The 55,863-nt window shown below is 69.0% G+C and carries 53 protein-coding genes and 1 pseudogene (1 of these 54 cut by a window edge); 33 read left to right on the forward strand and 21 right to left on the reverse strand.

Translation table 11 applies throughout. The features are described 5' to 3' along the window. Together pstS and ACTWQA_RS14640 are read right to left on the reverse strand one after the other, a co-directional pair. Positions 1–708, reverse strand: partial view of a phosphate ABC transporter substrate-binding protein PstS gene (gene pstS / locus ACTWQA_RS14635; protein WP_443159761.1) — the 5' portion only. 366 nt of this gene lie to the left of the window's left edge; only the first 708 of its 1,074 coding nucleotides appear in the window; it begins with the start codon at positions 706–708; the stop codon falls past the left edge of the window. 134 nt (positions 709–842) lie between these two features. Further along, entirely contained in the window at positions 843–4,421 is a 3,579-nt protein-coding gene (locus ACTWQA_RS14640) for a hypothetical protein (RefSeq protein ID WP_443159762.1), read from the reverse strand. A 392-nt stretch (positions 4,422–4,813) separates the two neighbouring features. On the opposite strand from ACTWQA_RS14640, the gene ACTWQA_RS14645 reads away from it, so the two are divergent. From ACTWQA_RS14645 to ACTWQA_RS14665, 5 genes are all read left to right on the forward strand, one after another. Then, positions 4,814–5,020: a cold-shock protein gene (locus tag ACTWQA_RS14645; RefSeq protein WP_305923275.1), complete on the forward strand. Its 207-nt coding sequence runs from the start codon at positions 4,814–4,816 to the stop codon at positions 5,018–5,020. A 236-nt stretch (positions 5,021–5,256) separates the two neighbouring features. After that, positions 5,257–6,522, forward strand: coding sequence for a DUF5994 family protein (locus ACTWQA_RS14650; RefSeq protein ID WP_443159763.1), 1,266 nt, complete (start codon positions 5,257–5,259; stop codon positions 6,520–6,522). Positions 6,523–6,660: 138 nt separating this feature from the next. Further along, a complete protein-coding gene (locus ACTWQA_RS14655) occupies positions 6,661–7,050 on the forward strand; it encodes a hypothetical protein (RefSeq protein ID WP_443159764.1) in 390 nt (129 codons plus the stop codon). A gap of 176 nt (positions 7,051–7,226) precedes the next feature. Beyond that, positions 7,227–7,430 carry a hypothetical protein gene (locus ACTWQA_RS14660; RefSeq protein WP_443159765.1) on the forward strand — a complete coding sequence of 68 codons (204 nt, stop codon included), beginning with the start codon at positions 7,227–7,229 and terminating at the stop codon, positions 7,428–7,430. Between the two features lie 179 nt (positions 7,431–7,609). After that, positions 7,610–7,984 (forward strand): hypothetical protein, encoded by a 375-nt coding sequence (locus tag ACTWQA_RS14665; protein WP_443159766.1) that lies wholly within the window; start codon positions 7,610–7,612, stop codon positions 7,982–7,984. Between the two features lie 47 nt (positions 7,985–8,031). Here the strand turns inward: ACTWQA_RS14665 and ACTWQA_RS14670 are convergent, their stop codons facing one another. Next, complete coding sequence (locus ACTWQA_RS14670; protein WP_443159767.1) at positions 8,032–8,328, reverse strand: hypothetical protein; 297 nt, start codon at positions 8,326–8,328, stop codon at positions 8,032–8,034. 198 nt (positions 8,329–8,526) lie between these two features. Between ACTWQA_RS14670 and ACTWQA_RS14675 the strand changes: the two genes are divergently transcribed. The 4 genes from ACTWQA_RS14675 to ACTWQA_RS14690 all read left to right on the forward strand — a co-directional run bounded on the left by ACTWQA_RS14675 (position 8,527) and on the right by ACTWQA_RS14690 (position 12,376). After that, complete coding sequence (locus ACTWQA_RS14675; protein ID WP_443159768.1) at positions 8,527–8,985, forward strand: GtrA family protein; 459 nt, start codon at positions 8,527–8,529, stop codon at positions 8,983–8,985. A gap of 157 nt (positions 8,986–9,142) precedes the next feature. Next, the gene (locus ACTWQA_RS14680) at positions 9,143–10,177 is read left to right on the forward strand and encodes a helix-turn-helix domain-containing protein (RefSeq protein ID WP_443159769.1); all 1,035 of its coding nucleotides are present in this window, start codon (positions 9,143–9,145) and stop codon (positions 10,175–10,177) included. A 132-nt stretch (positions 10,178–10,309) separates the two neighbouring features. After that, on the forward strand, positions 10,310–11,458 hold the full coding sequence (locus ACTWQA_RS14685) for a helix-turn-helix domain-containing protein (protein ID WP_443159770.1): 1,149 nt from the start codon (positions 10,310–10,312) through the stop codon (positions 11,456–11,458). 102 nt (positions 11,459–11,560) lie between these two features. Continuing rightward, entirely contained in the window at positions 11,561–12,376 is an 816-nt protein-coding gene (locus tag ACTWQA_RS14690) for a YoaK family protein (RefSeq protein ID WP_443159771.1), read from the forward strand. Positions 12,377–12,434: 58 nt separating this feature from the next. On the opposite strand, the gene ACTWQA_RS14695 is transcribed toward ACTWQA_RS14690, so the two are convergent. Further along, positions 12,435–13,088 carry a hypothetical protein gene (locus ACTWQA_RS14695; protein ID WP_443159772.1) on the reverse strand — a complete coding sequence of 218 codons (654 nt, stop codon included), beginning with the start codon at positions 13,086–13,088 and terminating at the stop codon, positions 12,435–12,437. Positions 13,089–13,241: 153 nt separating this feature from the next. Here ACTWQA_RS14695 and ACTWQA_RS14700 point away from each other — a divergent pair, with 153 nt between their 5' ends. Further along, positions 13,242–15,257 carry a histidine kinase gene (locus ACTWQA_RS14700; protein WP_443159773.1) on the forward strand — a complete coding sequence of 672 codons (2,016 nt, stop codon included), beginning with the start codon at positions 13,242–13,244 and terminating at the stop codon, positions 15,255–15,257. Between the two features lie 12 nt (positions 15,258–15,269). Beyond that, positions 15,270–15,923 (forward strand): response regulator, encoded by a 654-nt coding sequence (locus ACTWQA_RS14705; RefSeq protein WP_443159774.1) that lies wholly within the window; start codon positions 15,270–15,272, stop codon positions 15,921–15,923. Positions 15,924–15,948: 25 nt separating this feature from the next. Here ACTWQA_RS14705 and ACTWQA_RS14710 read toward each other — a convergent pair whose 3' ends face one another. After that, a complete protein-coding gene (locus ACTWQA_RS14710) occupies positions 15,949–16,842 on the reverse strand; it encodes an aldo/keto reductase (protein ID WP_443159775.1) in 894 nt (297 codons plus the stop codon). A gap of 59 nt (positions 16,843–16,901) precedes the next feature. Here ACTWQA_RS14710 and ACTWQA_RS14715 point away from each other — a divergent pair, with 59 nt between their 5' ends. Beyond that, entirely contained in the window at positions 16,902–17,249 is a 348-nt protein-coding gene (locus tag ACTWQA_RS14715) for a MerR family transcriptional regulator (protein WP_305923260.1), read from the forward strand. Positions 17,250–17,347: 98 nt separating this feature from the next. On the opposite strand, the gene ACTWQA_RS14720 is transcribed toward ACTWQA_RS14715, so the two are convergent. From ACTWQA_RS14720 to ACTWQA_RS14735, 4 genes are all read right to left on the reverse strand, one after another. Continuing rightward, positions 17,348–18,799 carry an MFS transporter gene (locus tag ACTWQA_RS14720; RefSeq protein WP_443159776.1) on the reverse strand — a complete coding sequence of 484 codons (1,452 nt, stop codon included), beginning with the start codon at positions 18,797–18,799 and terminating at the stop codon, positions 17,348–17,350. A gap of 71 nt (positions 18,800–18,870) precedes the next feature. Then, on the reverse strand, positions 18,871–19,359 hold the full coding sequence (locus tag ACTWQA_RS14725) for a MarR family winged helix-turn-helix transcriptional regulator (protein WP_443159777.1): 489 nt from the start codon (positions 19,357–19,359) through the stop codon (positions 18,871–18,873). Positions 19,360–19,426: 67 nt separating this feature from the next. After that, positions 19,427–20,158, reverse strand: a complete 732-nt coding sequence (locus ACTWQA_RS14730; protein WP_443159778.1) for a dienelactone hydrolase family protein — start codon at positions 20,156–20,158, stop codon at positions 19,427–19,429. A gap of 312 nt (positions 20,159–20,470) precedes the next feature. Then, on the reverse strand, positions 20,471–22,354 hold the full coding sequence (locus ACTWQA_RS14735) for an adenylyl cyclase (protein ID WP_443159779.1): 1,884 nt from the start codon (positions 22,352–22,354) through the stop codon (positions 20,471–20,473). Positions 22,355–22,605: 251 nt separating this feature from the next. Here ACTWQA_RS14735 and ACTWQA_RS14740 point away from each other — a divergent pair, with 251 nt between their 5' ends. The 4 genes from ACTWQA_RS14740 to ACTWQA_RS14755 all read left to right on the forward strand — a co-directional run bounded on the left by ACTWQA_RS14740 (position 22,606) and on the right by ACTWQA_RS14755 (position 24,527). Beyond that, entirely contained in the window at positions 22,606–22,971 is a 366-nt protein-coding gene (locus ACTWQA_RS14740) for a chorismate mutase (RefSeq protein WP_443159780.1), read from the forward strand. 117 nt (positions 22,972–23,088) lie between these two features. Further along, positions 23,089–23,319 (forward strand): hypothetical protein, encoded by a 231-nt coding sequence (locus ACTWQA_RS14745; protein ID WP_443159781.1) that lies wholly within the window; start codon positions 23,089–23,091, stop codon positions 23,317–23,319. 13 nt (positions 23,320–23,332) lie between these two features. Continuing rightward, positions 23,333–23,845 carry an RNA polymerase sigma factor gene (locus tag ACTWQA_RS14750; protein ID WP_443159782.1) on the forward strand — a complete coding sequence of 171 codons (513 nt, stop codon included), beginning with the start codon at positions 23,333–23,335 and terminating at the stop codon, positions 23,843–23,845. Continuing rightward, positions 23,829–24,527, forward strand: a complete 699-nt coding sequence (locus ACTWQA_RS14755) for a zf-HC2 domain-containing protein (protein WP_443159783.1) — start codon at positions 23,829–23,831, stop codon at positions 24,525–24,527. Before ACTWQA_RS14750 ends, ACTWQA_RS14755 begins: the two co-directional genes overlap by 17 nt. Before the next feature lie 47 nt (positions 24,528–24,574). Here ACTWQA_RS14755 and ACTWQA_RS14760 read toward each other — a convergent pair whose 3' ends face one another. Continuing rightward, positions 24,575–25,441 (reverse strand): helix-turn-helix domain-containing protein, encoded by an 867-nt coding sequence (locus tag ACTWQA_RS14760; protein ID WP_443159784.1) that lies wholly within the window; start codon positions 25,439–25,441, stop codon positions 24,575–24,577. 87 nt (positions 25,442–25,528) lie between these two features. Here ACTWQA_RS14760 and ACTWQA_RS14765 point away from each other — a divergent pair, with 87 nt between their 5' ends. Beyond that, positions 25,529–26,005, forward strand: a complete 477-nt coding sequence (locus tag ACTWQA_RS14765) for an SRPBCC family protein (RefSeq protein ID WP_443159785.1) — start codon at positions 25,529–25,531, stop codon at positions 26,003–26,005. A 10-nt stretch (positions 26,006–26,015) separates the two neighbouring features. Here the strand turns inward: ACTWQA_RS14765 and ACTWQA_RS14770 are convergent, their stop codons facing one another. Beyond that, the gene (locus ACTWQA_RS14770) at positions 26,016–26,579 is read right to left on the reverse strand and encodes a carboxymuconolactone decarboxylase family protein (protein ID WP_443159786.1); all 564 of its coding nucleotides are present in this window, start codon (positions 26,577–26,579) and stop codon (positions 26,016–26,018) included. Between the two features lie 369 nt (positions 26,580–26,948). Here ACTWQA_RS14770 and ACTWQA_RS14775 point away from each other — a divergent pair, with 369 nt between their 5' ends. Together ACTWQA_RS14775 and ACTWQA_RS14780 are read left to right on the forward strand one after the other, a co-directional pair. Next, positions 26,949–27,338, forward strand: a complete 390-nt coding sequence (locus ACTWQA_RS14775; protein WP_443159787.1) for a copper chaperone PCu(A)C — start codon at positions 26,949–26,951, stop codon at positions 27,336–27,338. A gap of 195 nt (positions 27,339–27,533) precedes the next feature. Further along, positions 27,534–29,927, forward strand: coding sequence for an ATP-binding cassette domain-containing protein (locus tag ACTWQA_RS14780; RefSeq protein WP_443159788.1), 2,394 nt, complete (start codon positions 27,534–27,536; stop codon positions 29,925–29,927). Positions 29,928–29,983: 56 nt separating this feature from the next. Here ACTWQA_RS14780 and ACTWQA_RS14785 read toward each other — a convergent pair whose 3' ends face one another. Next, positions 29,984–30,916, reverse strand: a complete 933-nt coding sequence (locus ACTWQA_RS14785) for a LysR family transcriptional regulator (RefSeq protein ID WP_443159789.1) — start codon at positions 30,914–30,916, stop codon at positions 29,984–29,986. A gap of 68 nt (positions 30,917–30,984) precedes the next feature. On the opposite strand from ACTWQA_RS14785, the gene ACTWQA_RS14790 reads away from it, so the two are divergent. The 7 genes from ACTWQA_RS14790 (at position 30,985) to ACTWQA_RS14820 (ending at position 43,135) form a co-directional block, all read left to right on the forward strand. After that, entirely contained in the window at positions 30,985–32,406 is a 1,422-nt protein-coding gene (locus tag ACTWQA_RS14790; protein ID WP_443159790.1) for a sensor histidine kinase, read from the forward strand. Positions 32,407–32,504: 98 nt separating this feature from the next. After that, complete coding sequence (locus ACTWQA_RS14795; protein WP_443159791.1) at positions 32,505–35,336, forward strand: BTAD domain-containing putative transcriptional regulator; 2,832 nt, start codon at positions 32,505–32,507, stop codon at positions 35,334–35,336. Positions 35,337–35,495: 159 nt separating this feature from the next. After that, on the forward strand, positions 35,496–36,866 hold the full coding sequence (locus tag ACTWQA_RS14800; protein WP_443159792.1) for an NAD(P)/FAD-dependent oxidoreductase: 1,371 nt from the start codon (positions 35,496–35,498) through the stop codon (positions 36,864–36,866). An 80-nt stretch (positions 36,867–36,946) separates the two neighbouring features. Next, positions 36,947–38,443: a serine/threonine-protein kinase gene (locus ACTWQA_RS14805; RefSeq protein ID WP_443159793.1), complete on the forward strand. Its 1,497-nt coding sequence runs from the start codon at positions 36,947–36,949 to the stop codon at positions 38,441–38,443. A gap of 148 nt (positions 38,444–38,591) precedes the next feature. Beyond that, the gene (gene zwf / locus ACTWQA_RS14810) at positions 38,592–39,995 is read left to right on the forward strand and encodes a glucose-6-phosphate dehydrogenase (RefSeq protein ID WP_443159794.1); all 1,404 of its coding nucleotides are present in this window, start codon (positions 38,592–38,594) and stop codon (positions 39,993–39,995) included. Positions 39,996–40,001: 6 nt separating this feature from the next. After that, the gene (locus ACTWQA_RS14815) at positions 40,002–40,775 is read left to right on the forward strand and encodes a beta-phosphoglucomutase family hydrolase (RefSeq protein WP_443159795.1); all 774 of its coding nucleotides are present in this window, start codon (positions 40,002–40,004) and stop codon (positions 40,773–40,775) included. Next, the gene (locus ACTWQA_RS14820) at positions 40,772–43,135 is read left to right on the forward strand and encodes a glycoside hydrolase family 65 protein (protein ID WP_443159796.1); all 2,364 of its coding nucleotides are present in this window, start codon (positions 40,772–40,774) and stop codon (positions 43,133–43,135) included. Before ACTWQA_RS14815 ends, ACTWQA_RS14820 begins: the two co-directional genes overlap by 4 nt. Positions 43,136–43,151: 16 nt before the next feature. Here the strand turns inward: ACTWQA_RS14820 and ACTWQA_RS14825 are convergent, their stop codons facing one another. The 6 genes from ACTWQA_RS14825 to ACTWQA_RS14850 all read right to left on the reverse strand — a co-directional run bounded on the left by ACTWQA_RS14825 (position 43,152) and on the right by ACTWQA_RS14850 (position 48,226). Beyond that, on the reverse strand, positions 43,152–43,322 hold the full coding sequence (locus ACTWQA_RS14825) for a hypothetical protein (protein WP_443159797.1): 171 nt from the start codon (positions 43,320–43,322) through the stop codon (positions 43,152–43,154). Between the two features lie 307 nt (positions 43,323–43,629). Continuing rightward, complete coding sequence (locus ACTWQA_RS14830) at positions 43,630–44,793, reverse strand: hypothetical protein (protein WP_443159798.1); 1,164 nt, start codon at positions 44,791–44,793, stop codon at positions 43,630–43,632. Positions 44,794–45,068: 275 nt separating this feature from the next. After that, positions 45,069–45,446, reverse strand: a complete 378-nt coding sequence (locus ACTWQA_RS14835) for a helix-turn-helix domain-containing protein (RefSeq protein WP_443159799.1) — start codon at positions 45,444–45,446, stop codon at positions 45,069–45,071. Continuing rightward, positions 45,443–45,757: a hypothetical protein gene (locus tag ACTWQA_RS14840; RefSeq protein WP_443159800.1), complete on the reverse strand. Its 315-nt coding sequence runs from the start codon at positions 45,755–45,757 to the stop codon at positions 45,443–45,445. The genes ACTWQA_RS14835 and ACTWQA_RS14840 overlap by 4 nt, the downstream gene beginning before the upstream one ends. Positions 45,758–45,887: 130 nt before the next feature. After that, positions 45,888–47,084 carry a DEAD/DEAH box helicase family protein gene (locus ACTWQA_RS14845; RefSeq protein WP_443159801.1) on the reverse strand — a complete coding sequence of 399 codons (1,197 nt, stop codon included), beginning with the start codon at positions 47,082–47,084 and terminating at the stop codon, positions 45,888–45,890. A 26-nt stretch (positions 47,085–47,110) separates the two neighbouring features. Then, positions 47,111–48,226, reverse strand: a complete 1,116-nt coding sequence (locus ACTWQA_RS14850) for a helix-turn-helix domain-containing protein (protein ID WP_443159802.1) — start codon at positions 48,224–48,226, stop codon at positions 47,111–47,113. A 136-nt stretch (positions 48,227–48,362) separates the two neighbouring features. On the opposite strand from ACTWQA_RS14850, the gene ACTWQA_RS14855 reads away from it, so the two are divergent. Continuing rightward, positions 48,363–48,830, forward strand: a complete 468-nt coding sequence (locus ACTWQA_RS14855; RefSeq protein ID WP_443159803.1) for a nuclear transport factor 2 family protein — start codon at positions 48,363–48,365, stop codon at positions 48,828–48,830. A 549-nt stretch (positions 48,831–49,379) separates the two neighbouring features. On the opposite strand, the gene ACTWQA_RS14860 is transcribed toward ACTWQA_RS14855, so the two are convergent. Continuing rightward, a complete protein-coding gene (locus ACTWQA_RS14860) occupies positions 49,380–49,811 on the reverse strand; it encodes a hypothetical protein (RefSeq protein WP_443159804.1) in 432 nt (143 codons plus the stop codon). A 270-nt stretch (positions 49,812–50,081) separates the two neighbouring features. On the opposite strand from ACTWQA_RS14860, the gene ACTWQA_RS14865 reads away from it, so the two are divergent. From ACTWQA_RS14865 to ACTWQA_RS14885, 5 genes and pseudogenes are all read left to right on the forward strand, one after another. Further along, positions 50,082–50,495: a DUF4279 domain-containing protein gene (locus ACTWQA_RS14865; RefSeq protein ID WP_443159805.1), complete on the forward strand. Its 414-nt coding sequence runs from the start codon at positions 50,082–50,084 to the stop codon at positions 50,493–50,495. Between the two features lie 53 nt (positions 50,496–50,548). Beyond that, positions 50,549–50,785: pseudogene (locus tag ACTWQA_RS14870) on the forward strand (tyrosine-type recombinase/integrase); the annotation flags it as partial. A 379-nt stretch (positions 50,786–51,164) separates the two neighbouring features. Next, positions 51,165–51,761 carry an RNA polymerase sigma factor gene (locus tag ACTWQA_RS14875; RefSeq protein ID WP_443159806.1) on the forward strand — a complete coding sequence of 199 codons (597 nt, stop codon included), beginning with the start codon at positions 51,165–51,167 and terminating at the stop codon, positions 51,759–51,761. Then, positions 51,749–52,663 carry a CU044_5270 family protein gene (locus tag ACTWQA_RS14880; RefSeq protein ID WP_443159807.1) on the forward strand — a complete coding sequence of 305 codons (915 nt, stop codon included), beginning with the start codon at positions 51,749–51,751 and terminating at the stop codon, positions 52,661–52,663. Before ACTWQA_RS14875 ends, ACTWQA_RS14880 begins: the two co-directional genes overlap by 13 nt. A 525-nt stretch (positions 52,664–53,188) precedes the next feature. Then, positions 53,189–53,902 (forward strand): tyrosine-type recombinase/integrase, encoded by a 714-nt coding sequence (locus ACTWQA_RS14885; RefSeq protein WP_443159808.1) that lies wholly within the window; start codon positions 53,189–53,191, stop codon positions 53,900–53,902. Positions 53,903–54,472: 570 nt separating this feature from the next. On the opposite strand, the gene ACTWQA_RS14890 is transcribed toward ACTWQA_RS14885, so the two are convergent. Further along, on the reverse strand, positions 54,473–54,889 hold the full coding sequence (locus ACTWQA_RS14890) for a hypothetical protein (protein ID WP_443159809.1): 417 nt from the start codon (positions 54,887–54,889) through the stop codon (positions 54,473–54,475). 7 nt (positions 54,890–54,896) lie between these two features. Beyond that, a complete protein-coding gene (locus ACTWQA_RS14895) occupies positions 54,897–55,568 on the reverse strand; it encodes a hypothetical protein (RefSeq protein ID WP_443159810.1) in 672 nt (223 codons plus the stop codon). A 96-nt stretch (positions 55,569–55,664) separates the two neighbouring features. On the opposite strand from ACTWQA_RS14895, the gene ACTWQA_RS14900 reads away from it, so the two are divergent. Further along, the gene (locus tag ACTWQA_RS14900) at positions 55,665–55,862 is read left to right on the forward strand and encodes a hypothetical protein (RefSeq protein ID WP_443159811.1); all 198 of its coding nucleotides are present in this window, start codon (positions 55,665–55,667) and stop codon (positions 55,860–55,862) included. Position 55,863 lies beyond the last annotated feature (1 nt).

The raw sequence follows: 55,863 nt of genomic DNA on the forward strand, positions 1-55,863 counted from the left end.
CCCGATGGAACCCTCGGTGTGCTGGACGGAGTCGGAGACTCCCGAGGAGCCCGAGACGCCGTGCCCCCGGCCGGGCCACTTCCTGGACGGTTGGTGCGGCCAGTGGCCGGCCGCCTTGAGATAGGTCGTGAAGTTGTGGGTCGTCCCCGAGTCGTCGGAGCGGTGGAAGAACCGGATGCCGGTGTGCGGCAGGCGCGTGCCGCGGTTGTCGGCGGCGATCTCCGGGGCGTCCCATCTGGTGATCCGCCCGCTGAAGATGCCGGTCAGGGTGGTGGGCGAGAGCTTCAGATCCGGCACGGACGGCAGGTTGTAGGCCAGCGCGATGGGGCCGACCACCATCGGCAGGTGCACCGCGCGGCTGCCGCAGCGCCGGTCGGCCTGCGCCTGTTCGGAGGGGTGCATCGCGACGTCGGAGCCGGCGAACGCGGTGGTGCCCGCGATGAAGTCCCGGATGCCGTTCCCCGATCCGTTGGCCCGGTAGTCCACCCGCAGGTCGGGGTGGATGCGGTGGAACTCGGCACGCCAGGCGTCCATCGCGCCCTTCTGCGCGGTCGAGCCCGAGGCGGAGATCGACGCGCTGATCGGGGGATTCTGGGGTACGTCTTCGGGGGCGGCCAAGAGCGCCGCCCCGCTCACACCGGCGGCTGAGGCGGCCAGAGCGAGGACGATGAGGACCGCCGGCCCAGCGGTGCGTTTCAGCTTTGCCATTTGATCGAGCGTATGAAATGCAGATGACTGAGGCGTTAATCACCCGTCAAGCTGCCGGACATATACCGTCATTTCCCCGTCAACTTGTCCACGCATCCGCAGAGCTGAGCGCCGAGCCGGCTTGTCCCCTGGAGTCAGGCGACGGTGATGTCCCAGGCGTCCTGGCGCACCTCCAGGTGCGGGGACTCGCGTAGATCACGGAGGATCTCCCGCCATGGGGCGGCCCAGTCGGTGCGCTCCCCGCCGACGCGGGTGAGTTCGCAGGCGAACAGGGCCCCCGCCAGATCGCCGCGGTCCGTCAGGCGCCGGGCGGCGGGCAGCCCCGCGGCGGGCGGCATCGGCGGCCGCCTGCCGTAGTTCCCGAGCAGCTTCGAGATCGCCTGGTCGGCCGTACGGGCCGCGAGGACCGGCCGGTCCCGGAGCAGGTCCGCCAGCGCGCACAGGGCATCGGCGAACCCCGCAGGCTCGCCGGCGCCGTCCGTCTCGTCTGTGGGGAGCAGGGCCACGGCGAGCCGGGCCGCTTGGGGGTGCAGGAGCGGTTGCGCGGCGAGCAGGTCCATCGCGTCACGGGCGAGCCGCCGTTGCCACGGCTCCGCCGTGTCCTGCATCGCGGCCAGGGCCGAGGCGATGGTGGCCACGCGCTCCCGCGCCGGCGTTTCCAGGCCGTCGCCGGGTACGGCGGCGGCCAGCCGGGTGAGGACGTCGAGCGTCTCAGACCGGATCGTCCCGGTCCGCAGCAAGGCCAGGAACACCTTCATGACCTGCTCGTTCGCCCCTGGGTCTGCCGCCGCGTCGATGATCTCCCCGAGGTCGCCCCGGTACCAGGGCGCCCACACGCCGAACGCCTTCGACCCGCGGAAGCGTACGCCGGGGAGGTCGGCGGCCATGAGCAGCCGCCGTACCAGGTCCGCGTAGGCGGGGCGGACGTCAGGGGCGTACGTCATCGGGTGGGCCTGGAAGAGCGTGCGCAGCATCGGCTCGCCGGCGTGCCGGTCGGCGGCGTCCGCGAGCGCGTTCAGGGTGCGCGGGTCCTCGGGCATCCCGAGCAGCACCGAGGCCACGGCGACGCGTACGTCCGGGTGCAGCCCGGAGTCCGCCCACGTCCGCAGCAGCACGTCCACCGCGCCCGGAGGGCGGTTGCGGCCCACCTGGCGGGCGGCCAGCTTGCGCAGCGTCACCTTGCTGCCGGGCGCGGTCAGCGCCTGCTCCAGGAGCGGGCCGAGCCGGGACGGGGCGATGGCCCGGCAGCAGCGGGCCAGCGCGGCCACCGCGACGCGGGAGGCCTGGCCGCCGGCGTGGCGCAGAAGCACGGGCGCCGCCCGGTCCGGCACGCCCGCGCTCGCCAGGGCCGTGATGGCGGCTTCGGCGAGCACCGTCTCCTCCCGGTCCGCCCATGTGGCGAGCAGGGCGAGGCTTCCGCCGATCCGGCCGGTCGCCTGGATGGCGGCCACCCTGGCGGCGACGGGCAGCCGCTCGTCGTCCACGACGGCGGCGAGCCCGGTGCGTATCCGGTCGCGCTGCTCGGGTGTCCACCGGCCGGCGTCGCCGCCGCCGACCGCCGGCACCCACGTGGGATCGGCGAACCGGCCGCGACCGGTCGGCGGCACCGACGAGGAGTCGGCGAACCGGCCGCCGTGGTTCCCGTTCAGCAGCGGGAGGAGGAGGTCGGTGCGGTGCCGGGCCACCGTGCGCCAGACGGCGGGCAGCGTCACGGCCGACGGGTCCTCGCGTACGAGCTCGACCGCCCGCTCCAGCCGGAGGGTCGCAGGGTTCGGCGGCGGCTGCGCAGCGGCCGTGTCGGCTCCCGTCGGCCGGGACGCCCGGGCGGCGGGTCGCCTGCGGCGGCCGTGCGGGCGGGTCAGCCACAGGTCGGCGGCCTCGTGGGCCGCCGGCTCCGGAGCCGTGCGGATGGCGGCGCGCAAGTCGTCCTGGAGTTCGGCCAGCGCCCATGAGCGGCGGCCGAGCGCGTGGGCAAGGGCCACGGCCAGCGTGAAGTCCTCCCGCTCGCGCGCGGCGCGCAGGTGCGGGCGCAGCACTGCCAGCAGGTCGTGCTCCTGGCCCGCACGCAACACGCGGTCCAGACCGTGTGGCTCCGTAGGCGCGTCGGCGTAGTCGCGACGACGACGGCGGACGGGGGAGGCCTGGAGCGTCTGTGCGGGCAGGCCGCCCGCGCCGTGGCGGGCCACCAGCTTTCCGTACGCGCCCAGCGCCCATGTGGTCAGTGCGGGTGCGGTGGCCGGGTCGTGGTGCCGCAGGATCCGACCGGCCAGGCGGCGAAGCGCTTCCTGCGTGGCGGGCGAGGAGTCCGGGGCCTCGACCGCGTCGGTCGCGATGCGTTCGAGCGTCTCCGCACAGGAGTCGTCGAGCACCCCCGGCGGTACGTCCGCCAGGGCAGTCAGCAGGTCCCTGCGGAGCGGATCCTGTTCGTTGACGGTACGCAGGGCCAGGTCGGCCAGGAGCATGTGGAGCGCCGCCCGGTTCCGGGTCCGGGCCGTGCGCTGCACCAGCAGGGTCCTGGCCAGCCCGCGCCGCCGCGGGTCCCCGCCCACGGCCGCCTCGCGCAGCGGGCCGACCGCCTCCTCGTACGGCAGGTAGGAGGTGAGCTTCAGCGGGATGTCCGGATCGTCCAGGTGGGAACGGGCCGAGTGCCACACCGAGTCGTGCCAGGCGAGCATGCGTCCGGCCGCGCCCGCCGCCGTCTCGGCAGGCAGCCACCTGAGCAGCCGCATCCCCCACAGCCCGGTCGAGCCACCTCTACGCTCGGCGGCCGCCTCGAAGATCGCGCTCCGCCGGGCGGGTGGCAGCGACCGCAACACCGGGCCGAGCCGGTGCTCGGCCGAGGCGAGGCGCAGGATCTCCGCTTCCGAACCCGACCGCAGGTGGCGGAGCAGCGCCTTGGGCGGCTCCGCCCAGCCGATCGATGAGCCGTCGACCAGCACTTTGATGGCACGTGCGGGGTCCGCCCTGAACAGTGCGTTCAGCACCGCTCCCGGCAGCCGGAAGGCGAGGTGACGCAGGTCGTGTCGTTCCAGCAGGGCCAGCATGAGCGCCGGCTCGGCGAGCGCGGCGCGCGCCACACCCGCGCCGCGGCGACGCCACCAGGCCCACGCCGGAACTCCCGTGGACACATCCTGCTCGGCCACCGCCATGACCGCGCCCGCGTGCCGTTTGGCCAGCGCCGTCCAGGACGTCACCGCATGGGCGAGCCTGGGCAGCCATTGCGTGACGGTCCCGGTGCCGCAGGCAGGCAGCAGCGCGGCGGCCTCGCGGTCCCCCCAGCGAGCGTGGACGTCCGGCAGCAGGGACTCGGCCAGTGCGGTCCGGCGGGACTGCGCCAGCGTGCGGTACAACGCCAGCCGCAGCTCAGTGGGCGTGTCCTGAAGCACGGCGGCCACCGCGGGATCAGGCACGGGGAGGGTGCGCACCGCGCGCAGGGCCGCGCGTCGCAGCCCCATGTCCGGCCCGGCGAGGATCTCCTGGATGAAACCGAGGTCGCGGGCCGCCATGGCCACGTGCAGGGCCATGCGCCGCGCGTACTGGTCCTGGGAGAGCAGCTCCCGCAGGAGAACGCGCAGGTGGGAGGTGCCGGCCAGGCGGCGGGCGTGGAGTGCCAGCGCGCGCATGCGGCGTGGGTGTGGCAGGGGTTCGAGACGCGCCAGCAACGTGGCGGCGGGGAGATTGATGTCGTGGGCCGGCTCCTCGGCCGGCTCCATGGGCCTCAACGGCCTGGGCGGAGACCGCCCTTTCCACTAGTCATGCCGACGATGGTGGCCGATCACGCCCTCGCCGCGCAAGTACGCGTGGGCTCCCGCCCACGTAGCGGTGCCGCGGCGGTTGCGGGCGGTGCCTGCCCACATGCCGGATATGTTCAGCCGTGAGCAAATCGCGATTGCCGATAAATGCCGCGGGATGATGTGGTGGAATGCCTGTGCTAGACTACCTGTCGTTGCAGTTGTTGTACCCATAACATGCTTTGTGCGCGCCTGGCAGAGTGATTGCAAGGCGCGTTTTTGTTTCCCGGTCATCTCCGGATGGGCTCATCGCGGCGACACGGCAATTCGCACGGTGCGAATTGCGTCCCTGCACACATCTCGAGGAGATCGACATGGCTTCCGGAACCGTCAAGTGGTTCAACTCTGAAAAGGGCTTCGGCTTCATCGCGCAGGACGGCGGCGGCGCCGACGTCTTCGCCCACTACTCCAACATCGTCGCCAATGGCGGCTACCGTGAGCTGCACGAGGGCCAGAAGGTGTCCTTCGACATCGTCCAGGGCCAGAAGGGCCCGCAGGCGGAGAACATCGTCCCCGCCTGACCTCGCACGTTCGTAAGTCTGGGCCCGCACCCGCACTGGGTGCGGGCCCAGACCGCGTTCACCCCCAAGATCCCGCATTCCCGTGTGTGGTCCAGGGAGCCGAGCCGGGGCGGCGTATGGTGGATTACCTGGGATATTCCGCATGTCGGCAGCCGCGTCGGCGTCTTCCCAGACCAGCCGGTCGATCGCGCCGGAGACAGGCGGCACATCAGATGCCGAACCACCACTCACCCGTCATGCCCATCGCCCTCCAACCGGCCCGGGTGTTCCTCGAGCCCACGCTGACCAGGGACGGAACACTCGACGGCGCCTGGTGGCCCCACTCCACCGATCTCCACCGCGAGCTGCCCGCCCTCGTTCGCATCCTGGAGGACCGGCTCGGTCCCATCCTGCGGGTCAGGCTCGACACGGCGGCATGGGACGAGGTCCCCGCCCACCTGCTCATCGACGGTCATTTCCTGCGTGTCAGCGGCCTCTCGGCAACCTCCAACACGATCAGGGTGATCCGCGGCAGCCAGGATGGCTTCCTGCTCCTGGTGATCCCGCCGGACACCACGGGGCCCGTTGCGGCCGCCGCCATGAGAACCGCCGCACGCACCGGCAACACGATGTCCGCGACCGAGATCCTCACGTGCTGCCACTCGCGCGCCCCCGCATCAAGGCCGGGGACGAGGATTCGCCGCTACCGTGACGCGGACAGGGAGTCCGTGCTGGCGCTCATCGACGCCGACCGCCTGCCCGGACAGCCGCCGTGCACGCCGGACCTGCTCGATGAGGCCGTGGCCGGAACGTCCCGCCGTGATCCCGATCCCTGGGCCGACATCAGACACCCCAGCATCGACGTGCTGGTGGATCCGGACGGTCACGCTGCGGGCGTTGTGTCGTACGCGGTACATCGCGATCGCAGCGCCGGGCAGATCCTGTGGTTGCACGGACGTGAGATCCTGGACGTCGTCGAAGCGCTCGTCTCCCACGCCCTTCGCGGACTGGGCGGCGGCAAGCCTGTGCACGCCTTCACCGCCGCGCTGGGCCTTGGCCTGGCCGCCCTGCCGACGGGCCGCCGGCCCGTCACGCGTAAGGTGCTCGAACACGCGGGGTTCGTCGCCCGGAACTCCTGGCGCTACCTACGCCGCACGACACCCTGTGACCTTCGTGGCACGGCCTGCCCGTTGGTCGAGGTCGTCGCGAGCGCGGCCCCATCCGGCTGGTTGCTGAAGGCCCGAGACGACGATTCCTCCGCCGAACTCGTCGCGCAGGAGCCGATCGACGGCCTCGGCGTCCTGTGGTGGTTCAGCGCGGCCGATGACCACGGCGATCCGACCCTCGAACGGGCGCTGCTGCTCCAGGCCGATGCCCTCCTGCGCGAGCACGGAGCATCGGAGGCGATCCTGTACGCCGTCGGCGACCCGGAATCGTCCGCGGCGTTGTTCGACGCCGCCGGCTTCGCCGAGATCGACCACCTGGTCTCCTTCACCCGGCCGAACAACGCCTCCGCCGACTGACCACACCTGTACTCCGTGGGGCACCCGCCGCAGAGATCCGTCCCCACGGCAGCCGCGGCACGTACGCGAAAGGATTTGATCATCGTTTCCGACTCCTTTCCCCCGTCCGAGCACTGGGCACGACGCGTACGTCGCCGCGTGACGGAGACGGCGAAGCTGGGCGCCCGTGAGCAGTCCCACGCCGAGGTCGTCCGATGGACCTGCCCACACGGCCTGCATGCCGGCCAGGGTTGTGTCGCCTGCTACCGCGCCTCGACCGAGGCCGACCCGGCGTTGCCGCTGTGGGAGGTCGCGGTGTGGTTCACCTCGACGCGGCCGATGCCGATCAGGGCGCTGAAAGACGTGCGCCGCCACGGCTGTAGCTTCTCGCTCGACCAGCCGTCCACTCCCCTGGTCTATCTCCTCAGCGGGCAGGCACGGGCCGCCACCGGGACGGAGGCGGTTGCTGGGCTGGTCGGGTTCCTCATCGAGAACCGGCACATCGCCAACACGTTCACGGTGACGGAGGTCCGCGCCGTCCACTCCTGACGAGCGACCGCGCCTTGCGGGCTCAAGGGGAGCCGAAGGTGGCAAATAGACGGAGATACGAGTTTTACTGTCTTTGTTACGGCTTTAGGACGGTTTTAGTTGCAGCGCAGGCTGCACGTGTGGCCGTTTATTCCGGCAAACATAAAATGATCGTAACCTCCGAAAGAAGGCCGCCAATGAGTGTGACACAGTTCCCGCTCACCCTGCGGGTCACCGTGAGTGGAGCGACTCCAGACGAGATCAGAGAGAACGCCCGGGCTGAGGCTCACGCCTTCTTCGGCCCTGACGCTGAACTGAACGTCATCAGTGCCGAGGCCGAAGCGGAGGGGGAGCGTCACGACCGCTACCGCGCGACCGTCGCCTTCCGCCGGGTTGGCTGATCCCTGGACCGTTCCGGCGTCTAACGCGTCTCGTGTGATGAATGTCCCCTTGGTGGGCGGATGTCTACGTTTGGGTGTCTAGGTGGCGAACACTGCGTGTCAGGCCTTTTGTCGGTCTGGTCGGCTGGTCCAAGATCGGCTGCGAGCGGCGACGAGCCGCTCGAGCCGGAAGGGAAAAGATGAAGAAACTGATCCAGACGGCCGTTGTGGGCATCGGTGTGGCGGCGGCGAGCATGGTTCTCGCGCAGCCGGCCTCGGCGGCCTCGTTCTCGTGGAACGTCGGCGACGGCGTCGTCTCCTACGACGACGGTGCGGACAGGATCTGCGCCGACGCGTACACCGGCGAGGGCTCTCGCTGGGTGGAGGTGGCGCTGGTCCCGGTCAACGGGGGCGGCCCCTCGTACACCTGGAGGGACTACAGCACCTCCGGGGACCCCACGTGCCGGAGCCTGGCCACCGCGTACGAGGACACCTACTACCGCGCCACGGTCAAGACCTACTGGGGCGAGCGGGGCACCACTGTGAACCGCGGCTCCAAGTACTTCTACAGCTGATCGAGCCAGGCGACGGCGCGGCAACGCGCCGTCGCCCCCGGCTGCCTCTATCGCACGGGTACGGCGAGCTCACGGCCGCGGTAGAAGCCTTCTCGCTCCTCGACGACGTAAGGGGCCATGGCCTCGCGTCGACGCGCCTCGCCCTCGGAGGTTCGCCAGGAGTCGCAGGCCTCCTTCGAGTCCCAGAATGAGACCCCGGTGATCTCCTGCCCGTCCTCGGACCAGTAGGCGTAGGCGTGGCGCAGGCCCTCCGGATAGGGCTCCGGGCGCCAGGCCCGTTCGAACTCCTCCAGCGCGCCCGGCCTGATGCGGCGTGTCGTCACCCAGACGTAGTGTTCCCTCATCACAGCCTCCTCTGGAACACAGGTTCGGCTTGATGACCCTCCCTCACCTCCACCATAGACCGTGGACCAGGACCGCCGGCAGGGCGCCCATCAGCCCCGGCCATCCGATGTATGGCCCGCGCTGATCGGCGGCATTTCTCACCTGCGTTTCATGCTCGGTCAAGGGGGCTCCCATGCGGGCTCTCGATCATCGATGTCATGAGCGTCATGACCGTCACTCCCCACGCCCCGGCCGCCGCATCGGGCCCGGCCCCCGCCGCGCTCTCCCGCCGGCTGCCGTCCTACGCGGTCGTCGGGGCTTCGTGCACGGTGGCCTATCTGGTGCTGTTCTGGGCGCTCTCCGCGATCCTGCCGTCGATGGCCGCCAACACCCTTGCCATGCTCACCACGGCGATCGCCAACACCGCCGCCAACCGGAGGTTCACGTTCGGGGTGACCGGAAGGGCGGGAGCGGTGCGCGATCATCTGGGCGGGCTCATCGCCTTCCTCATCGGCTTGGCGATCTCCACGCTGGGCCTGGCCGTCCTGCCATCGGGCGCGTCGGCGACGGCGGAACTGATCGCGGTGATCCTGGCCAATGGGCTGGCGTCGGCGATCCGGTTCGCCCTGCTGCAGGGATGGGTGTTCAACCCGAGGCTGCGTTCGACGACGCACTGACGAGGTCTCGTTCCCCTTCGGACTGCCGGCCGCGGGTGGCCCCTGACCAGGGGTCACCCGCTTTTGCGTGCCCAGTCGACGCCTTTGTCAAATGAGCAGTCCATCGGCGGGGCGACCGACGAATAGGAGGCGACAGTTCATCTCGGCAGGGGGCACGATGTTGCAGAACGAGAGCACCACACGAGGACGACGGGAGCGCCCGGTGCCGCCCGGCCCGCTCCAGGAATTCGCTCAGGGGCTACGCGACCTCCGGGCGGCGGCGGGCAATCCGAGTTATCGGGCGATGGAGCGTAAGGCCGGCTACTCGGCCTCGGCACTGTCCGCGGCGGCGGCGGGGGACAGGCTGCCGAGCCTGGCGGTCACGCAGGCGTACGTGGGCGCATGCGGCGGCGATCAGGACGAGTGGACCCGGATCTGGCACACGCTGAGAGGGGACCTGGACAGGCCCTCCGACGGCGGCCTCGGGCTGACGCGTGCCGCGAACGCTCACCACCGGCGGGCGCGTCCAGGGGGCCGCGCGATCAGGCTGTCGGCGATCGTGGCCACGCTCGGGCTGATCGGGCTGGGCACGATTGGAGCGTTCCAAACTCCTCCACCAGTGCAGCGGAAACCGTCGCCGTCGCCGATGTCACAGAACAGAGCGGCGGAGCCTCCCGCGCCACCAGCCCAGCCGCACCAGCAGACCCGGCCGGCCTTCACGGCGGTCGCCGGGCCCGGCTGCCCGCGTGACACCAGCCGCAGTGTGCTCGTCAGCGGCGTGCCGGGCCGGGACGGCTGGAAGGACGCCAGCGTGCCCGGTTGGAGGGGCGCGGGTTGCGGGGACGGTTTCCTGTTCTCGGAGCTGACGTACGACCCGCGGGCCGCCGCGCATCCGCAGAACAGTTTCCAGTGGAGGTTCACCACGGGGTTGCGCGGCCGGCAGCAGTGCTTCGTGGCGGTATACGTCCCTAAGTCCTCCTTCGCCGACCAGTCGGTCCGCTACACCGTCAGCGACGGCTTCGACAGGGACGCGCGGACGGTTGCGGAGTTCACCCTCGACCAGCGCATGCGGCAGGGCACGTGGGTGCCGGCGCCGGTCCCGGTCGTCGTCGCCACCGGTCTGGTCATGGTGAAGATCACCGACGACGGCAAAGGGAACACGACTGGCGACCAGTCGATGGCGGCCGGCCCCGTCCGGCTCGCCTGTCCGTAACGGCGCCGGCGGCTCCTGAGCGTGCCTGCCGCATGCATGGACGCCGACACGACCCGGCGAAATCGCCGATGGGTCAGTCCGCAACCCGTATGGCCCCGAATCAGGGGCAACGCTCGATCGCTAGGGGACACGATGACAAGCAAGAACACAACGGTCGACAAAAGCGCGGCCGGTGGGCGGCACAAGCGACCGACGCCGCCCGATCCGCTCCAGGAATTCGCCCAGGGGTTGCGCGACCTCCGGGCGAGGGCGGGCAATCCGAGTTACCGCAGGATGAAGCGTAAGACGGGGTATTCGGCCTCGGAACTCTCCGAGGTGGCCGCGGGTGAGAAGTTGCCGAGCCTGGCCCTCACGCAGGCGTACGTGGCCGCGTGCGGTGGCGATCAGGCCGAGTGGACCAAGATCTGGCACACCCTCAGAGGAGAGCTGGACAAGTCCCACGACACCGTGGCGTACCGGCGAGTCTCGCCCGCCTACCCACCGCAGCAGGCCCGTCCGCGACGCAGCTCCGTCAAGACCTGGGTGATCGTCGGGGTGCTGGGGCAGGTGGCGGTGGTCTCGGCGTTCGCGGTCATCCATTTTCGCCAGAGCCAGACGCCCGCATCCCTGTCCGCCGTACAGACCCAGGGCCCCACGCCCAGGGCCGACGGTGCACTCCCGGCAAGACCTCAAGCGGAGCCGACCACGTCCCGAGCCGGGCAGCCGCGTCCCCAGCGCACCCGGCTCGGTCCGGAGCCGCAACCGCAGCGCACCCAGGGTGGTTCGACCCAGGTCCGACCGGCCTTCTCGGCGGTTGCGGGGCCGGGCTGCCCGCGTGACACCAGCCGGAGCGTCCGGATCAATGGGGTGCCGGGCCGGGACGGCTGGAAGGACGCCAGCGCACCTGGCTGGACGGGCGCGGGTTGCGGGGACAGTTTCCTGTTCTCGGAGCTGACGTACGACCCGCTGGCCGCCACGCATCCGCAGAACAGTTTCCAGTGGAGGTTCACCACGGGGTTGCGCGGTCAGCGCCAATGTTTGGTGGGGGTGTACGTCCCTAAGTCCGGGTTCGCCGGGCAGCGGGTCTGGTACACCGTCAGCGACGGCTTCGACGAGGACGCGCGGACGGTTGCGGAGTTCACTCTCGACCAGCGCATGCGGCAGGGCACGTGGGTGCCGGCGCCGGTCCCGGTGGTCGTCACCACCGGCCTGGTCATGGTGAAGATCACCGACAACGGCAAGGGGAACACGACCGGAGACCAGTCGATGGTGGCCGGCCCGGTGCGGCTCGCCTGCTTGTGACGGCGTGGCCGAGCGCGCGTGGGAAAGGATCAGTACCGCGCGTGACGTGACGGGGCCGCCGGGCGGCGACCACCGTTTTCGGCTGAACAAGGAGGACGCGGCATGTCACCCAAGGAGATCAGGCCGCCCGGGCACGCGTCGAGCGGGGCGGGTCCAGTGGTGTCCGAGCGGGTGGCGGTGCGCCTTCTCGTGGTTCTCGCCGCGGCGGCGGGTTGCCTGGACGCGGTGTGCGTGATGCGGCTCGGAGGCCCGTTCGCCAGCGTCATCACCGGCAATCTCGTGCAACTCGGGCGTGGCGTCGCGACGCTGGACGGTGCGCTGGCGGCGGGCGCCGCCACAGCCGTCGCCGCTTACGCTCTCGGCGTCGCGGCCGCCAGCACCGGGCTCGGCCGCGGCAGGCTCGGCCGCGGCAGGCTCGGCCGCGGTGGGCTCGGCCGCGGTGGGGCGGGCCGCGGCGGGGCCGGTTGGCGCCGGCGGGCCTGTTTGATCGCCGTGGCCGAGCTGGCGCTGCTGGTCTGCGTGTGCGCTGGATGGCTGGCCACCGGCGGGCAGCCGAGCGCGACCGTCGCCGTGCTGCTGCTCGCGCCGGCATCCGCGGCGATGGGTGTGCAGAGTGCGCTGACGATCGGATCCGGCGTCCCCGGAGCATCGACCACCTACCTGACCGGCACGCTGACCAGCCTCGTGCACGCCGGGGCCGGAACGCCGCATGGGCGTGCCGCCGGCGGGGCCGGGACGCCGCTCCGCCGTGCCGCCGGCGGCCTGGGCAGGCTGGCGGCGCTGCTCTGCGGCGCCACCGTCGGCGCGCTGCTGCTGCTCGTGGCGCCGTTGTGGGCGCCGGCCCTGTCGGCGGTTCTGGTCGCCGCCGTCGTTGCGATCATCGCGATCTCCACGCGTGGGCGGACGGAAGGCTCGTGAAACCGCCCGCCCGGCGTGAAGCAGCGTCAACCTCGCGGAAAGCGCAGGACCGGCCGGGTCAGTCACGCGGGATGACCAGGGCGGGCCGGAGGGCGAGGAGCACACCCAGCGTGGCGTAGCCGAGGAGCAGGTGTCCGCCGCCCACCCAGCGCGCGCTGTCCTCGCCGACCAGGATGAACAGCGGGACCGTCACCACGCCCCAGCTCTCCGCGATCAGCGGCCACCACCGCAGCGGTCCCCTCCACCGTCCGGCCACCGCCAGCTTCACACCGATGATCATCATGCCCAGCATCGACAGCGGCCAGAACAGGTCGAGGATGGCCAGCGCCACATGGTCCTGCGCGGGGTCCGGGAGAACGCCGTGCAGCAGCGACCACAGACTGGCCAGCCCGAGCAGGACGAGCTCGACCTTGAGCATGATCCTGGAGACCCGCGACACGCCCGTCGCCAGGGTGCAGATCTGCACGGTGAGCAGGGCGAACACGCCGAGCTGGAAGGCCAGCCCGGTCAGGTCGCCGACGCGCTCTTCGAACCCGTCGTTGACGGTTCCGAAGAGGAAGACGCTGGTGGCCCAGGCCACGGCGCCCGCGGTGAGCGTGAGCCCGAGCCGGCGCACGGCCTCGGGAGTGATGCGGCGGGTGGCGGGTGGCAGGCCGTGGGTGGGGACATCGGTCCTGGCCCTGGCCGGGGTGGTGCTGATGTGGGCGTCCATGATGGTTCCTTTCTCTGTCGTGCCACCCAGAGTCCGCGCCGGGAGACCCGGGCAGGCAGAGCCCGGCGTCCTTTCCTGATCGGGACCCCTGTCCCGGGACAAAAGGACTGAAGTCAGGATGTAATTCGTGGCATGACAGGTAAGGGGCGAGGCATGCTGCCGGTCGTGCTGGCCGCCGCCGGGCTGGCCATCGCGGTGGCGACGGTGGTGCTGGACGTCCAGGCGCGTGGCGTGCCGATCCCGGAGGCGGCGGAGCTTGACCTCGGGTGGCCGTCGGCGCTGTGGGGGCTGGCGATGCTGCTGCCCGGCGTGCTGTTGCTGCGTCTGCTGCCGCGCCACGCCGTGGCCTGGGTGCTGACCGGATTCGGGCTGCTGTGGATGCTGGACTCCCTGGCCTCGAGCTGGGCTGCCTACGCCATCTACGTGGCGCCGGGTACGCCGGGCGCGTCGGCGGCGTACTGGTTCTATGCGAGTTTCGGCTCGACGTTGCTGCTCGGGCTGCCGGTACTGATCTTGCTGTTCCCGGACGGGCGGTTGCCGGAGGGCCGGGTCTGGCGCGCGTTGTCGGTGACGAGCCTGGCGTTGACCGGGCTGCTGCCTGTCCTGCTGATCACCGTGCCGTTCACGATGATCGCGCGCTATCACGGCACGCAACTGCCGCCGGAGATCGCCCGGCTGGATCTCGATCCGCTGGCGATCCCGCTGCCGTACGCGTTCTGGGAGCCCGCGCTCAGCGTGGCGTACGTGTCGATCCTGGTGAGCCTGGTGGTGCCGTTCGCGGCGACGGTGCGCCGCTACCGGGTGGCCGATCCCGAGCGGCGGGCCCAGATCCGGTGGCTCATGTGGGCGGCCCTGGTGGACATGGTCGTCCTGCTGACGCCGCTCACGGTGCCGCCGCAGCTGCCCGCGGTGCTGCTGGGCCTGGCCATCGCGCTGACCTCGGCGGCGGTCGTCGTGGCGGTCACCAAATACCGGCTCTACGACGTCGACAGGCTGATGTCGGCCACCGTGGCCTACGGCGTGCTGGCGGCGCTGGTGGTGCTGGTGGACGTGGCGGTGTTCACGGCGGCGGGCAGTGTGCTCGGCGAACGCGACTCCGCCCTGGCCGCGATCGCGATCGTGGCCGTGCTCTACGCGCCGCTCCGCGGCTGGTTGTGGCGCGGGGCGCGGCGGCTGACCCGCGGTCCCCGGCACGATCCCTACGCCGCGGTCTCGACGCTGGCCGAGCGGCTGGAGCTGGCGACCGACCCGGATGAGCAGCTGCTCGCGGTCGCGACCACGCTGGCCGGGGCGTTCCGGCTGGCGTACGTGCGGGTGGAGATCGAACGCCCGAACGGGGACCGTTCCGTCGTGGAACGCGGGACGCCCCGCGGGCCCTCGGTGTCGCTGCCGGTGGCCTACCGGGACGAGGTCGTGGGGCGGCTGGTGCTGTGCCGTGCCGGCGAACTGAGCGAGCGGGACCAGCGGCTGCTGGGCGACCTCGTACGGCAGGCCGCCGCGGCGGCGCGAGCCACCGAGCTCAGCGCCGACCTGCAGCGCATCCGCGCCCACCTGGTCCTGACCCGCGAGGAGGAACGCCGCAGGCTCCGCCGTGACCTGCACGACGGGCTCGGCCCCAGCCTGGGCGCGATGGCACTGCGGATCGAGGCGGCCAGGAACCTCGCCGCCACCGCGCCCGCCCAGGCCGACCGCTTGCTGGAGCAGACGGCGGCCGACGTCGGCGGCGTGCTGGCCGACATGCGCCGGCTGGTGCACGACCTGCGCCCGCCGGCGCTCGACGAGCTCGGCGTCCTGCGCGCGATCGAGCAGCAGGCCGACCGGGTCCGCTCGGCCGCGCTGGACGTCCGTGTCACCGGCGACGGCGCGCTGGACGCGCTGCCCGCGGCGGTGGAGGTGGCGGCCTACCGTATCGTGTCCGAGGCATTGGCCAACGTGGTCAAGCACGCGGGTGCGGCGCGCTGCGACATCAGCCTGCGCGTGGGCGAGTGCGGGCTGGAGGTGACGGTGCGGGACGACGGCCGCGGCATCGGGCCCGACGTGGCCGCCGGCATCGGCATGTTGTCGCTCCGCGAGCGTGCGGCCGAGCTGGGCGGGCACTGCGAAGTGAGCTGCCCGCCCGGCGGGGGGACGCTGGTCGGCGCGCGGCTGCCGATGGATTGTCTGGCTTGATGGAGGTGGCGAGTGTCTGACGAGACCATCCGCGTGTTGCTGGCCGACGACCACCCGGTCTACCGGGACGGGCTCGCGGTGTTGCTCGGCTCGATACCGGGCATCGAGGTGGCGGGCACGGCCGCGGACGGCGCGGAGGCGGTCGAGCGCGCCGCCGATCTGCAGCCCGACGTGGTGGTGATGGACGTGCGCATGCCCGGGCTCGACGGCATCGAGGCGACCAGGCGGATCGCCGCCGACAGCCCGCACATCGGCGTCGTGGTGCTGACCATGTCGGAGGAGGACGCCACGCTGTTCGCCGCCATGCGCGCCGGCGCCCGTGGTTACCTGCTCAAGGGCGCCGGCCAGGCGGAGATCGTCCGCGCCATCACGGCCGTCGCGCACGGTGAGGCGATCTTCGGGCCGGCCGTCGCGTTGCGGGTGGCCGAATTCTTCCAGGGGGCCGCGGTCACCGAGGATCCGGTGTTCCCGCAGCTCACGCCGCGCGAGCGGGAGATACTCGCGCTGGTGGCGGCCGGCCGGTCCAACACGCAGATCGCCTCGGCGTTGTTCCTGTCGCAGAAGACCGTACGCAACAACGTCTCCAACATCTTCGCCAAGCTGCACGTCGCCGACCGCGCCGAGGCCATCGTCCGAGCCCGCGACGCAGGCCTCGGCCGCCGCTAGGCGGGTGAGCCTTCATCCAGGGGTGTCACCGGCCGACCCGGTCCAGCTGGGCGAACTGCTCGTCGGTCAGCCTGAGATCCAGCGCGGCGAGGTTCTCCTCCAGATGCGACTGAGAGGTCGTTCCTGGAATGGGGACGATGGTCGGCGAGCGGTGCAGCAGCCAGGCCAGCGCCACCTGCGCCGACGTCGCGCCGATCTCCCGCGCCACCGCCGCGATCGGCCCGTCCGGACCCGCGTGCGCGCCCATCGCCACGGGGAAGAACGGAATGAACGCGATGCCGCCGGCCGCGGCGTGGTCGACGACCGGCTCGTGCTGCCGGGTGGCCAGGTTGTACATGTTCTGCACGCTGACGATCGGGACGATCTCGGCCGCCTCGCGGAGCTGCTCCACCGGCACCTCCGACAGGCCGAGGTGCCGCACCTTGCCCTCGTCCCGCAGCTGCTTGAGCGCCCCGATCTGGTCGGCGAGCGGGACGTTCGGATCGATGCGGTGCAACTGGAGCAGGTCGATGCGCTCGACGCGAAGGCGGCGCAGGCTCAGTTCGGCCTGTTGCCGCAGGTAGGCGGGGTGGCCGAGCGGTACCCACTCGGTAGGGGACGGCCGCAGCACGCCGATCTTGGTCGCCACCGCCACGTCGTCGCCGTACGGGTACAGCGCCTCCGCGACCAGCTCCTCACCGCCGCCGAGCGCGTACGCGTCGGCGGTGTCGATGAGGGTGACGCCCAGCTCCACCGCGCGGCGCAGCACCGCGATCGCGGCCGCCCGGTCGGCCGGGGGGCGCCAGATGTGCGCCTCGGCCCCGCGCGGGGAGTCCGGACCGTCCGCGAGCCGCATGGTTCCGTAGCCGATCCTGCGCACCGGAAGATCCCCGCCCAGCAGGATGTTGTCGTAATTGGTGTCGATCAGTTTCTCGCTCATGGCCAAGACCGTAGGATTTGCCGCCGGTGTGAGATTCAAGGGTTTGTGAGGGGCGTCACATGAAGATCGGTGATCTGGCGCGGGAGACCGGGGCCAGCACCCGCATGCTGCGTTACTACGAGGAGCAGGGCCTGCTGCGCTCGGAGCGCAGCGGCGGGGGTCACCGCCGCTACGCCGAGGACACGCCCGCCGCCGTCCGCAACATCCGGGGACTGCTGGCGGCGGGGCTGCCCACGCACCTGATCCGTGAGATCCTTCCCTGCGTCGAGGGGCCGAGCCTGGCCGACCTGCACCCGTGCGTCCGCCGCTACCTGGACGAGCAGCTCAGCGAGATGGACGCCCGGATCTCCACGCTCCAGCAGAGCCGCTCCGCGCTCGCTTCCCTGATCCAGACGACCGCCGCCTGACGACCGCCGTACCCCGACCCCGCCCGGTCCGCGCCACCCGCCACATCCCCTTGAGGTCGGTCCGCGGGCCGCAGCGCGCCGGGCGGAATCGCCTCCTGTCAGGAGGTCGCAGAGGTCTCCCTGGCCGCCGCTCTCTCCTGCGTGGGCCCGTCGACGGCAGGCTGGCGCAGGACGGCGAGCGCCACGGCGAACGCCGCGAGCAACAGCCCGGCGGAGATGCCGAACGCCAGCCGGTACCCTCCGGTCAGCGCGGCGGCCTGGCCGGCTCCGGAGGCCAGCAGCTCACCGGTGCGCGAGGCGGCCATCGTGGACAGCACCGCCACGCCGATGGCCATGCCGACCTGCTGGGTGGTGTTGAACAACCCGGACGCCAGACCCGCGTCGCTCTCCCGCGCGCCGGACATGCCCAGCGTGGCCAGCGCCGGGAGCACGAGCCCGCCGCCTGAGATCAGCAGCATCGCAGGGAGCAGGTGAGTGATGTAGCCGGCGTTCACCGTGATCTGGGTGAGCAGGAGCATGGCCCCGATGAGCAGGACCAGGCCGGCCATCAGGACGGCGCGGGCGCCGAAGCGGGCGCTGAGCCGGGCCGAGACGAACAGCGAGATCGAGCCGATGCCCACGGCGGCAGGAAGCATCGCCAGCCCGGTGTCCAGCGCCCCATACCCCAGGACCCGCTGCATGTAGAGCGCGACGAGAACCTGGAAGGCGAACATCCCCGACAGGGCGAGCATCTGGGCGAGGTTGGCGCCGACCACGTTGCGCGACTGCAGGATCCGCAGCGGCATGAGCGGGGCCTTGGCCGTGGCCTGCCGTGCCACGAACCCGGCGAGCAGGGCCAGCGACACCGCGCCGAGGCCAAGGGTGTGGGCGGCGAGCCAGCCGTACTCCTCGACCTTGACGACGGTGTAGATGCCCAGCATCAGGCCGGAGGTCACCAGTACGGCCCCGAGGACGTCCGCGCCGGCGGCCAGTCCGATCCCGCGGTCGGCGGGCAGCGCCAGCAGCGCGAGCACGACGGTGATCACGCCGATGGGCACGTTGATGAAGAAGATCCACGGCCAGCTCAGGGCGTCGGTGAGCACACCGCCCAGGACCTGGCCGATCGAGGCGCCGGCGGCCCCGGTGAAGCTGAAGATCGCGATGGCCTTGCCCCGTTCGCGCGGGTCGGTGAACAGCGTCACCAGGATGCCCAGGACCACGGCGGAGGCCAGCGCGCTGCCCACGCCCTGCAGGAACCGAGCGGCGATCAGCAGGCCGGGACCGGTGGCCGCGCCCGCCAGGAGGGAGGCGGCGGCAAAGATCATGTTCCCGGTCAGGAACATCATCCGACGCCCGATCAGGTCGCCCAACCTGCCCGCCAGGAGCAGCAAGCCGCCGAAGGGGATCAGGTAGGCGTTGACCATCCAGCTCAGCTCCGCGCCCGAGAAGCCGAGGTCCTCCTGGATGGCGGGCATCGCCACCGTCACGATGCTGCCGTCAAGGATCGTCATCAGTCCCGTCGCGGACAGCACTCCCAGGGCGGTCCAGCGCGAGTTACGCACGTACGACATGGTCTCTCCCGTCTCAAGTCGACATGAGAGACCGTAGCAGATAGTTCCGTAATAGACGATCCTCTTTGGATCTACTTTCCGCGCTCCCGTGCTCTGCGTGTCTGCTGGGCTCCCTCGGCGGGGGCGGCAAGATGCCCGCTGACCAGGCGATTCAGGGCGCGGACCAGGATCTCGCGCTCGTCCTCGGGCAATGCGGTCAGCGCCGCCCGATGCACGCCGTCCACGATCTCCTGGCTGCGCCTGGCGATCGCCGCGCCTGTGTCCGTGACCGCGATGATGCGCGCCCGGCGGTCGGTGCTGGACGGACGGCGCTCGGCGTAGCCGGCCTTCTCCAGTGCGTCGACCGTCACCACCATCGTGGTCTTGTCCATGTCGCCGAGCTCGGCGAGCTGGATCTGGGTGCGCTCCTCCTCCAGTGCGTGGACCAGCACGCAGTGCATGCGCGACGTCAGCCCGATCTCGGCCAGCGCCGCCGACATCTGGGTGCGCAGCACGTGGCTGGTGTGGTCGAGCAGGAAGGACAGGTCTGTTTCTGTACGCGTGGGAGCCATCGCTGTCATGTCATCAGCCTACCCAAGTCGTCCCGGTGCGGATTATCTGCGATGGAACGATGGAGTGACGCCCACGTCAGCCGTTGGCGACGTACTTGTCGAAGAAGGCGAAGGTGCGCTGCCACGCGTCGTCCGCTGCCGGCTGGACGAGGCCGTGCCGCAGCGGGAACAACGCGAGTTTCGCGAGGGGGTGGTGGCCGTCGGTCATGAAGGAATGCCCGGCCGCCGCATAGATCTCGACGTCGTGCTCGAGGCCGAGCGCCCTCATATGCTCCTGCAGCCGCGTGCCGTGCGCCCGGAAGCCTCGGTCCCGCCCGCCGTAGGAGCCCACGACCGGACACACCGTCCGCAGTTCTTCCTGGTCGCGGGGGACCGCGCCGTAGTTCACCGATGCGGCCCGCACACCGGGGGGCGTGCTCGCCGCGTAGGCGAGGGCGAACCCACCGCCCATGCAGAATCCGATCACGCCGAGCCGGCTGCCGTCGACGTCATCGCGGTCGGCCAGCCATTGCCGGGTCGCGTCGATGTCGGCGGTCGGCCGCCCCGGCTTACCGGTCGTGAACTGGTGCATGGCCCGCGCCAGGCATCCGATTCTGGTGCCGTGGCTGTACAAGTCAGGCAGGATTGCCGCATATCCATGCTCGGCGAACCGGTCGACCGCATCCAGCATGTCCGGTTCGATGCCGTAGATCTCATGCACGACCACCGCCCCCGGCCATCCGGCTGCAGGTGCGGTCCCCTCCGGCAACGCCATGGTCGCGTCAAGTGAACTGCCGTCCGGCAGCGGAATGCGCACGTGTTGCCTCATCAGCGTCCTTAGCCCACCCGGTTCGACGAACCGTAACGTAACAGACGCCACCATCAGAGGGCCGCGGCGCCAGGCAGCCCGGCGTTCTGCCGGTGTAACCACAGTGCTCTACGCGTCGTAGAGTAAGTGACGTTGCCTCCAGGAGTCCCGAGGGACCTCAGGGCGCGGTGGAGGCGATCGCTGAGGCGCCTGTCCCGCCGGGCGGCGGAGGTCGCCCCCGAAGCCGTCTGACCCAGCTTCCCGTTCGTACACCGTCGCGATGTACGGCCAGGTGGGCCGGGGCGCGGAGATTCCGGCCCACCTGGGCGGCCTCTAAGGGGCCGGGTAGTCCGCGACGTACACCGGCACACCGACCTTGGTCGTGTCGGCCGCGTCGCCCACGCCGTTGACGACATGGTCGATGATGCCGGCGCTGAGATTGACCGTCATGATGTGGTGCAGCTTGACGCCCGGGGTCTGTGGAACCTCGAAGCCGTTCTCGGTGTGGATCTGCGGGTTGTTCTGGTTGAAGACGTAGACCCCGCCGCCGTAGAGGCGGTGCGTCTTCACGCGGTCGCCGACCTTGTAACCGGCCCAGCCCTCGACGTCGCCGTTCATCCAGTCGGCCTGGGTCGGCGGGTCGTACGGCAGCTCGTTCTGGTAGAGGATCGTCGTGCCGTCGTCGCCGTTCCAGACGGTGTTGTACTGCTGGAAGTGCTCGACGAACAGGCCGGTCGCGGTCACGTGGTCGCCGTTGATGACGGCGCCGTTGCGGCCGAGGTTGGTGTTCCAGCGCTGGGTGTCGGTGAAGCCCTCGACTCCGTGGTCGGCGCGCCACACCCAGGCGTGGTCGATGAGCACGTTGTCGCTGTTGACCTCGAGCGCGACGTCGGTCTTGCCGACGTGCGGCCCGCCGACCCGGAAGTACACGTCGGACAGCGTCGTCGGGTTGTCCGCCGAGCTCCAGCGCGGCCCGTGCTTCTTGCCCACCCTCAGCAGGACAGGCGACTTCTCCAGACCCGCGTCGACGGTCACGCCGGCGACGACGACGCCGGGGACGTCGGCGACGTCGAGCGGGGTCGAGCCGTGGACGGCGGTGAGCGTGGCGTGCCCGAGACCGAGGACGACCGTGTTCGGGCGCTTGATCTCGATGCTCCGCGCGATGTCGTACACGCCGGGCGTCAGCAGCAGGTGCTTGCCGCGCGCGAGCTTGCTGTTGATGACCTGCACCGAGTCCGACGGCTTCGCGACGAAGAAGTCGCTGATCGGCAGCGTACGGCCCGGCGTCATGCCGCCGGCCCACGTGATGCCGCGCGTGTCCTTCCGGGCGGTGGGCACGCGGACCTTGTACTTGCCCTGCGCGTCCACGAAGAGGTAGGGCTTCTCCCGGCTGAGGGGAGTGGCGTCGAGGGTCGTGTACGGCGGGCTCGGGAACGCGGCGTCGTCCGGTGCGCCGACGACGCCGGAGAAGACCTGGTTCCACACGCCGTTCGACCAGCCGGCGACCTCGCTGTCGCGGGTCAGCCACTGCTGTTGCGATCCGTTCGTGACGGACGGCAGCTTGGAGTCGGCGATGAAGCCCCCGCTGGCGTACTGCGGGCCGGCGGTGCAGTAGTCCATCAGCGACAGGTTGCCGCCGCTGATGTTGAGCCGGCGCAGGGACACCGCCTGGGAGACGGCCCAGAAGTTCGCCGTCGCCCGGCAGCCGTCCTGGCCGGCCGCGTTGACGTTGATCGCCAGGTTGGACAGGGTGCGCCAGAAGTTGACGAGCGCGAGGCAGTTGGCGGTTCCGCCGTCCGCCAGGCAGCGGTTGTAGACCTCGACCTTGCCGTTGATGACGACGTCGGTGGGGGAGGCGCCCAGGCCGGCGATCTCGGTGTAGTAGCCGACCTTGATCTGGAGCGGATGCTCCGCGGACCCGTACGTGCCGGGCTTGAAGAGGTAGGCGTGGCGCGTGGCGCCCATCTCGTTGTCGACCTGAGCGGCATGTGCGGCGTCGAGGGTCGCCTGGATGTCGCTGACCGGCATGCTCGGATCGAAGACGGTGACGTTCGGCCCGAGATCGGGAGCGCCGGGGGCCGGCGATGCGGCGGTCGCGGCCGTTCCCGCCGTCATGACGGCGGTGGCCAGCACGAGACCGGCCGTTAACGCCCGGGCGATGTGCCGGCCGGGGCTCCGGCTCGTGCGACTCCCGTTGCCGGGAGGCTGGGTCGTCATACGGGTCATCCTTTCCGCTGCCGCCGGATCAGCGAGAGAGCGCTCTCTCGCGACCGGCGCTCGTATCAAGGTCAGAAAAGGTGTGGAACGTTTCTACCGTGTGAACCGGGCGGATCACAAGTGCACGAACCGCGTCTGCCCGTAGCCGGGGATCCTCTGGCCGTCGCCTCGGCTCTCCAGGGCGCAGGAACCTTACTATGATAGGTTTTTCCGGCAAGAGGATCATAGCAAGTTTAAGTGGGAATACCCTTATGTCTGAGCTTTATGGGCACTCCGACGGCACTACGGCCGAAGACGAATCTGATCCCCATGCGCTGGCCCGAAAAGAGCTGCAGCGACTCCGCGACAGCATTGACAACCTTGATGCCGCACTGATTCACCTTCTTGCGGAGCGATTCAAGTGCACCAAGGAAGTCGGCAAACTCAAGGCGCAATATGAGCTTCCGCCTGCGGATCCCGAGCGGGAAGCCCAGCAGATACGCCGGCTGCGTCTCCTGGCAGAGGAGTCGAAGCTCGATCCTGTTTTCGCCGAGAGGTTTCTGGGTTTCATCGTCGAAGAAGTCGTCAGGCATCATGAATTGATAGCCAACAGCATGTCGGCGGCGCGCGGGAATTAGCCGGTCTTCCCGGAGCATCGCGGCAAGCACCCTGGAGTCGCGCGGGGCGCAATCAGCGCCGCCTGTCATCCGTCCGTAGGGGTAGCAGGAAAAGGAAGCTCTCCTAAGGAGCCCGCGATGGCCATCGAACCTCTGGCAACTCGGCTGGCTCGCGGCCCGGTGGGTGGCCTGACTTCCGGTCTGATCTTCGCCGGGGTCACCATGTGGTTCGCCTCCACCCGGCCGCCCGGAAAGGCCGACATGCCGCTGCACGGCACCGTCGCCCTGGTCGGCACCGTGTACGGCGCCGTCTTGTACGTGGTCAGCTTCCTGGCGATCGGCTCGCCCGGCCGGGCCACGACCCACTGAGACGGAACCGGCCATGACCCGGCGGCAGGAGCGATTCCTCCAGGCGACCATGCCCGCGTCGGACCTGGTCCACAACCTGGCCCGGCGGCTCACCACCTGCGCCGCCGACGCCGAGGACCTGGTCCAGGAGACCTACACGCGGGCATGGGCAGCCTGGCAGGATGGCCGCCGCCCGCGCAAGGCGGCGCCGTGGCTGGCCACCATCTGCCTCAACCTGGGCCGCGACCGGCTGCGCCGTACCGCCAACCGCGCCGAGACGAGCTGGCAGCCCGGCTTCGACCCGCCGGGGCCGGCGGACGTGGAGGACGAGGCGATCAACCACTCGCTGATCGAAACGGCCCTCCGGCGGCTTCCCATCGACGAGCAGATCGCCCTGGTTCTGATGGACCTGTGCGGGTTCACCGCCGCCGAGGTCGCCGCCATCACCAACAGCCCGCGGGGGACCGTGCTGTCCCGGGCCCATCGCGGCCGCAAGAAGCTGGCGCACACCATCGAGGGGGTGAGGCCGAATGCACCACGATCCTGAACGGGATGCCGCCGCCTACCTCGCCGGCGAGCTCAGCACGCTACGCCGCATCCGGTTCGAGCGGCACATGCTGGACTGCCGCGCGTGCTGGAGTGAGGCCAACACCGCACGTGAGGGCCGGATCCTGGCCGAGTCGCTGCGCGAGGCGGCTCCGGCCTCGACCCGGGAGCGGATCCGGGCGGTCGCCGACGTCCCCGCCGAGTCCTCGGTGCGGCAGCGCGCCCGCTGGCCGTACGTGCTGGCCGCGGCCACCGCGGTGCTGGTGGTCCTGGCCGCCGTGGTCATCCCGCAGGTGATCGAGCGCCGGCAGCCCGCGCCCCTGGTGGCCGCCGCCGCGCTGCTGAAGTCCAACGCCCTGACACTCAGCAGTGAGCCTGTTCCCGCGATGAAGACCATCGGAGCGTACGGCTGGCGCGGCACGACCCAGCGCGACCTGGCCGGCATCCCGGCCACCATCTACGACTACGTCGCCCCCGAGGGGCGCCGGCTGCTCGTCATCGCCTCGTCTCAGGAGTTTCCTCGCGCCAGGAACGCCCGCGACCTCGACCCGGCCCCGAGCTGGCTGGCGAGGGTCGACGAGGTGTCCCTGCTGTGCGCGGACAAGCACGGCCTGTCCTGGCTCGCCGCGGCAACCGATGACGCCGCGGCCCTGAGAGCCGGCCGCGCGCTCGGCCTGACCTGACGGCCGACCGCCTCGCTGCGATCAACCCTCATCGCGGGCATCCGCGCCTACGCGATCGGGCCCGCAGCGCCCTGCCACGAGCGGTCGTCGATCGGGCCGGTCTCGTCGGCATGATCGGGATCTCTGGGCATGGCGGCTCGGAAGAACTCTTCGGCTGGGCGGTCTTGGGGATAGATGAGCTCGATGCGCAGGTCGTCGAGGGTGATCTCGACCGCGGTGTCGAAGCGGGCGGTCAGCGTGATGGTGCGGATCACCGTGTCACCGGCACGGAACCACGGGCAGACGACCAGGCCGTCCTCGTGGTCGCCGGCGGGAGGGGCAAGATTGGCGACGGCGTCTTCGGCGCACGCGACGAGCGCGCGCAGCCTCTCGTCCAGCGGCGCCTGGCGTGACTGCCTGCGCAGCCGGCTCAGCACGGCCCAGGCCACGTCTGTCCAGTTGACGATGGCCTGGCGCAGTGTCGGGTCGGTGAGATAACGCTGAAGCAGGTTGGTGCCGATCAGATCTGAACCGAACAGCACGCCCGCCGCCTTGTTGGCCGCCACCACACGGGCATGACCGTCCAGCACCAGAGCGGGAAAGGGCTCATGCGCGGCCAGCAGCCGATCGATGGCCGAGCGGAAGGGCCGCAACTCGGCGGCATCCGGGGCGGCCTGTGGGTAGGCCGGGGGCCATCCGGCGGCCTGCAGCAGCTGGTTGCGTTCACGCAGCGGAAGATCGAGCACCTCGGCCAGACGCAGCGTCATGTCCCGGCCCGGTCGTGAACGTCCGGTCTCCAGGAAGGAGATGTGCCGGGCGGTGGAGCCGGACAACGAGGCCAGCTGCAGCTGGCTGATGCCGCGCACGTGCCGCCAGTGCCGCAACCGCACGCCGAAGGGACTGACCTCGTCAAGGTGCGTGGCGGGGACGGCCATGCCGTCAGGGTGTCAGATTCCGTGCCGGGTGCTCCATTCCCCGATAGGGAATTGCCCGCCGCCCGCCACGACGGCGACGGTGTCGATATGACCGAGATCTCCGCGGCGATCATCGTCGCCGCTCCCGCCGAGCGGGTGTGGCAGGTGGTCGCGCACCACTTCGCCCAGGTCGATGCGTGGGCCACGGCCGTCCGCTCCTCGCATCCGCTGCCGGAACCCTCCATCGTGCCCGGGGCTCCGGTGGCCGGCCGGGTGTGCCGGACCGGCCTGCCCGGCCTGTCGGAGGTGACCGAGCGCATCGTGGCCTACGACGAGGCCACGCGGACGCTGACCTACGAGGCCCGCCTGCTACCCGGGCTGATCCCGCAGGCACGCAACCGATGGGAAGTCGTGCCGATCGGCGACACCCACAGCCGCGTGAGCACGCAGGGCAGCGTCCAGACACAGGGCATCCCCGGCATGCTGCTCTATCTCCTGCTGCGGCCCTTCCTCACGCTCGCCGGCCGCCGATTCCTGCGCGACCTGCGCCGCCACATCGATCGGGAAATGTCGGCGTCCGGGTGACGCATCCGGATCAAATGCCGGCGTGGTCGCGGCTCCACTCCTGATCCTGCCACGCGGGGTCAAGGGGCGTGTGCGCGATGTGGTTGGTGTAGTTGGACAGCGTCTTCATGCCGATGCCGAGCACGATGTCCAGCACGTGACGGCGGGTGTAGCCGGCGGCCAGGAACGCTTCGATCTCGGTGTCGTTCACCCACCCGCGCTGGGCGACCATGGCCTGGGTGAGGCGTCGCGCCGCCTCCAGGCGGGTGTCGTCGAGCGTCTTGCCCGCGCGCAGCGCTGCCACGACCTGCTCCGGTACGCGGGCGCGCAAGGCGAGGGTGGAATGCGCGGCCACGCAGTACTCGCAGCCGTTCTCCACGCTCGCGGTGATCCAGACCACGTGTTTGGCCGGTCCCGGGAGCGAGGACTTGCCGAACAGCTCGGCCAGGGCGTTGTAGCCGGCCAGCAGCTCCGGCGACTCGGCCATCACGCCGTTCAGTGTGGTGACGAACCCCATCCGCCTCTTGGCCGCTTCCAGTTGCGGCCGGGCCTCCTCGGGTGCGTTGTTCTCGTCGTAGACCTGGAAATCAACCATCAGAGCTCCCATCCTGGAACGATTGGTCCAAGATAGGGCGTCGGGCGCGCAAAGGTCAACGCGATGCGTTCGGCAAAGTCGCAGGAGGGTACATCCTGCATGCGGTCAGGCCTCCGCAGGCGGCGCCCGCCGACCACAGCACTCCCCTCATCGCGGCCTGGCCAGAGCAGCCGGAACATCACAGGGGAGCGCGATATGGGGACATCACATGGGGACTTGCGCGTCAGCGCAAGGCGAGTAACGCTTCGACTCCTCCTGGCGCTCTGTGTGCTGTCGCCCCTTGTGGCCTGTAACCCTGCTCAACGGGAGTCCCCTCTTCCCCAGTCCACCCGGAACCGGGAGGGCCTGGTCGATGCGCAGGTCGGCGCGATGCAGCTGCTGCACGTCCACATTCTGGCCCCGCCCATGGACCGGCAGAAAACCGGCGACGACCTGGGCCTGTACCTGACCCTGGTCAACCGCAGCGACACACTTCAGCAACTCGACGGCGTCAGCACCGTGCACGCCGAAAGCGTCGCTTATCGCGCAAGACCGTCCGCCCCCCGGCAAGCTGTCAAGGTGACGGTCCCCGCTGGCGGCGTCCTCTCACTTCAACAAGGGCAGGATCGTCCGCACCTGGAACTCATCGACATCCGTCGCCCGCTCGGGGCCACCCCGATCGACGTCACGTTCCGCCTCTCCACCGGTACGACCACCTTGCGCATTCCGGTGCTGCCGCTGTCACGAGGAGCTGGATCACCCACGCCCGGCGCCAGCTAAGCGAGCAGGAATCGAGAAGCGCCGGTCGGCGAGTCGTAGTTAGCGTGACTGTCATGGACATCACCTCCAGGGCGACTCGTCCTCCTGAGCCTGCGCCGACACAGGAAACCGGACATACTGCTCAGAACTGCTCAGATTGAGCGAGGCAACCGGATGGAGACCGCGCAGGCGGCTCCGTCCAGAGACGGAGAAAGGATGAGCATGGCCACGACGACGGACACGCAGTCGCCTGCGCCGCACGCTGCCGACAGCCACGACTTGATCCGCGTGCATGGCGCGCGCGTGAACAACCTCAAGGACGTCAGCGTCGAGATCCCCAAGCGCCGGCTGACGGTGTTCACGGGTGTGTCCGGCTCGGGCAAGAGCTCTCTGGTGTTCGGCACGATCTCCGCGGAGTCGCAGCGGATGATCAACGAGACGTACAGCGCGTTCGTGCAGGGCTTCATGCCGACGCTGGCGCGGCCCGAGGTCGACGTACTCGAAGGGCTGACGACCGCGATCACCGTCGACCAGCAGCGGATGGGCGCCGACCCCCGCTCTACGGTCGGCACCGCCACCGACGCCAACGCGATGTTGCGCATCCTCTTCAGCCGGCTCGGGCAGCCGCACATCGGCTCGCCCCAGGCGTTCTCCTTCAACGTCGCCTCGATCAGTGGAGCGGGTGCGGTCACCCTGGAGCGCGCCGGACGGACCGTGAAGGAGCGTCGCGACTTCAGCATCACCGGCGGCATGTGCCCGCGCTGCGAAGGCCGGGGCAAGGTCTCCGACATCGACCTCACCCAGCTCTACGACGACTCCAAGTCGATCGCCGAGGGCGCGTTCACCATCCCCGGCTGGAAGTCGGACAGCTGGTGGACCGTGCGGATCTACGCCGAGTCCGGTTTCCTCGACCCGAACAAGCCGATCCGCGAGTTCACCAAGAAGGAGATGCACAACTTCCTCTACCGGGAGGCGACCAAGGTGAAGGTCGAGGGCGGGACCTTCACGTACGAGGGGCTGATCCCGAAGGTCCAGAAGTCGTTCCTGTCCAAGGACCGGGAGGCGATGCAGCCGCACATCCGGGAGTTCGTGGACCGGGCCGTCACCTTCACCTCCTGTCCCGAGTGCGGTGGCACCCGGCTCAGCGAGGCGGCCCGATCGTCGCGCATCGGCGGGATCAGCATCGCCGACGCGTGCGCGATGCAGATCAGCGACCTGGCCGAATGGATCCGCGGCCTTGACGAGCCGTCGGTGGCGCCGCTGCTCGCCACGCTGCAGCGGACCCTCGACTCGTTCGTGGAGATCGGGCTGGGCTACCTCTCGCTGGAGCGGCCGTCGGGCACGCTGTCGGGCGGCGAGGCACAGCGCGTCAAGATGATCCGCCACCTCGGCTCCTCACTCACCGACGTCACCTACGTCTTCGACGAGCCCACCATCGGGCTGCACCCGCACGACATCCAGCGGATGAACAACCTGCTGCGGCGGCTGCGGGACAAGGGCAACACGGTGCTCGTCGTGGAGCACAAGCCGGAGGTGATCGCGATCGCCGACCACGTCGTCGACCTCGGCCCCGGCGCCGGTACGGCGGGCGGCGCGGTCTGCTTCGAGGGCACCGTCGAAGGGCTGCGCGCCGCCGGCACCATCACCGGCCGCCATCTCGACGACCGGGCCGCACTCAAGGAGACGACCCGCAAGCCCACCGGCACGATGGAGATCCGCGGCGCGACGGCGAACAACCTGCGCGAGGTCGACGTCGACATCCCGCTCGGCGTGCTCGTCGTCGTCACCGGCGTCGCCGGCTCCGGCAAGAGCTCGCTCGTGCACGGGTCGATCCCCGGCGGCGCGGGCGTGGTGTCGATCGACCAGGGCGCGATCCGCGGCTCACGACGGAGCAACCCGGCGACCTACACCGGACTGCTCGACCCGATCCGCAAGGCGTTCGCGAAGGCCAACGGCGTGAAGCCGGCGCTGTTCAGCGCCAACTCCGAGGGCGCCTGCCCTGTCTGCAACGGCGCCGGCGTCATCTACACCGACCTGGCGATGATGGCCGGCGTCGCCACCACCTGCGAGGAGTGCGAAGGGAAGCGGTTTGCGGCATCGGTGCTGGACCACCACCTCGGCGGCCGCGACATCAGCGAGGTGCTCGCGATGTCGGTGACCGAGGCCGAGGAGTTCTTCGGCGCCGGCGAGGCGCGTACGCCGGCCGCGCACGCCATTCTCGACCGGCTCGCCGACGTCGGGCTCGGTTACCTCACCCTCGGTCAGCCGCTCACCACGCTGTCCGGCGGCGAGCGGCAGCGGCTCAAGCTGGCCACCCACATGGCCGAGAAGGGCGGCGTCTACGTGCTCGACGAGCCCACCTCCGGCCTCCACCTCGCCGACGTCGAGCAGCTGCTCGGCCTGCTCGACCGGCTCGTGGACGCCGGCAAGTCGGTCATCGTCGTCGAGCACCACCAGGCGGTCATGGCGCACGCCGACTGGATCATCGACCTCGGCCCCGACGCCGGCCACGACGGCGGCCGGATCGTCTTCGAGGGCACACCCGCCGACCTCGTCGCCGCCCGCTCCACCCTCACCGGCGAGCACCTCGCGGCCTACGTCGGCACCTGACCGAGGTCACCAGGCCGCCCACCGGCCACGGCAGGCCGCATCGGGGCGTCACCTGATCATCGCTCAGCCCCGCCGCCCGGTGTGGCCGACGCCCGTGCCGTGGCGGGTGGCCGGTGGCGTTGCGCTCGGGGCGGGGCGGTCGCGTACAGCTGGCGGGCCATGTCCACCAGTGCGTCCAGGAGCGGAGGCAGGTCGTCCTTCCACCAGGCCAGCCGCACGTCGATGGGAGGCGCGTCGGTGACGACGCGGTAGGCGACGCCGGGACGGGGATTCTGGTTGGCGGTAGCCTCGGCGGTCATCCCGACGGCCTGGCCGGCGGCGATGAGAGTCAGCCACTCGTCGACCCCGTCGATGCCGCGGGTGCTGACCGGCTGGGCATCGGGCGGCCACAGGTCCAGGCTGGTCGTACCGCTGCGGTAGTCGATCGCGACGGTGTAGCGGGCGAGATCGGCCAGCCGCAGGGAGCGGCGCCGGGCGAGGGCGTTGTCGGTGTCCACCGCGGCGTAGCGGTACTCGATGCCGATCGAGGCGGTTTCGAAGCGGTCGTCGGCGAGGGGCCGGCGAATCACGGAGACGTCGGCTATGCCCTCGCTGAGACCGCCCGTCGGGGTGTTGGAATGGACGAACACCAGCGACACCCCGGGATGGGCGGCGGCCCACGTCTTCTGCAGGCGCCGCGTGTGCTTGCCCATGGCGGCGTAGGCGTAGCCGACGCGGAGCTCCGTACGGGAGTCGTCGGCGATCCGGTGAAGGAAGGCGACCTCGTCGAGGATGCGCCGGGCGTGGGCGACGACGCGGCTACCGGGGCCGGTGAGCAGGACGTGATGAGTGGAACGATCCAACATGCGAGTGCCGAGGGTGGTCTCGAGGGCGGCGATCGAGCGCGAGACGGCGGCCTGTGAGCAGCCGAGCATGGCTGCCGCGTCGGTGAACGTGCCCGCATCGACGACTGCGACGAGCATCCGGAGATGGCGCAGCTGCACATCCATACGCCTAGCGTATAAAACGGACAAAATACTCATTTCCGTCACCCTGTGATGGGTCTGAGACTGAAGGTATGACCTGGTCTCTGAAGCGTTCCATCCGGGCGCGATACGCGCTGGCCATGGGCTTGTTCTCGCTGATCGTCCTTTCCGCGCTCGGCGCGACGCTGGACCTGGCGATCCGTGCCAAGGTCCAAATGATGGTCTTCAACGAGGCCGAGCGGGTGGCGAGTCAATGGAGCGCGGCGGCCCGCACCGGCGCTGTCCCGCACCGGATCCCCGCCTCCGGCCACGTCGAGCTCATCCAGGTCGTCGACGCCCGCCAGCGGGTCGTGGAGTCCAGCAAGATGGCATCGGCCACCCTTCCGCTCAGCCGGGTCCGCCCGCCGCCGGATGACCGGTTCCAGCGGTACATCGAGTGTCCCTGGGGCGGTCACTGCCTCATGCTGATGGCCATCCGGCTGAGCCCGGCGCCGGACGCCGGCGTCGTCTACGCAGGCCTTCCCGAGCCCGACGTCCTGTCCACGCATCGCCTCGAATACGTCATCGGCACGGGGATCGCCCTCCTCGTCGCCGTCGCGGCATGGACGACATGGCTGCTGGTAGGGCGTACGCTGCGTCCCGTCGAGGCGATCCGGGCGCGGATATCGGAGATCACGGTCAGCGATCTGAGCCTGCGGGTCCCCGTTCCGCCGGGCCGGGACGAGATCGCACAGCTCGCCGTCACCGCCAACCAGACACTCGCTCACCTGGAGGGCGCGGTGGAGCAGCAGCGCCGGTTCGCCTCGACCACCTCGCACGAGCTGCGAAATCCGATCACCGGGCTGCGCGCGCAACTGGAGGAGGCGGCGCGGTACCCCGAGGACGTCGACCCGCACGAGACGATCCGCACCGCGTTGTCGGCCACGGACCGGTTGGAGGCGATCGTCGACGACCTGCTGCAGCTGGCCCGCCTGCGGGCCGCCGAACCCACCCCTCCGGAGCACATCGACCTGGGCGAGCTGGTCGCCACGGAGGTGAACGCCAAAACCGGCCGCGTGCCGGCCGACATCCGCGCACCCCGCGGGCTCGTGATCCGCGGGCATCGGATGCAGCTCATCCGGGTATTGGACAACCTCCTGGCCAACGCGCAGCGGCATGCCGAGTCCGCGGTCGGCGTCACCGTCGAGCAGGACGAGGGCGAAGCCGTCGTCGCGGTGACCGACGACGGCCCGGGCGTCGCCCCTGCCGATCGGGAGCGCATCTTCGAACGCTTCGTCCGCCTGGACGACAGCCGCAGCCGGGATCCCGGCGGAAGCGGGCTCGGCCTGGCCATCTCCCGTGACATCGCCCGTGCCCACAACGGCAGCCTGGAGGTCGAGGACTCGCCACGGGGAGCCAGGTTCGCGCTGCGGCTCCCGCTCGTTGACCGGGTTCACAGTCCTTCCCGCGACCCGTACACCAACGGGTTCGAGCATGACGACGTCGGCGGGAATGGGCAGCTGGTGGACCGGTAGATCTGCCGGGCTGTGTGCCGCGTGTACTTCTTCGAATATGTGGATGATTCGGATATTCTCACAGCGCGTGCAGGATGGCGGGAGGTCTGCTGGTGAGCGTGACCGAGGACGTGAGGTTCGGCGTTCTGGGGCCGCTCCGGGCCGAGGTCAGCGGTCGCCCCGCAGGGCTCGGCGGACCGCGTCAGCGGGCCGTGCTGGCGCTGCTGCTGATCGCGCGGGGCAGGAGCGTCTCGGCAGAGCGGATTCTCTCCGAAGTGTGGGAAGGCACGCGACTTCCCTCCCTGACGACACTCCATGGGTACGTGGCCGATCTGCGCAAGACGCTGGAGCCGGAAAGAGCGCCCGGCGCTCCGGCCCGCCTGCTGGTACGCGAGGGACCCGGATACGCCCTTCGGGCGGCACCCGCCGCGGTGGACGCCGAGCGTTTCACCGATCTGGCCGCTCGCGGGCGGCGCGCGCTGGAGGGTGGCGACCCTGAACTCGCCGCGGACCTGCTCGGACAGGCGCTCGCGCTGTGGCGGGGCCCGGCCTATGCCGACTTCGGCCCAGCGGCCTTCGCGGTGCCCGACGCGAGCCGGCTGGAGGACCTGCGGGCCACGGTCTGCGAGGACAGACTCGCCGCCGTCATCGCATCCGGACAGCACGCCGCTGCCGTGGGCGAGCTGGAGGCACTGATCGCCGAGCAGCCGCTGCGGGAGCGCGGCTGGGAGTTACTGGTCCTTGCCTTATACCGGTCGGGGCGGCAGGCCGACGCGCTCGCCACCCTTCGAGCCGTACGCAGGAAGCTGGCAGACGAGCTGGGCATCGACCCGGGACGCGGCCTGCGCGACCTGGAGGCGGCCGTACTCGCCCAGGACCCGCGGCTGGCCCCAGAGCCGGCTGAGCCCAGCCGCATGTCGTATCCGCCGGCCGCGGCTCCGGCACCGCACTCGGGCAATCTGCCGTTCACGCTGTCCAGCTTCGTCGGCCGCGACGGCGACCTCGCGGCCGTCGCAGCTCTGCTGGACGGGCACCGGCTGGTCACGCTCACCGGCCCGGGCGGCGTCGGCAAGACGCGCCTGGCCTTGGAGGTCGCCCGCGCCCGTACTGACGCCGACGGGCCCTGGCTCGTGGAGATCGCGGGTCTGCACGCACCCGAACTGCTCACCGCGACCATGGCCGCCGCCCTAGGGCTGCCTACCGCGGCGTCTCCCGATCAGCTGGCCGGGATGATCGCTGGCCGCGACATGCTCATCGTCCTGGACAACTGCGAGCATCTGCTGGTCCCCGCCGCCATGCTGGTCCACACCCTGCTGACCCGCTGCGGCACCGTACGGATGCTGTGCACCAGCCGCGAACCCCTGGGCATCTCGGGTGAAACGGTCTACGAAGTACCGCCCCTGGACGCCGCCACGGAGGCCGCGGACCTGTTCGTGCGCCGTGCGGCGGCCGTCTCGCCCGGCTGGGCGGCCGAGCCGGGCGACAGGGAAAGGATCGCCGCCCTGTGCGCGCGGCTCGACGGCATCCCGTTGGCCATCGAACTGGCCGCCGCGCAAAGCCGGGCGCTGTCCGTCGCCCAGATCGCCGATGCCGCGGAGGACCGCTTCACCCTGTTAGTGGACGGATCGGTCGGACGGCCGGACCGCCATCGCACTCTCCTGGCCACGGTCGCCTGGAGCGACCAATTGCTGCAGCCGGAGGAGCGCCGGCTCTTCCACCGGCTCGCCGTGTTCGAAGCCGGTTTCGACCTGGAGGCCGCCGCCGCGGTCGGAGGAGTCGATCCCGTCCTGCCGCCGCTGTCGGCGTTGGTCCGCAAATCTCTGGTCACCGCCCAGCCCGGCACGGCGCCACGCCGCTACCGGATGCTGGAGACCCTGCGCCAGTACGCCATGGCCGCGCTCTCCCCGGACGAGACGGCCCAGGCACAGGAACGCCACCGCGCCTGGGCCCTGGCCAGGGCTGAGAACGCCGATCGTCATCTCCGCGGCCCGCAGGGAGCGGCGTTGCTGAGCGGGCTGAGCCGCGATCAGGCGGAGTTCCGGGCCGCGTTCGCCTCGTCGCTGGCGGCGGGTGACGGCGAGTACGCGCTACGGCTGAGCGGCGCGCTGTTCTGGTTCTGGTTCCGCATGGGGCATGTCGGGGAGGGCCTCGCCTGGCTGTCCGAGGCCTTCGCGGCGGCCCCGCGAGCCGGTGCGGACATCCGGGCGCGTGCCTGGTACGCGCTCACGGGACTGCACTACCTGGCCGGACAGCCGCCACAGGCGTACCAGGCGGCCTGCTCGGCGATCGAGGAGGCCCGCCGGGCAGGCGACCCGGTGACGGAGGCGGGCGCGACCGCCTACGCCGCCTACCTGGGCCTGCTGGCCGGGGTGGCGCTTGACGCCGAGGCCCTCACCCGCGAGGCCGTCGAGCTGGCCCGGCGCAGCACTCTGGACTGGCTGGAGGCCGAAACGCTCATGGTCCGGGGCATGGCCCTGCGGGTGCTGGGGGATCTGCCGGGCGCCGACAGAGTCTTTCGTGAGGCCATCGACGCCGCTCGCGCCAGTGGCCACGACTGGGCCGCGGACGGGGCGGCCTGGTGCGACATGAAGACGGCCTCGGACCGCGGGGACGGCGCTCGGGCGCTGGCCATCGCGGCGGACATCCTGGCCACGATGGACCGTTACGGAGACATCTCCTTCTGGCTGGTGACGGTGCACAGCGCGGCCCGCGCCCTCGCGCTGACCGGCCGGGCCGAGCACGCGGCCGTGCTGATGGGGGCCGTGGAGGCCATCGGCAAGCGAGCCGGCGTCTCCCCGGAGCTGATGGACCCGTTGGACGGGCCGCGCGAGGCCGCCGCCGTTCGCGGGGCGCTTGCGCCGGAGGAGTACGAACGCCATGCGGCCCGCGGGCGCGCCATGTCTCGGCAGGATGCGAGCGCCCTGCTCAGCTCGTTGATCGCTGGACAGTGATCCTCTGATCGCAGCCGCCCCCGCCATCGGCCGGGGCGCTTGAAGACTGGGAAGTCGCTGGGAAAGCCCGTTCCCAGCGGCCCCGAAGCAGGCCGGCCCACTCTCGTTGTGGTGAACGCGGCGCCGTCCGGTCCGGGCGGCCGGACAACGAGGTGAACCATGATCAAGCGAATCGGACACGCCGTCGTCGCGGGTGCGGGGATCGGCGGGCTCCTTGTGGCCCGGGTGCTCAGTGAGACGTTCGACCGGGTCACGGTGATGGACCGTGACGCGTTGCCCGCCGAGGGCGTCGCCCGGCGGGGCGTGCCACAGGGGCATCACGCGCACGGGATGTTGTCCCGGGGCTGCGAGATCCTCGAGGACCTGTTCCCCGGGCTGACCGCGGACCTGGTCGCCGCGGGCGCCACCGCCTGCGACATCCAGGACGACGTCCGCTGGTACAACGACGGCCGGCTGCTGCACCCCGCGCCCTCGCGGCTGCGCGGCCTGACGGTCAGCCGACCGGAACTCGAACGGTATCTGCGGTCCCGGGTGGCGGATCTTCCCGGCGTGGCGATCCACGAGCGCTGCGAGGTGGTCGAGCCGATCGCCGGCGAGGACGGCGCTGTCACCGGAGTACGTCTGCAGCGTCCGGGGCTCCAGCCCGAGGACATGGCCGCCGATCTCGTGGTGAACGCCGTGGGCCGGGGAAACCGGGGTGCGGAGTGGCTGCGCCGACTGGGATACGAGCCCGCACCGGAGGAACGTGTCGACTCCCGGCTGCAGTACGTTTCGCGTGAGTACCGGCGCCGGCCCGGCGACGCCGACTTCGTCGCCATGGTCGTGGGGCACAGTACCTCGGTCCCGAGGGGCGGCGTCGCCCTCAGCGGGGAGGGAGACCGCTGGCTCGTCACCCTGTTCGGCATGGGCGACGACGTCCCACCCATCGACTCTGACGGATACCACGGGTTCGCCGCCCGGCTCCCGGTCCCCGACCTGCACCGCCTCCTGGAGCGTCTGGAACCGCTGGGGGAGCCGCGGCGGATGCGCATCCCCGTGAGCATTCGGCGCCGCTACGAACAGCTGAGCCGGTTCCCCGAGGGCTATGTGGTGTTCGGTGATGCCCTGTGCCAGTTCAATCCCAGCTACGGGCAGGGCATGACGGTGGCCGCCTGCGAGGCCGTCGCCCTGCGTGAGTGCTTGCAGGACGGCCGACGCGACGGCCTGGCCCGCCGCTTCTTCGAGCGGGCCGCGCGGATCATCGACGTGCCCTGGGACCTGTCGGTCGGTGGTGATCTGCGGTTCCCGTCCGTCGAGGCTCCACGTCCTCTGCGTGCGAAGCTGCTCAACCGCTACATCTCACGCCTCCACGTGGCCGCGGAGGCGGACCCGGTGGTCGGGCACGCCTTCCTGAGCGTCGCCAACCTGCAGGCCCCGCCACAGCGCCTGTTGTCGCCCGGCGTCCTGGCCCGGGTGCTCCGGCCGCGTCCCAGCGGCGGCCCGGCCCACCCCCGGCTTCCTGCCCGGGAGCAGCTCCCGGCCGGTCAGTGACGCATCGGCCGACTCGACATGGGCAGGCGTACCCGTAAGGTTAGGCCGCAGTTGTGGAGAGTAACCTGATTGGTGCGGACATGCCGGACGTGAAGCCCGTAGTGATTGCCGGGCGGTACGAATTAATCGAGTTGATCGGCCGAGGCGGCATGGCGGAGGTCTGGCGCGGTCACGATCGGCGGCTGGACGTACCAGTCGCGGTCAAGATCATGAATCCCTTGACGGGAGGCATCGCCGCGGCCGAGCGGTTCGCCCGCGAGTCCAAAGCCGCGGCGCGGATCGCGCACCCCAATGTGGTGACGGTGCTGGACGTCGGGCACGACGAGCAACGGCGCTACCTTGTCATGGAACTGCTCGCCGGTCGCAATCTGGCCGCCGAGCTGGCTGCTCGTGGCCCGCTACCGGTCGCTGAGGCGTGCTATCTGCTCAGTCAGGCCGCTGCTGGGCTGGATGCCGCCCACCAGGTCGGAGTGGTCCATCGTGACATCAAACCCGCCAACCTCCACCTGACCGGCACCGGCGCTTTGAAGATCGTCGACTTCGGGCTGGCCCACCTGGCCAGCGAGGCCTCCCGCTTGACAACGGTCGGCACGATCGTGGGCACCGCGGCCTACCTGGCCCCCGAGCAGATCGACGGCGACGGCGGGGAGGTCGCGACCGACCTGTACGCGCTGGGCTGCGTGGCCTACGAGCTGCTGAGCGGCCGGCCACCCTTCACCGGCTCGCCCCCCGAGGTGGTCTACCAGCACGTCCACCACTCACCCGCCCCGCCGAGCAGTCACCGGCCGGACATCCCGATCGAGCTGGAGCGGCTTGTCCTGGCCATGCTCGCCAAGGATCCCGCCGACCGCCCGGCCGGCGCGGAGCAGGTACGCCAAGGCTTTGCCGCCGTTGCCCATGCGGCCCGCCTCCGAGGACGACACGCGCATCAGCCGACGAGGGTGACACCGGTGCCCTCGCCCGGTGTCGCCAGGGCGGGCGATACCCGCGTCTTCGACGCCCCATCGCCCGGCGCCCTGAACGCCGGCTCGGAGCCTGGGCCGGCGGATGGCCGGCGCCTGCTCCTCCAGGTCGCCGCCGCCGTCGCGGTCATCGCGGTCATCACACTGGCTGCCGTGACCGTGTTCTCCGGGTCGGAGGATCACGCCGCGGAGCCACCGCCATCAGCGGCTTCGTCCGACGCTGCCCGCGCGTCGGAACAGCCCCAGCCGACGGCCACCACCCGCTCGACCGTTCGAGCCTCCGTACGGCCGACGCCGTCCCCAAAGGTCACACCGACGCGGCCGGACGCGCGGGATCCACGGACCTGGCTGGCCGCTCTCGACCAGGCCGTGAGCGCCCAGCAAGCGCAGGGCGGCATTGACGACGAACTTGCCGGTAAGGCGCACGAAAAGATCCGCGAAGCGGCCAAGAAGGTCGTCGAAGGCAAGACACAGGAAGCTCGAGAGAAGATCCAGGAGCTCGGCAAGGACCTGGCCGAGGCCAGGAGCGAGGGCAAGCTCGCCAACGGCCCTCTCACGCAGTTCCTCAACCGCTTCGGTCTGGTCGCCGAGCGTGAGGAGGATGATGACGACTGATCGGCCCACCGGGCGAGAGGTACACCGCTGAGCAGCAGGTACGTCATGCCCACGTTTGGGTATGGGCGTAGGAGTCTTGGCGTGTCTGCGCCCGTGTCGCCCATCACTTGAAGTGTCGACGCGGCGCAGCGCAGGGGTTGGGGGGCCCGTGGACACGAACGCACAGCAGGGGCAGACCCTGGTGGTCTATGGCATCGCCGGCGACCTCGCCAAGAAGAAGCTCATTCCGGCCTTGTACCGCTTGACCGCCCGTGGCGTGCTGGACGTGCCGGTCATCGGCGTGGACCGCGGCGACCTCGACCCGGCTTGGCTGCGGCGACACGTCCACGACAGCGTCGCGGCCGCATGCGGCGACGTGGACGAGAGTGTGTGCGCCTCGCTCACCGAGAAGCTGGGTCTGGTAGCCGGCGATGTGACAGAGCCCGCCATATTCACCGAGCTCGGACGGAAGATGGGGGACGCCGCATTCGGCGTGCATTACCTCGCCGTGCCGCCGTCTCTGTTCACGGCCATCGCCCGCGGGCTGGGAGCTGCGGGATTGAACACCCGAGGCCGCCTCGTGGTGGAGAAACCCTTCGGCTCCGACCTCGCCTCCGCCGGGCGGCTCAACACGGAACTGCACCGATACTTTCCCGAGGACCGGCTGCTGCGCGTCGACCACTTCCTCGGCAAGGAGGCCGTCGAGAATCTCATGGTGTTCCGCTTCGCCAACGGACTCTTCGAGCCCGTGTGGAACCGGTCCCACGTCGCCGCCGTGCGGATCACCATGGCCGAGGCGTTCGACGTCGCCGACCGTGGGGCGTTCTACGACGCGGTCGGCGCCGTGCGTGACGTGGTGCAGAACCATCTGATCCAGGTGCTGGCCTACCTGGCCATGGACGCGCCGGCGGACGGCAGCACCGAGGCGGAGCGTGATGAGAAGCTCCGGCTGTTGCGCGCGGTCCGGACCGTGGACCCGGGCGACGTCGTGCGCGGCCAATACACGGGCTACCTCGACACGCCGGGGGTGGCCGCCGGGTCGACCACCGAGACCTACGTCGCGCTGCGGCTGTGGATCGACAACTGGCGCTGGGCGGACGTCCCGTTCGTCATCACGGCGGGCAAGGCGCTCGCGGTGACCGCCACCAGGGTCGACGTCGAGCTCCGCCGCCCGCCACGGATGCTTTTCCTGCCCACCCAAGCCGCGCGGCCACAGCCGAACATCGTGCGGTTCCGGCTGGACCCCGACCCGGGCGTCGACCTCAACCTGCTGGCCAAGGAACCGGGCGAGACCAACGCCACCCGGGAGGTGCCCATGTCGGTCAGCTTCGCCACCGCGCTTGGTCAGCCCGAAAGCGCCTACGAGCGGATCCTGACCGATGCGCTCGCCGGGGAGCTGCGTCACTTCGCCCGCCAGGACACCGTCGAAGAGGCCTGGCGCATCGTCGATCCCGTCCTCGACAAAACCGCGCCGGAGCCGTACGAGCCGGGGACCTGGGGCCCGCCCGGCGCCGACCGGCTCGTCGGAAGGCCCACCAGCGAGCTCGGCGGCCAGGCTGGGAAGCCGGGGTGAGCACGCATGGGCACATCGACGCTCGGGCTGCCTGAGGAAGTGCGCGGATGTTTGTTCGACATGGACGGCGTGCTGACGCGCACCGCGACAGTGCACGCCAAGGCATGGAAGTCGATGTTCGATGAGTTCCTGCGGAAGTGGGCCGCGCGGACGGGGAGCCCCTTCGTGCCGTTCGACCCGGTTACCGACTACGACCGGTACGTCGACGGGAAGAAGCGGAAGGACGGGGCGAGAAGCTTCCTGACAGCGCGGGGCATCACCCTTCCGGAGGGATCGCCTGACGATCCGCAGGATGCGATGACCGTGTACGGGTTGAGCAACCGGAAGAACGCCCTCGTCCAGGAGGTCATCGACCGGGACGGCGTGGAGGCGTTCCCCGGCTCAGTCCGTTATGTGCTGGCCGTACGAGATGCGGGGTTGCGCACGGCGGTGGTGTCATCGAGCGCCAACACCGCGCGGGTTCTGTCGGCCGCCGGGCTCGACGGGTATTTTCAGGCGCGGATCGACGGTGTGGTGGCCCAGGAACGGCGGCTGGCGGGCAAACCGGCCCCGGACATGTACCTGGCGGGGGCCGAGGCGCTGGGGCTGACGCCCGCGCAGGCGGCGGTGTTCGAGGACGCGCTGGCGGGGGTGGCGGCCGGCCACGCGGGCCGGTTCGCCTGCGTCGTCGGCGTCGACCGGACCGGGCAGGCGGACGCGTTGCGCCGGCACGGCGCCGACATCGTGGTCTCCGACCTCGCCGAGCTGCTGGATGCGCAGGAACGGGGAGGCGGCTCATGATCCGGCATCCCGCGTTCGCGGTGGAGCCGTGGTCGGTGCGGGAGTGCCGGCTCGACCTGGACGTGCTGGCGCAGACCGAGTCGGTGTTCGCGCTGTCCAACGGGCACATCGGCCTGCGCGGCAACCTCGAGGAGGGCGAGCCCTGCGGGGAGCCCGGCACCTACCTCAACGGGTTCTACGAGCTGAGGCCCCTGCCGTACGTCGAGGCGGGTTACGGCTATCCCGAGTCCGGGCAGACGTGCGTGAACGTCACCAACGGCAAACTGATCCGGCTCCTGGTCGACGACGAGCCGTTTGACGTGCGATACGGCACGCTGCACGAACACGAGCGCGTCCTGGACCTGCGCGCCGGGACCCTGACCCGCAGGGCGGACTGGAGCTCGCCCACAGGCGGCCGGATCCGGCTCTCCTCCACACGGCTGGTCTCCTTCACCCACCGCGCGGTGGCCGCGATCCGGTACGAGGTCGAGGCCGTCGATGAGGCGCGGAACGTGGTCGTGCAGTCGGAGCTGGTCGCCAACGAGACCCAGCAGTACTTGGGGGGCGATCCGCGCGAGGCCGCCCCCTTGGCGTCGCCGTTGGTCCTGGAGGAGAACATCCCCGCCAAGGAAGGCGTCGCGATCATGGTCCACCACACCCGGGCCAGCGACCTGCGCGTGGCCGCCGCCATGTGTCACGAGCTCGACGGGCCGGAGGGCACGCGGATCGAGGCGCAGGGCGCGGGGGACGTCAGCCGGGTGACCGTCGCCGCACGCCTTGTCCCCGGCCGGCCGTTGCGGCTGGTCAAGCTCTTCTCCTACGGCTGGTCCGCCAGACGTTCCCGGCCTGCCATGCACGATCAGGTCGTCGCGGCGCTGGCGGCCGCGCGTCTGGACGGCTGGGACGGGCTGTGCGCCGACCAGCGGCGCTTCCTCGACGACTTCTGGGAAGGCGCTGACGTGGAGGTCGAGGGCGACGCCGAGGTGCAGCAGGCCGTCCGTTTCGGGCTGTTCCACCTGCTGCAGTCGGCCGCGCGGCTGGAGGACCGCGCCATCCCCGCCAAAGGGCTGACCGGCACGGGCTATGACGGGCATGCGTTCTGGGACACCGAGACCTTTGTGCTGCCCGTGCTCACCCACACGTATCCGCGGGCCGCGGCGGATGCGCTGTCGTGGCGGAAGTCGACCCTGCCGATGGCCGAGGCGCGGGCCGCGCAGCTGGGGCTGTCCGGGGCGGCCTTCCCCTGGCGGACCATCAACGGCCAGGAGTGTTCCGGCTACTGGCCCGCCGGCACCGCGGCGTTCCATGTCAACGCCGACATCGCGTACGCGGTCACGGCGTGTGTCGATGCCACCGGCGATACGGCGTTCGAGCGGGACACCGGCCTGCCCCTGCTGGTGGAGACGGCGCGGCTGTGGCTCGCCCTGGGCCATCACGATGCCGATGGGCGATACCACATCGACGGCGTGACCGGGCCCGACGAGTACAGCGCCGTCGCCGACGACAACGTCTACACCAACCTGATGGCCCAGCAGAACCTGTGGCAGGCAGCCGACGTCGCCGCCCGCCACCCCGGCCGGGCGGCGCAGCTCGGGGTGACCCCGGGGGAGATCACGACGTGGCGTGAGGCGGCGGACGCGATGGTCGTCCCCTATGACGAGCGGCTCGGCGTGCACTCCCAGAGCGAAGGGTTCACGCGGCATGGGCTCTGGGATTTCGCCGCCACCAAGCCCGAGCAGTATCCGCTGATGCTTCATTTCCCCTATTTCGACCTCTACCGCCGCCAGGTGGTCAAGCAGGCCGACCTGGTGCTGGCGATGCACCTGCGCGGGGACGCGTTCACACCCGAGGAGAAGGCCGGCAACTTCGCCTACTACGAGGCACTGACGGTGCGCGACTCATCGCTGTCGGCCTGCACCCAGGCCGTGATCGCCGCAGAGGTGGGACACCTGGAGCTCGCCTACCGCTACCTCGGCGAGGCGGCCATGATGGACCTGGCGGACCTGGAGAAGAACACGGTCGACGGTGTCCACATGGCCGCGCTGGCCGGGGCGTGGGTCGCCCTGGTGGCGGGATTCGGCGGGATGCGCGCCGGCCAGGGCTGGATATGCTGCGCTCCCAGGCTGCCGTCGCACCTCCAACGACTGGCCTTCCGGCTGCGTTACCGCGACAGCCTGCTAGGTGTCAGCATCACGCGGGAGACCACGACCTACCGGCTGATGCAGGGCCCGCCGATCGCCTTGACCCACCACGGCGAGCAGATCCAGCTCCGAGCCGGGCCCGTCACCCGGCCCAACCCGCCGACTCCGGCGCCGAAGAACCGTATCCACCAGCCATCCGGCCGCGAACCCGCCATCCGGGGAAATGACACACCGGGCTGACGCTGTGGTCCGCGGCTCAGGCCGATTCCGCGGCCTCCCCGACTTCCTGCAAGATGACGAAGCGGTGCTGGCTGGCCAGGAAGTGGCCGACGGCGACGATGCCCACGATGGGCCATTCCACGATCTCCAGTACTCCCAGTGCGATGAGAGCCGCGTAGAAGGCGAGGTGCTCGGGCTTGACGATCATGGTTCCGCTCCTTTGAACGATCCGTCGCTGCTCGCTTGCCCTCTACGGATCCGGTAAACGGCCGCGGGGTTAAGGCCAGGGAAGAGCGCGGCAAAGGTGTGGGCCGCTCGCCACCCATCGGTTTCCTCGTGATCGCCCGGTTCTCAGGCCATCATGCGGAGGCGCGGCTCGGCCGAGGTATCGGACGAATGACTGCACTTCACGGCTCAAGGCCTCAGCGCTCGTCCATGACCCGGCCGTTCAGCGCGGTGGCGTCCTCGGCGAGCGCCATGGTCATCCCCGCCTCCAGGAAGGCGGGGGTATCTGGTCACTCCGGGATCAGGCCGGCAGCGGTGAATCGCTTGATCAGACTGGGCTTGCCCTGGTGTCGTTCCCGGAGGTGGGTGAAGCGTTGGGCGAAGGTGCCGGCGTGGTCGTCACGGATGGCCAGGGCCTGCAGATCGCGGAGGAGATCGACGGCCTGGTCGTACTCGCGTGGCTTCCTGGTGTCGATGAAGGACTCCACCCGTGCCCATGCTGCTTCGAGATCTTGGGCGATCTTATTCAGGTGAAGTTCCCGGGCCTGCCGTTGCGCTTGTTTCCGACGGGCCTGTTCTTCGGCGCGCCGGGCTGTCTCCTGTTGCTCGCGGGTATGGCGGCGGGTGGCGGCGGTGTCCAGCAGTTCGGCGACTGTCCGGCCTGTTTCGACGTGGTCGGCGGTGTTGCCGCCGAATTCGCGTAGGAGTTCCCAGCGGACCCGTGTGGCGTCGTCCCCGATCATTCGCAGCAGCAGCGCGTTCTTGCGTTCGGCGGGCAGACTGCCGATCCAGGCGGCCAGGGCCTTCCGGTCATGCTGTACGGGTTGCGCCGCGGGGCTGGTCTCGGCGGCGGCTGCGAGGAGATCGTCGTCCAGGCGCAGGAAGCCGGCCAGGGCACGCTGTGGCGCACTCAGTGAACCCAGCCCTGGCGGGACGGGCGGCTCCGGCTCGTCTTCTTCGGCGTAGTCGAAGGCGTCCTCATCACGCTCCCACGCCCCGTAGGCCGACAGCCAGGCCAGATAGAGCGGACGGAGATCACCGGCGGCCAGTTCGGCGCGGACGCCGACGATCGCCGACAGGGAGCGTTCGACGTCGTCTTCCCAGTACTCCTCTTCCGCCTCGCTGGTGAAGCTGAGGACGAGGTGTTCGCCGCTGGTCCAGGCGCTGACCTGGTCGCCTGCGCAGTAGCGCTCAGCCAGCTTGGGGTCCAGGACGATCTGGGGGAAGCGGAGCATGATCTGGTGGGTGCCCCAGTTGGCCAGGTAGAGGTGGGCGTCGTAGTAGCGCTCCATCATGCGGTGCGCGTCGCCGCGGAAGTTGCCCCAGTGGTATTCGTTGGTGAAGCTGGTGGCGGTGATGTGGGCGCGGGTGGACAGGGCGCGGACCTCGGCCTGCTGCTGGTCGGTGAGTGGCCGGTCGATGGCCAGGAACTCGTAGTACTGGTATTCGCTCACGCTCTCACCCGGCCCAGCGGCGGTACGCGTCGACCGGCCGGCGTCGGCCGGTGGTGGGTCGGGTAGCGGCAGGTCGAGGATGCCGAATCGCCTGCTCGCTCAGCTCGTCCAGATGATCGTTCGGGGGACGGCGAGTCACAGCAGCACACGATACACCTGCCGGAAGCCTTGTGATCATCCACGGGCAAGGGATTTGAACAGGCATGGCGTACGACCCTCCGTAGGCGACCGTGATCCGATCAGCGCCTCCTTCGATCGCGGGTTGCGGGGAGGGGTCAGGCTGATCGTCGTTCGGAGGGCGTGTTGCGTAGCTGTGCTAGGTCGAGTTCGATGCGCTGCCCGTGGACGGTCACGACGATGCTGGTGCTTTCGGCTCCCGTTGCCGTGAGGTAGTCGAACAGGGTGGACAGCAGCATGTCGCCGCGGTTCTCCAGCCGCGACACCACGCCCTGTCCGACTCCGAGCTTCTTGGCCACTTCGACCTGGGTCAGCTGTCCGGCCTTGCGGATCATCGCCAGGTTCATGGCATAGACGCGATCCATCTCCTCGGCCGCCTCATGTGCCAGGGCGACGTCGGCGGCGAGTTCGGGGTCGGCGAGCAGCCGATCCAGGTGCTCATTGCCGCGGACGAAGGTCTTGTCGGGCTCGGTCATGGCTTCTCCTCAAATGCGGTCTCCCGTTTCCACTGATCGATCAGCCCATCGGCGCGTGCGGCCACGCTGTCGTAGAACAGATCGCCCAGCTTGGCCTTGTCTCCGGCGAACAACGCCACGACGACCTTCCCGGTGTCCGGTGGAAACCAGCAGATCAATCGCACCGCCACCTCCGGATGGTAGGCGTGCGACACCCACCACAGCTGATGGCGGCGTGACTGGCGAACCCACCGCAGCGTGGCCGTTTCCGCATCCGGAGCGGGCGGTTCGGTCAGATTCCGAAGCTGATCCAAAGCGCGGGCTGTGAACACCAAGAGCAACCGCGATCGCCGGTCGCCAGCGCGGGCTTCTTCTCCAGCCGGTCAAGCCACGTGCCGAATTCGGCTGGCCAGTCGATGTCCACGCACTTCAATATGCCATCGACGTCATATGCCTTTCAAGTCATATCGATTTGGAGGTGCGGCCTTGCTCGGCGGCAGCTTGCCAGGCCTGCCAGATCTCCGGGCGGAGCCTGCCGCGGTCGGCGACCTGCAATCCCTGTTCACGGGCCCACGCGCGCACGTGCGAAACCGTTGGCTGCCGGTCGCTCGATTCAGCATCTGATGAGGTCTTCGACGGGAGCGGTGGAGCATCGATTGGCGTGGGCATATCGGAGCCGGAAGCCGTGGTGGTGAATCCGAGACGGGTGAGGGTGCGGCGTCGCTTGCCGTACATGCGTTCCAGCTGCGGTACCTGTGCGTCCAGATAGTCGTGGACCTCGACGTCGTGTTTGGCGGCGGCTTCTCGCATGATCCGGCCGACGTGTTGGATGACCTTGCCTTTGAAGGAGATCGGCATCGCGAGGAACAGGGTGTCCAGGCGGGGCAGGTCGAACCCCTCGCCTGCGACCTTGTCGATGGCCACCAGCACCAGCGGTCCTGCCTCGCCATCGACCAGGCGGGTGCGGACGTGGTCGCGTTCGGCGGTGGTGAGCTGGCCGTGTAGGAGCGTGGTGGCCACGCCTAGGTTTTCGAGGGCGGTAGCCAGGCGTTGCAGGTGTTCCATTCTGTTGGTCAGGATCAGGCTGTTTCTGCCTCGGGTCGCCGCGTCCGCGACATCGGCAGCGATCTGGGCGGTTCGGGTCTCGTCCGCGGCCAGTTCGCTGTAGATGGCTTGGAAGGAGGCTCCGTCGTTTCCGATCTCCTCGGTGCTGAATTCGGTCGAGTGGACGATGAGACGCTGGGCGAACGACACCTCGGCGATGATCTCGTGTCGGATCGGTCCGCATTGCATTGTGATGAGCGCATCCATCTGATCGGCCCGGTAGGGAGTGGCCGATAGCCCGATCCAGCGTTCCACTTCCACCTGGCGGATCGTTGCTTCGGCGGCGGGAGCGCCCACCGCATGGCATTCGTCGACGACGATCATGCCGTACTCGTTCAGCAGCGAAGGGTCGGCGTCGCGGTGGGCCACGGACTGCAGCATGATCACATCGATGACACCGTGCCGCTTATCTTTCCCCTTGCCCTTGGCGCCCACCTTCGCCTCACCCAGGTCGAGAAACGTCGTCAGCCGTTCCTTCCATTGGTCGAGCAACTCGGCGCGGTTGACGATGATCGCGGTCGGGACCTGGTGTCGGGCGATCAGTGCGCAGGCCATCACGGTTTTGCCCGCGCCGGGCGGCGCTACCAGGACTCCCGTGAGGTGTTGGTCATCGCAGTGACCGCCTCGGCCTGTGCGTTCGTCAGCTCATCGGCGGCCGCCTGCGCGAACGATCGTAGGGTGTGGATGGTGGTATCGGGGAGGGGCAGCGCGTCGAGATCGGCCCAAGCGAGGATGTCGGGTTGCGGAAACATCCTGGTAAGGCCGGCTGGGGCGAGGCCGGGCACGACCGCGCCGAACCGGCTGGCGAGGTCACCCAGGATGGCCCGTGCCCGTGTGGCATCCGGCACCCCGGCACGGACGATGTCGTACACGCCGACTTCGAATGGATCCCAGGAACCGCACGTCTTGGCAGGGTCGTCGAGGGCGAAGATGCGCCGGGCCCGGTGGACGTGGTGGATGAGGCCGTTGAGCCGGGGAAGATGGGCGAGGAGCAACAGCTCGGTCGGGGATCGCTGGGTGATCTCGATCATGCCGGGGTCATGATCGATGGAGATGGTGCGCCGATAACAGGCGCCGGAGACTGCTTCGACAGCCGGTGTCGCGCGTGCGGCCAGGTGGCGCAGGGCGGCCGCGAAATCTAGCGGCTTGTCGTGGGCGAGCCGGATGGCCAGTCCACCGTCGGCTTGGAGGCGGTCGGTGACCCGCCGCCGGGCCCGCAGCTCACGCGGGGTGCCGTGGAAGACATCGGCAAGGACCCGGTTGAGCTGTCGAACGCTGCCGAAGCCCGCGGCGAAGGCAATGTCGGCTATACGTAGGTCGGTGTCGTCGAGCAGTCGGCGGGCGAAGTGCGCGCGCCGGGAGCGAGCGAGTTGGTCGGGCGTGACCCCGGCATGCTGAAGAAATATGCGCCGCAGGTGACGCGGCGACACGCCGAGCCGGCCGGCGAGCCTGCTCTCCGTCGCGTCGTCCAACGCTCCGTCGGCGATGAGTTGGACCCCGCGGCACACCAGTGAGGGCATGTCCGCGACGGTGATGGGTTCTTGCCGGTACGGGCGGCACCGATGGCACGCGCGGTACCCGGCCGCTTCCGCCGCGGCCGCGGACGGGTAGCGGGTGGTGTTCGCCGGGTGGGGGCGGCCTGGGCAGTCGTCGCGGCAGTAGATGCCGGTGGTCAGGACGGCGCCGACTGCGTTCACGCTTCCAGCATGGCATCGACCGGCTCGCCGGATCGGACGGATCCGGACCGGTTGCCGATGTTGGCCGAATGTGGCCAGACCTGCTGATCAGCAACCCGTGAGAATCCAGGTTCACCCATCTGCAGGAGGTCGTCCCGTGAGTGCAGCATCGAACAAGCAACGCGTCATCGACGCGTGGCAGGTCTTTGCCACGCGTGATGCGGACCGGGTCCGCGACGTCTTCGCCCCCGACGCGGAGTGGCTCGCCCCCGCCGACAACGCGACCTCTCGCGCCATCGATGGAACGCACCATCTCATCGGGCGGGACCGTATCGTGCGATTCCTGACCGAGGAGTTCTCCACGGTCTTCGTCGACAACGTGTCCATCGAGTTCGGCGGCTTCTACGCCGACGGCGACACCGTGGTCGTCGAGATGCGGCTGCAGGCCACCCTCGCCCACGGCGGTCACTACGACAACGAATACTGCTTCATCTTCGAGCTGGAGTCCGGCCTGATCAAGCGGATCCGTGAATACATGGACACACAACGCGGCGCGGCATGGTTCCGCTCGCCCGCAACGGCGGACCGGCTGGGTCGACCCGAAGCGACAGCCACCTATCGGTAGTTTCGCTCTCACCGCCTACCCACCAAACCGTCACTGGCTCGTGAGCACGGTCAGTGTGGGGCGGCGTCAGCGAGGCTCGCGTAGGCGGGCTGAACCCCATGCGGCAAATCGGCTCCAGCCAGGCCGGACGAACAGCCGTACAAGAACATTGGCGGCTTGACCAGCATTTGATACGGCCTGCCGAATACTGACCAAGCAGCCCGCCGCACTCTTCTCATCAGATCTTCTCTTGATCGTCCGAGGGGTCTGTCCATGGATTGGCCGCCGAAACGATCTACCGTCCGCCACGCATGAGCAACATCCGAGATCAGCGGAGGGTGCTGAAGCACTGGAGGCTGCGCTTGCAGGCGAGATCACAGGCCAGGAAGCCGCCATTCGGCGACCGGCCCTTTGCCGACGCTCAGGCGGCCCCCCGCGAGTTTCCTTGACCAGCCGGACAGAGGAGATGAGAGGTCTCCCAGTCGGGAACGCTGGGCGAGCGCACCTCGGGCGGCAGCTACCGGCGATAATCGCACAGAGGTTCGATTACTGCCCAGCTCTCGGCCGACCCTACCTGATCGTGATATAGCCGGAGCTGTTCAGGCACTTGGTGCTGTTACAGGTGCGCAACATGTACTTATAGACGGTGCCGATGGAAGAAGTGTAGTTATAGCCGGTCTTCGAGCTGCCGCAACCGTTGTCGTTCTTCTGCACCCAGTTACCGATCCAGATCTTGGGGCCGTAGTTGTCGCACTTGGTGTCCTTCGTCCTGAACCAGATGTAGTCCTGGCTGCTGCGCTGCCATCCACTGCCCTTGACGGTGCATCCCCTCTTGACGTACCCCTCGACGGAGGCGCCGGTGATGCTCTTGGAGAAAGTCTGCGTGGACTTGCAGCCCGTGACGGTGAGGGCTGCGGCAGGGGCCGCATTGAGGGTAATGGTCGTGGCAGCTGCGACCACGCCGACGGCGATCGCGGCGATGCGCTTGGAAGTAAACTTCATGGTCAGGAAGTTAGCGGTGCCCGGTATATCGCCGGTATGCCGGACAGGCGCGGACGCTGTGCCTGGCCTTCCGTGCATCGCGTGATCTTCGAGCACACAATGGCTCTGACATGCGCCGAGGATGGTTCGAGAGTGACCGTGATCAACCGCCGCTGACCCTCCGTAATGGCACGCTAGTGGCACGACGATCAGGGTCTTGAGCAATGGAAGCCATTGCCCCTTCCAAGTGATGCAGGCGCCCGCCAACCCTTGAACCGCTACCGTTTCCACGTGATCGTCGAGCAGCAGGTCTACTTCATGATCCAGTCCGATGAACTGGATCCCGGGCAGATCAGCCAATACGTGGGCGTCGAGCCGACTCGGTCTGAGGCGAAGGAGTCACGACGCGGCAGGAAGAGTGGGCGCCTGCTACCGCCACGACACGAATGGCTGCTCGACTCCGGCCTTGCGGAGACCACCTCACTCAATGAGCAGGTGGAAGCTGTGATGAATCAGTTGGTCGGCGCCTGGGATCGAATCGGAGAGCTGACCGCTGGCGGCGCAGCGGCCACGTTGGTCATGCTTCGGTCGTTCGAACCGGGAGAGCACTCCAGCCCGCGAGGACTCCTTCTTGACGAAGAAGCCATCAGTTTTCTTCACAGAGTTGGAGCCGATCTATGGATCGACGAGTACGACTTATCGTAGGGCTGGCGATGGAGACGCTCGCACGGTAGCGGGCGGGGGCCTCGGGGTGCACGAAGGTCTGGCGCGAGGCACGTACCTACGCGCTCACACCCGACCAAGTCGCCTCACCGCTGGCGGCCCGTCCCTACGACCTGCGTCACGCGGCCGTGTCGCTGTGGCTCAACGCAGGTGTTCACGCCCCTGAGGCGGCCGAACGGGCGGGGCACGGCGTGGATGTCCTCCTCCGCGTCTACGCCAAGTGCATCGACGGTCAACGGGAGATCGCGAACCAGCGCATCCTGGCTGCCCTCGACACCCAGCCCACCGCAAGGCGAAACCCCAGCTCAGAAGCGGGATTCGAGGTGGAGAGTGGTAGGGCGCCCGGGGCTCGAACCCGGAACCTACGGATTAAAAGATCGATCTTGAGGAGTTCCGGACGGTTCAATGCAGGTCAGAGGGCGTGTGTGGTCCATCCTGCACGGCCTTGAACGATCCTGAACTGCAACGGGGATTGCAACTGGTGATCCGACACCTCTTCCTTATGGCGAGCGAGAGCGCGAAACACCGATTGTCTGGGCGGGAAGCTAATCCGGGTGAACGGGTGAAAGCAGGTGATGAAGCACCTTGCTCCCCGAGCTTCGAGGAATTGCGCATGAGTGAACAGGGCCGGAGATGACGACGAGATGGAGCGTGGAGGTCGAGCGGATCTGTGACGCGACCATCATCGAGCGGTCCCGTCATGAGCCCGACCAGTTTGCCGACCTGTATGACAGGCACGCGGAGGAGATACATCGATACATCACGCGCCGACTGGGGCCGGAAACGGCAGACGACATCACGGCCGAGACCTTCCTCGCGGCGTTCCGCCGCCGGGACCGGTACGACCTGACCCGCGACGACGCCCGCCCCTGGCTGTATGGCATGGCCACCAACCTGATCGGTAAGCACCGGCGCGCGGAGGTGCGGTTCTTTCGCGCCATCGCGCGCACCGGAGTCGACCCCGCTATCGAGTCGATCGCCGAGGAGGTGACCGAGCGGGTCGGCGCGCAGAGCATCCGGCGGCAACTGGCTGACGCGCTGGCCCGCCTCAACGCGGGGCAGCGAGACGTGCTGCTGCTGGTCGCGGCGGGCGGCCTCGATCAAGAGCAGGTGGCCGCGGCACTCGGCGTCGCCGTCGGGACCGTGCATTCCCGGCTGCATCGCGCTCGAAAGAAGATGCGTGAAGCGCTGGGCGGGGTGGACCCCACTGATCCTGCACAGAAGGAAGGGAACCGATGGACGAACTGACCGAACTCGAACGGATGTGCGCCGAAGTGGCGCCCGCCTCACCACATTCGCTGGCCATGGGCCGCAGCCGGCTACTCACCACCACACGCACGAGCACAACCAGGACGCCTCGCCGATGGCCGCAGATCGCGGTCACCGGCGCACTCGCCCTTACCATGGCCGTCGGGCTGATCGCTGTGAACGTAACGGGAGAGACGCCGAATCAGTCGTCCGCCGTCGCAGCCGCCGCCGTACTCGATCGAGCAGCCGAGGCGGCGGAGATTGAGCCCGATCCCACCCCGCGCGACGACCAGTTCGTCTACGTCAAAGAGGCGCGGTGGTCCGGGGCACCCGGCAGCACCTCGCACCCCTATACCAACGAACGGTGGGAATCTGTCAACGGCAGCCACGCAGGGCTTACGATCGAGCACGGCAAGCGCACGGTGACTCCCCCGCCCAGGCCGAGTGAGTACCACTTCGTGCCGATCCGCTACACCGAGCTACGGGCGCTCCCGACCGACCCCGACGAGCTACTCGCCTACATGCGGACCCTTCTCCGCCAGGACTCCGATGAGGGGGTCGCCGGATACCTCGCCGGGCTGCTGGCCAACCCCGTACTCCCCTCAGACCTGCGGCCCGCGGCTTACCGGGCGCTTGCAAAAGTGCCTGGAACACGCGTGCTTCAGGACGTCCTGGACGTGACGGATCGCCGAGGGCTGGGCATCGCGTGGGAACCCGGGTCGGAGTTCGGCGGCTCGGAGATGGTCCTCATCCTCGACCCTCACACCTTCGCCTACCTTGGCACCCGCCACACTTACGTAGAGGACGTCGGCCGTGACGGCGTCGCCAAGGGAGACAAGATCGTCGACTGGACCTCCCAACTAGCGGCCGGCGTGACGGATACCGCAGGCGCGCAGCCATAGGGAATTTGCCTGGTCAATTATGGTGTGACCTGGGTATACCCGAAGCCGCCAGTAGTTGATCTCAGGCCTTCAGTTCTCCGGTGAACTAGAACCGTATGGCTGACGTTCAATGAACATGACGCGTAAGCCGTCGAGCCCGAGCATGCGGCTCTGATGGTGGTGGAGAAGCACCCGCACGAGTGGGGAGCGGCCTGCATATTGGAGGGATACCGCAGGCAGGCGACTGTACAGCTCAGCCGTCCTCTGGACGGGCGCACTGTCCTGGAGGCTATGAGAGGGATGCCCGTTCTCGTCGATCTTCCGAGATGACAGGACCCAGGAGCCGACGCAAGGGCGGTCGTCCACCACGTTCCCCAGTGAGCCAGGGTGAGGAACGAACCCTGGATCTTCGATCGCCCCCGACCACAGGCGAGTCGACGGCAAAGGTACGGCGCGGCGTGCGTGCGGTGACGGCCCGGAGTCCTGCTCGCGCGCCGGGACGTCCTCTACGTGGCCAACCACCAGAGGAACGGCACCCGATGGTCCGTGGCGCTCGCTCTCGGCCTTCGGCAATGTGAAGCGCTCGGCCTTCGCTGGAAGTACGTGGACCTCAAGCGAGGCGTCATCCGCGTCTTCTGGCAGATCAAGCACCAGCGCTACCGCCACGGCTGCAGAGACCCGCACGCCTGCGGCGCACGACTCCACCGCTACCCGTGCCCCAAAGACGGTCCCAAAGCCGAGCGCACCTCCGGTCGCAAGCACGTGTGCAACAAGGAAGGGCAGAAATTCTGCGCGCCCGACTGCACCAAGCACGCGCCCTCCTGCCCTGAACGAGTAGGCGGCTGGACCTTCGTGAAGCCCAAGGGCAAGAGCAAGCGAACCATCATGATCCCGCCCCCGCTGATCCCGCTCCTCAAGCTCCACCAAGAAGCCCAACAAGCCCAACGGCAAGCCGCGGGAGAGCAGTGGCAGGACTATGACCTCGTCTGGTGCCACCCGGACGGACGCCCCATAGACGCCGGGCAGGACTGGGACGAATGGAAGGAACTTCTCCGCCTGGCCGAGGTCGACAAGGACGCCCGCGTCCACGACGCTCGCCACACCGCCGCGACGCTTCTGATCGAGCAAGGCGTGGACATCAGCGTCGTTCAGGAAATCCTCGGCCACTCACAACTGACCACGACGAAGCGCTACACCCACATCACGGCGACACTCTCAACCGAAGCAGCAGCCCGCATGGGCCGCGCACTCTGGGAATAACTGCAACTGAAAATGCAACCGGGCGGACCTTCTGATCATGGAGATCGGGGAGTCCGCCCAGGTCATTGAGGTAGGGCGCCCGGGGCTCGAACCCGGAACCTACGGATTAAAAGTCGACAGCATTTATGCCGGGTCCTATCTCAGGGTATGCGATTGTATCGCTGCGTTCGTTTTTGCCGCTTTCAAAATGTCCGAAAGTGTCACCCCGTGTTTGTGGGTGCCGATAGCCGAAGAGCATGTGACGAGCACGTGAACGCGGGTCCCTATGGCCGTCGGGCATGCCTGTGACGCGTTCTTGACCATTTGATCTGACCCGGTCTGGCGTGGTTGGCCCTTGCCGGTGATGGGCTCTCAGTCGTGCTAGCGGATTGGTCTAGAAGTGTTCACAAGGTGCATGAATGTGAGTTCCGGCAGGCGCAGGACGCTCACGCGAACTGCCCCAAGGCTCCACGCGCGGCGGGCGGCCTGCAAGCTCGGCCGGGGGGCGGCGCACTGCGCCACCCTTGATGCCCTACAAGAGTAATCCAGCAATCGAGCATCACATGCCAAGCACGTTCTCGCAGGCGGTAGTCATGAGACTTTGTCAGCGGGGGGACGCCGAGTGTCTATACGCTCCCTCTTGCGGACACCCTTAGCATTGATTTCCAGGTGGAATATGTCCACAACGGCATTCACGCCTGCCGCTATCCATAGTAGGAAAATCAGTAGGAACAATGCATTGACGGGAGAATATTCCTTTGCGAGCGAGAGTCCTTTCAGAATATCGCAAGCCAATGGAGCCAATATCAATATCACGGCCACTGGAATAAAAGTAGTGGGATAGCTGACGCGTCGTCCAGCGTTGAGTATTTTGCGATAGTTCCCTCCCCTTGTGTATTCCACTTCAATTGCAGTATTGGTGGTGTCCTTGGTTGCATTTATCCATAGTCCATAGAGTGCGGCAGTGAGTGCTGCGGTTGGAAGCACAACCGCAATGACATCGCTCATTACGGAGCTATTTCTTCCGGCGGCGACTATTTGCCTGTGAGGCGTCTTCCATGCCGAGTTCCTTGCGCAGCGCCTCAAACGTATCTTTGGGGGCAATGTATATTCCCACCACGTCGGTACGTTTCGAAAGCGGCGCCAAGCTGGGTCCGCCGCGTTCTGCGATTTGGGAAACAAGGTCGCGCAAATAGGTAAAGGTGACTACATCGCACCTAATCCATCGTATATCATCGCTGGGCTCATCGTGGTCTTGGAGCGCCTTGCGTGCAGCAGAGAGAATAGCCGAGTTCAACCGTTTTCTATTATGGGCGACAACCCGTGGGAGCAGGGCTCTAGCCTCTCCGGTAGTTAGCCCAAGCACATCGGCGATTACATACTCGGAGGGCAGATTCCCTTCGAATAGCCGTTCCATAAGATGTGCTAGCCTCAGTTCGCGGACTCGTGTGAGGGTCGTAGGCTCCGCAACCCTCGTAATATGGTCAATGTACTCGTCAGCCGCAGCGCCAGTTACTCCCTCAAGCAATCGCTGAACAAGGTCGTTTTCGTCATCTCGACTGCGCCCCGATGCCATAAGCGGCAGCCGCTGTGCGAGCTCCCGCAGCTGTTCCAGCTGGTCCTCGGTAATTGAGAGCTTCACCTGGACGGTGAAAGTGGTTTCATCGGAAGCTGGTACGTCAGTCACACAGTGATGATTCCCGAATAGCCTATACAACTAGGCAAAAGGGCAACAAAGATCTTACAACGTCCTATTGTTGTCTTAGTCAATGCTAAACCTTAGATGGAACTCTTGGGTCAGCACCTCGCGCTGGTAGCGCTGCTGTGGCATTCGGTCGAGGGCTGCGGCTCGGTTGACGAGGTCGGTGAGCGATCGGCGATTGATGTCAAAAGCCTGGTGACCGTGCTCTTTGGCAGCATCCAGATCGCCGCGTCGTTCGTAGATGACGCCAAGGTCTATGTGGGTCCGCCACGTGCATAGG

The sequence above is a fragment of the Nonomuraea sp. 10N515B genome, assembly GCF_052245915.1.
GTDB lineage: Bacteria > Actinomycetota > Actinomycetes > Streptosporangiales > Streptosporangiaceae > Nonomuraea.

Excerpts from the sequence above, each read along its gene's own strand:
- ACTWQA_RS14640 (WP_443159762.1), bottom strand. The coding sequence starts at position 4,421 with ATGGAGCCGGCCGAGGAGCCGGCCCACGACATCAATCTCCCCGCCGCC.
- ACTWQA_RS14645 (WP_305923275.1), top strand. The coding sequence starts at position 4,814 with ATGGCTTCCGGAACCGTCAAGTGGTTCAACTCTGAAAAGGGCTTCGGC.
- ACTWQA_RS14650 (WP_443159763.1), top strand. The coding sequence starts at position 5,257 with ATGCCCATCGCCCTCCAACCGGCCCGGGTGTTCCTCGAGCCCACGCTG.
- ACTWQA_RS14660 (WP_443159765.1), top strand. The coding sequence starts at position 7,227 with ATGAGTGTGACACAGTTCCCGCTCACCCTGCGGGTCACCGTGAGTGGA.
- ACTWQA_RS14665 (WP_443159766.1), top strand. The coding sequence starts at position 7,610 with ATGAAGAAACTGATCCAGACGGCCGTTGTGGGCATCGGTGTGGCGGCG.
- ACTWQA_RS14670 (WP_443159767.1), bottom strand. The coding sequence starts at position 8,328 with ATGAGGGAACACTACGTCTGGGTGACGACACGCCGCATCAGGCCGGGC.
- ACTWQA_RS14675 (WP_443159768.1), top strand. The coding sequence starts at position 8,527 with ATGAGCGTCATGACCGTCACTCCCCACGCCCCGGCCGCCGCATCGGGC.
- ACTWQA_RS14680 (WP_443159769.1), top strand. The coding sequence starts at position 9,143 with ATGTTGCAGAACGAGAGCACCACACGAGGACGACGGGAGCGCCCGGTG.
- ACTWQA_RS14685 (WP_443159770.1), top strand. The coding sequence starts at position 10,310 with ATGACAAGCAAGAACACAACGGTCGACAAAAGCGCGGCCGGTGGGCGG.
- ACTWQA_RS14690 (WP_443159771.1), top strand. The coding sequence starts at position 11,561 with ATGTCACCCAAGGAGATCAGGCCGCCCGGGCACGCGTCGAGCGGGGCG.
- ACTWQA_RS14695 (WP_443159772.1), bottom strand. The coding sequence starts at position 13,088 with ATGGACGCCCACATCAGCACCACCCCGGCCAGGGCCAGGACCGATGTC.
- ACTWQA_RS14700 (WP_443159773.1), top strand. The coding sequence starts at position 13,242 with ATGCTGCCGGTCGTGCTGGCCGCCGCCGGGCTGGCCATCGCGGTGGCG.
- ACTWQA_RS14710 (WP_443159775.1), bottom strand. The coding sequence starts at position 16,842 with ATGAGCGAGAAACTGATCGACACCAATTACGACAACATCCTGCTGGGC.
- ACTWQA_RS14715 (WP_305923260.1), top strand. The coding sequence starts at position 16,902 with ATGAAGATCGGTGATCTGGCGCGGGAGACCGGGGCCAGCACCCGCATG.
- ACTWQA_RS14720 (WP_443159776.1), bottom strand. The coding sequence starts at position 18,799 with ATGTCGTACGTGCGTAACTCGCGCTGGACCGCCCTGGGAGTGCTGTCC.
- ACTWQA_RS14725 (WP_443159777.1), bottom strand. The coding sequence starts at position 19,359 with ATGACAGCGATGGCTCCCACGCGTACAGAAACAGACCTGTCCTTCCTG.
- ACTWQA_RS14730 (WP_443159778.1), bottom strand. The coding sequence starts at position 20,158 with ATGAGGCAACACGTGCGCATTCCGCTGCCGGACGGCAGTTCACTTGAC.
- ACTWQA_RS14735 (WP_443159779.1), bottom strand. The coding sequence starts at position 22,354 with ATGACGACCCAGCCTCCCGGCAACGGGAGTCGCACGAGCCGGAGCCCC.
- ACTWQA_RS14740 (WP_443159780.1), top strand. The coding sequence starts at position 22,606 with ATGTCTGAGCTTTATGGGCACTCCGACGGCACTACGGCCGAAGACGAA.
- ACTWQA_RS14745 (WP_443159781.1), top strand. The coding sequence starts at position 23,089 with ATGGCCATCGAACCTCTGGCAACTCGGCTGGCTCGCGGCCCGGTGGGT.
- ACTWQA_RS14750 (WP_443159782.1), top strand. The coding sequence starts at position 23,333 with ATGACCCGGCGGCAGGAGCGATTCCTCCAGGCGACCATGCCCGCGTCG.
- ACTWQA_RS14755 (WP_443159783.1), top strand. The coding sequence starts at position 23,829 with ATGCACCACGATCCTGAACGGGATGCCGCCGCCTACCTCGCCGGCGAG.
- ACTWQA_RS14760 (WP_443159784.1), bottom strand. The coding sequence starts at position 25,441 with ATGGCCGTCCCCGCCACGCACCTTGACGAGGTCAGTCCCTTCGGCGTG.
- ACTWQA_RS14765 (WP_443159785.1), top strand. The coding sequence starts at position 25,529 with ATGACCGAGATCTCCGCGGCGATCATCGTCGCCGCTCCCGCCGAGCGG.
- ACTWQA_RS14770 (WP_443159786.1), bottom strand. The coding sequence starts at position 26,579 with ATGGTTGATTTCCAGGTCTACGACGAGAACAACGCACCCGAGGAGGCC.
- ACTWQA_RS14775 (WP_443159787.1), top strand. The coding sequence starts at position 26,949 with ATGCAGCTGCTGCACGTCCACATTCTGGCCCCGCCCATGGACCGGCAG.
- ACTWQA_RS14780 (WP_443159788.1), top strand. The coding sequence starts at position 27,534 with ATGAGCATGGCCACGACGACGGACACGCAGTCGCCTGCGCCGCACGCT.
- ACTWQA_RS14785 (WP_443159789.1), bottom strand. The coding sequence starts at position 30,916 with ATGGATGTGCAGCTGCGCCATCTCCGGATGCTCGTCGCAGTCGTCGAT.
- ACTWQA_RS14790 (WP_443159790.1), top strand. The coding sequence starts at position 30,985 with ATGACCTGGTCTCTGAAGCGTTCCATCCGGGCGCGATACGCGCTGGCC.
- ACTWQA_RS14800 (WP_443159792.1), top strand. The coding sequence starts at position 35,496 with ATGATCAAGCGAATCGGACACGCCGTCGTCGCGGGTGCGGGGATCGGC.
- ACTWQA_RS14805 (WP_443159793.1), top strand. The coding sequence starts at position 36,947 with ATGCCGGACGTGAAGCCCGTAGTGATTGCCGGGCGGTACGAATTAATC.
- ACTWQA_RS14815 (WP_443159795.1), top strand. The coding sequence starts at position 40,002 with ATGGGCACATCGACGCTCGGGCTGCCTGAGGAAGTGCGCGGATGTTTG.
- ACTWQA_RS14820 (WP_443159796.1), top strand. The coding sequence starts at position 40,772 with ATGATCCGGCATCCCGCGTTCGCGGTGGAGCCGTGGTCGGTGCGGGAG.
- ACTWQA_RS14825 (WP_443159797.1), bottom strand. The coding sequence starts at position 43,322 with ATGATCGTCAAGCCCGAGCACCTCGCCTTCTACGCGGCTCTCATCGCA.
- ACTWQA_RS14835 (WP_443159799.1), bottom strand. The coding sequence starts at position 45,446 with ATGACCGAGCCCGACAAGACCTTCGTCCGCGGCAATGAGCACCTGGAT.
- ACTWQA_RS14845 (WP_443159801.1), bottom strand. The coding sequence starts at position 47,084 with ATGGCCTGCGCACTGATCGCCCGACACCAGGTCCCGACCGCGATCATC.
- ACTWQA_RS14860 (WP_443159804.1), bottom strand. The coding sequence starts at position 49,811 with ATGAAGTTTACTTCCAAGCGCATCGCCGCGATCGCCGTCGGCGTGGTC.
- ACTWQA_RS14880 (WP_443159807.1), top strand. The coding sequence starts at position 51,749 with ATGGACGAACTGACCGAACTCGAACGGATGTGCGCCGAAGTGGCGCCC.
- ACTWQA_RS14890 (WP_443159809.1), bottom strand. The coding sequence starts at position 54,889 with ATGAGCGATGTCATTGCGGTTGTGCTTCCAACCGCAGCACTCACTGCC.
- ACTWQA_RS14900 (WP_443159811.1), top strand. The coding sequence starts at position 55,665 with ATGGAACTCTTGGGTCAGCACCTCGCGCTGGTAGCGCTGCTGTGGCAT.